Annotated in this window: 59 protein-coding genes (2 of these 59 cut by a window edge); 25 read left to right on the plus strand and 34 right to left on the minus strand. The window is 43.0% G+C overall.

Annotation, left to right across the window (positions count from 1 at the left end; all coding sequences use genetic code 11):
- Positions 1-496, plus strand: the 3' portion of a protein-coding gene (locus tag HYN59_RS13025; RefSeq protein ID WP_108778674.1) for a hypothetical protein. Its footprint begins 2 nt before the window's first position; the window shows 496 of its 498 coding nt (coding positions 3-498); only part of the start codon is in view: it crosses the left edge, with 1 base visible at position 1; the stop codon is at positions 494-496.
- 15 nt (positions 497-511) lie between these two features.
- Positions 512-1,132: a porin family protein gene (locus HYN59_RS13030; protein WP_108778675.1), complete on the plus strand. Its 621-nt coding sequence runs from the start codon at positions 512-514 to the stop codon at positions 1,130-1,132.
- A 70-nt stretch (positions 1,133-1,202) separates the two neighbouring features.
- On the opposite strand, the gene HYN59_RS13035 is transcribed toward HYN59_RS13030, so the two are convergent.
- Positions 1,203-3,374, minus strand: a complete 2,172-nt coding sequence (locus HYN59_RS13035; RefSeq protein WP_108778676.1) for a S9 family peptidase — start codon at positions 3,372-3,374, stop codon at positions 1,203-1,205.
- Positions 3,375-3,507: 133 nt separating this feature from the next.
- On the opposite strand from HYN59_RS13035, the gene HYN59_RS13040 reads away from it, so the two are divergent.
- Complete coding sequence (locus HYN59_RS13040) at positions 3,508-3,882, plus strand: YidH family protein (protein WP_108778677.1); 375 nt, start codon at positions 3,508-3,510, stop codon at positions 3,880-3,882.
- A gap of 3 nt (positions 3,883-3,885) precedes the next feature.
- On the opposite strand, the gene HYN59_RS13045 is transcribed toward HYN59_RS13040, so the two are convergent.
- Together HYN59_RS13045 and HYN59_RS13050 are read right to left on the minus strand one after the other, a co-directional pair.
- Positions 3,886-4,578, minus strand: a complete 693-nt coding sequence (locus HYN59_RS13045; protein WP_108778678.1) for a hypothetical protein — start codon at positions 4,576-4,578, stop codon at positions 3,886-3,888.
- A 106-nt stretch (positions 4,579-4,684) separates the two neighbouring features.
- Positions 4,685-5,905: an aminotransferase class I/II-fold pyridoxal phosphate-dependent enzyme gene (locus HYN59_RS13050; protein WP_108778679.1), complete on the minus strand. Its 1,221-nt coding sequence runs from the start codon at positions 5,903-5,905 to the stop codon at positions 4,685-4,687.
- Positions 5,906-6,066: 161 nt separating this feature from the next.
- Between HYN59_RS13050 and HYN59_RS13055 the strand changes: the two genes are divergently transcribed.
- The 3 genes from HYN59_RS13055 to HYN59_RS13065 all read left to right on the plus strand — a co-directional run bounded on the left by HYN59_RS13055 (position 6,067) and on the right by HYN59_RS13065 (position 8,619).
- Entirely contained in the window at positions 6,067-6,525 is a 459-nt protein-coding gene (locus tag HYN59_RS13055; RefSeq protein ID WP_108778680.1) for an Lrp/AsnC family transcriptional regulator, read from the plus strand.
- Positions 6,526-6,632: 107 nt separating this feature from the next.
- Positions 6,633-8,213, plus strand: a complete 1,581-nt coding sequence (locus HYN59_RS13060; RefSeq protein WP_108778681.1) for a carboxylesterase/lipase family protein — start codon at positions 6,633-6,635, stop codon at positions 8,211-8,213.
- Positions 8,214-8,424: 211 nt separating this feature from the next.
- The gene (locus tag HYN59_RS13065) at positions 8,425-8,619 is read left to right on the plus strand and encodes a hypothetical protein (protein ID WP_108778682.1); all 195 of its coding nucleotides are present in this window, start codon (positions 8,425-8,427) and stop codon (positions 8,617-8,619) included.
- A 124-nt stretch (positions 8,620-8,743) separates the two neighbouring features.
- Here HYN59_RS13065 and HYN59_RS18090 read toward each other — a convergent pair whose 3' ends face one another.
- Positions 8,744-8,899, minus strand: a complete 156-nt coding sequence (locus HYN59_RS18090) for a hypothetical protein (RefSeq protein WP_181369437.1) — start codon at positions 8,897-8,899, stop codon at positions 8,744-8,746.
- Between the two features lie 63 nt (positions 8,900-8,962).
- On the opposite strand from HYN59_RS18090, the gene lpdA reads away from it, so the two are divergent.
- Positions 8,963-10,369, plus strand: coding sequence for a dihydrolipoyl dehydrogenase (gene lpdA / locus HYN59_RS13070; RefSeq protein ID WP_108778683.1), 1,407 nt, complete (start codon positions 8,963-8,965; stop codon positions 10,367-10,369).
- 54 nt (positions 10,370-10,423) lie between these two features.
- Here the strand turns inward: lpdA and HYN59_RS13075 are convergent, their stop codons facing one another.
- Positions 10,424-10,921: a hypothetical protein gene (locus tag HYN59_RS13075; RefSeq protein WP_108778684.1), complete on the minus strand. Its 498-nt coding sequence runs from the start codon at positions 10,919-10,921 to the stop codon at positions 10,424-10,426.
- Between the two features lie 72 nt (positions 10,922-10,993).
- On the opposite strand from HYN59_RS13075, the gene HYN59_RS13080 reads away from it, so the two are divergent.
- From HYN59_RS13080 to HYN59_RS13090, 3 genes are read left to right on the plus strand one after another with little or no spacing between them, the layout of a single operon-like run.
- Positions 10,994-12,310, plus strand: coding sequence for an anthranilate synthase component I family protein (locus tag HYN59_RS13080; RefSeq protein ID WP_108778685.1), 1,317 nt, complete (start codon positions 10,994-10,996; stop codon positions 12,308-12,310).
- Positions 12,311-12,339: 29 nt separating this feature from the next.
- On the plus strand, positions 12,340-13,650 hold the full coding sequence (gene tilS / locus HYN59_RS13085; protein ID WP_108778686.1) for a tRNA lysidine(34) synthetase TilS: 1,311 nt from the start codon (positions 12,340-12,342) through the stop codon (positions 13,648-13,650).
- Positions 13,651-13,652: 2 nt separating this feature from the next.
- Positions 13,653-15,623, plus strand: coding sequence for a protein-disulfide reductase DsbD family protein (locus tag HYN59_RS13090; protein WP_108778687.1), 1,971 nt, complete (start codon positions 13,653-13,655; stop codon positions 15,621-15,623).
- Between the two features lie 28 nt (positions 15,624-15,651).
- Here HYN59_RS13090 and HYN59_RS13095 read toward each other — a convergent pair whose 3' ends face one another.
- The 4 genes from HYN59_RS13095 to HYN59_RS13110 form a co-directional block, all read right to left on the minus strand.
- Entirely contained in the window at positions 15,652-17,007 is a 1,356-nt protein-coding gene (locus HYN59_RS13095) for an FAD-dependent oxidoreductase (RefSeq protein WP_108779738.1), read from the minus strand.
- Positions 16,997-17,446, minus strand: a complete 450-nt coding sequence (locus HYN59_RS18355) for a cation:proton antiporter domain-containing protein (protein ID WP_108778688.1) — start codon at positions 17,444-17,446, stop codon at positions 16,997-16,999. The genes HYN59_RS13095 and HYN59_RS18355 overlap by 11 nt, the downstream gene beginning before the upstream one ends.
- Positions 17,410-18,255: a cation:proton antiporter domain-containing protein gene (locus tag HYN59_RS18360; RefSeq protein WP_108778689.1), complete on the minus strand. Its 846-nt coding sequence runs from the start codon at positions 18,253-18,255 to the stop codon at positions 17,410-17,412. Before HYN59_RS18360 ends, HYN59_RS18355 begins: the two co-directional genes overlap by 37 nt.
- 78 nt (positions 18,256-18,333) lie before the next feature.
- Positions 18,334-18,711 carry a PH domain-containing protein gene (locus tag HYN59_RS13110; RefSeq protein WP_108778690.1) on the minus strand — a complete coding sequence of 126 codons (378 nt, stop codon included), beginning with the start codon at positions 18,709-18,711 and terminating at the stop codon, positions 18,334-18,336.
- A 130-nt stretch (positions 18,712-18,841) separates the two neighbouring features.
- Between HYN59_RS13110 and HYN59_RS13115 the strand changes: the two genes are divergently transcribed.
- Together HYN59_RS13115 and HYN59_RS13120 are read left to right on the plus strand one after the other, a co-directional pair.
- Positions 18,842-20,377, plus strand: a complete 1,536-nt coding sequence (locus HYN59_RS13115) for a YifB family Mg chelatase-like AAA ATPase (protein WP_108778691.1) — start codon at positions 18,842-18,844, stop codon at positions 20,375-20,377.
- Positions 20,378-20,475: 98 nt separating this feature from the next.
- A complete protein-coding gene (locus tag HYN59_RS13120) occupies positions 20,476-20,706 on the plus strand; it encodes a hypothetical protein (RefSeq protein ID WP_108778692.1) in 231 nt (76 codons plus the stop codon).
- A gap of 67 nt (positions 20,707-20,773) precedes the next feature.
- Here HYN59_RS13120 and ypfJ read toward each other — a convergent pair whose 3' ends face one another.
- The 4 genes from ypfJ to panB all read right to left on the minus strand — a co-directional run bounded on the left by ypfJ (position 20,774) and on the right by panB (position 25,156).
- The gene (ypfJ, locus tag HYN59_RS13125; RefSeq protein ID WP_108778693.1) at positions 20,774-21,625 is read right to left on the minus strand and encodes a KPN_02809 family neutral zinc metallopeptidase; all 852 of its coding nucleotides are present in this window, start codon (positions 21,623-21,625) and stop codon (positions 20,774-20,776) included.
- A gap of 440 nt (positions 21,626-22,065) precedes the next feature.
- Entirely contained in the window at positions 22,066-23,409 is a 1,344-nt protein-coding gene (locus HYN59_RS13135; RefSeq protein ID WP_108778695.1) for a hypothetical protein, read from the minus strand.
- Between the two features lie 154 nt (positions 23,410-23,563).
- The gene (locus HYN59_RS13140; RefSeq protein WP_108778696.1) at positions 23,564-24,256 is read right to left on the minus strand and encodes an RluA family pseudouridine synthase; all 693 of its coding nucleotides are present in this window, start codon (positions 24,254-24,256) and stop codon (positions 23,564-23,566) included.
- 81 nt (positions 24,257-24,337) lie between these two features.
- Positions 24,338-25,156: a 3-methyl-2-oxobutanoate hydroxymethyltransferase gene (panB, locus tag HYN59_RS13145; RefSeq protein ID WP_108778697.1), complete on the minus strand. Its 819-nt coding sequence runs from the start codon at positions 25,154-25,156 to the stop codon at positions 24,338-24,340.
- Between the two features lie 129 nt (positions 25,157-25,285).
- Between panB and HYN59_RS13150 the strand changes: the two genes are divergently transcribed.
- Positions 25,286-25,738: a nuclear transport factor 2 family protein gene (locus HYN59_RS13150; protein WP_108778698.1), complete on the plus strand. Its 453-nt coding sequence runs from the start codon at positions 25,286-25,288 to the stop codon at positions 25,736-25,738.
- 45 nt (positions 25,739-25,783) lie between these two features.
- Here HYN59_RS13150 and HYN59_RS13155 read toward each other — a convergent pair whose 3' ends face one another.
- The 3 genes from HYN59_RS13155 to trxA form a co-directional block, all read right to left on the minus strand.
- Positions 25,784-27,208 (minus strand): L-serine ammonia-lyase, encoded by a 1,425-nt coding sequence (locus HYN59_RS13155; protein WP_108778699.1) that lies wholly within the window; start codon positions 27,206-27,208, stop codon positions 25,784-25,786.
- Positions 27,209-27,314: 106 nt separating this feature from the next.
- A complete protein-coding gene (locus HYN59_RS13160) occupies positions 27,315-27,986 on the minus strand; it encodes a GldM family protein (protein WP_108778700.1) in 672 nt (223 codons plus the stop codon).
- Positions 27,987-28,058: 72 nt separating this feature from the next.
- A complete protein-coding gene (gene trxA / locus HYN59_RS13165) occupies positions 28,059-28,364 on the minus strand; it encodes a thioredoxin (protein ID WP_108778701.1) in 306 nt (101 codons plus the stop codon).
- A gap of 168 nt (positions 28,365-28,532) precedes the next feature.
- Here trxA and HYN59_RS13170 point away from each other — a divergent pair, with 168 nt between their 5' ends.
- From HYN59_RS13170 to ygiD, 3 genes are all read left to right on the plus strand, one after another.
- Positions 28,533-30,113 (plus strand): L,D-transpeptidase family protein, encoded by a 1,581-nt coding sequence (locus HYN59_RS13170; protein ID WP_108778702.1) that lies wholly within the window; start codon positions 28,533-28,535, stop codon positions 30,111-30,113.
- Positions 30,114-30,211: 98 nt separating this feature from the next.
- A complete protein-coding gene (locus tag HYN59_RS13175; RefSeq protein ID WP_108778703.1) occupies positions 30,212-31,045 on the plus strand; it encodes a CvfB family protein in 834 nt (277 codons plus the stop codon).
- Between the two features lie 93 nt (positions 31,046-31,138).
- On the plus strand, positions 31,139-31,969 hold the full coding sequence (gene ygiD, locus HYN59_RS13180; RefSeq protein WP_108778704.1) for a 4,5-DOPA-extradiol-dioxygenase: 831 nt from the start codon (positions 31,139-31,141) through the stop codon (positions 31,967-31,969).
- Here the strand turns inward: ygiD and HYN59_RS13185 are convergent.
- The 5 genes from HYN59_RS13185 to HYN59_RS13205 are packed head-to-tail and all read right to left on the minus strand — an operon-like array spanning position 31,952 to position 34,363.
- The gene (locus HYN59_RS13185; protein WP_181369438.1) at positions 31,952-32,254 is read right to left on the minus strand and encodes a type II toxin-antitoxin system RelE/ParE family toxin; all 303 of its coding nucleotides are present in this window, start codon (positions 32,252-32,254) and stop codon (positions 31,952-31,954) included. The two genes, ygiD and HYN59_RS13185, sit on opposite strands and share 18 nt — an antisense overlap.
- The gene (locus tag HYN59_RS13190; RefSeq protein WP_108778706.1) at positions 32,242-32,538 is read right to left on the minus strand and encodes a hypothetical protein; all 297 of its coding nucleotides are present in this window, start codon (positions 32,536-32,538) and stop codon (positions 32,242-32,244) included. The genes HYN59_RS13185 and HYN59_RS13190 overlap by 13 nt, the downstream gene beginning before the upstream one ends.
- Positions 32,539-32,573: 35 nt before the next feature.
- Positions 32,574-32,873: a type II toxin-antitoxin system RelE/ParE family toxin gene (locus HYN59_RS13195; RefSeq protein WP_108778707.1), complete on the minus strand. Its 300-nt coding sequence runs from the start codon at positions 32,871-32,873 to the stop codon at positions 32,574-32,576.
- A complete protein-coding gene (locus HYN59_RS13200; protein ID WP_108778708.1) occupies positions 32,840-33,151 on the minus strand; it encodes a hypothetical protein in 312 nt (103 codons plus the stop codon). The genes HYN59_RS13195 and HYN59_RS13200 overlap by 34 nt, the downstream gene beginning before the upstream one ends.
- Before the next feature lie 36 nt (positions 33,152-33,187).
- Entirely contained in the window at positions 33,188-34,363 is a 1,176-nt protein-coding gene (locus HYN59_RS13205; RefSeq protein WP_108778709.1) for a serine hydrolase domain-containing protein, read from the minus strand.
- Positions 34,364-34,587: 224 nt separating this feature from the next.
- Here HYN59_RS13205 and HYN59_RS13210 point away from each other — a divergent pair, with 224 nt between their 5' ends.
- The 6 genes from HYN59_RS13210 to HYN59_RS13235 all read left to right on the plus strand — a co-directional run bounded on the left by HYN59_RS13210 (position 34,588) and on the right by HYN59_RS13235 (position 40,368).
- On the plus strand, positions 34,588-35,430 hold the full coding sequence (locus HYN59_RS13210; RefSeq protein WP_108778710.1) for a 1,4-dihydroxy-2-naphthoyl-CoA synthase: 843 nt from the start codon (positions 34,588-34,590) through the stop codon (positions 35,428-35,430).
- 44 nt (positions 35,431-35,474) lie between these two features.
- The gene (locus tag HYN59_RS13215; protein WP_108778711.1) at positions 35,475-36,002 is read left to right on the plus strand and encodes a PH domain-containing protein; all 528 of its coding nucleotides are present in this window, start codon (positions 35,475-35,477) and stop codon (positions 36,000-36,002) included.
- Complete coding sequence (locus tag HYN59_RS13220; RefSeq protein WP_245895569.1) at positions 35,989-37,509, plus strand: PH domain-containing protein; 1,521 nt, start codon at positions 35,989-35,991, stop codon at positions 37,507-37,509. The genes HYN59_RS13215 and HYN59_RS13220 overlap by 14 nt, the downstream gene beginning before the upstream one ends.
- A gap of 93 nt (positions 37,510-37,602) precedes the next feature.
- Positions 37,603-38,505 carry a 1,4-dihydroxy-2-naphthoate octaprenyltransferase gene (menA, locus tag HYN59_RS13225; RefSeq protein ID WP_108778712.1) on the plus strand — a complete coding sequence of 301 codons (903 nt, stop codon included), beginning with the start codon at positions 37,603-37,605 and terminating at the stop codon, positions 38,503-38,505.
- Between the two features lie 82 nt (positions 38,506-38,587).
- Entirely contained in the window at positions 38,588-39,265 is a 678-nt protein-coding gene (locus HYN59_RS13230) for a metal-dependent hydrolase (protein ID WP_108778713.1), read from the plus strand.
- A gap of 68 nt (positions 39,266-39,333) precedes the next feature.
- Positions 39,334-40,368, plus strand: a complete 1,035-nt coding sequence (locus HYN59_RS13235; protein ID WP_108778714.1) for an o-succinylbenzoate synthase — start codon at positions 39,334-39,336, stop codon at positions 40,366-40,368.
- A gap of 50 nt (positions 40,369-40,418) precedes the next feature.
- Here HYN59_RS13235 and HYN59_RS13240 read toward each other — a convergent pair whose 3' ends face one another.
- A complete protein-coding gene (locus HYN59_RS13240; protein ID WP_108778715.1) occupies positions 40,419-42,725 on the minus strand; it encodes an acyl-CoA dehydrogenase family protein in 2,307 nt (768 codons plus the stop codon).
- Positions 42,726-42,827: 102 nt separating this feature from the next.
- Positions 42,828-43,412, minus strand: coding sequence for a GDP-mannose pyrophosphatase NudK (nudK, locus tag HYN59_RS13245; RefSeq protein ID WP_108778716.1), 585 nt, complete (start codon positions 43,410-43,412; stop codon positions 42,828-42,830).
- Positions 43,413-43,571: 159 nt separating this feature from the next.
- Here nudK and HYN59_RS13250 point away from each other — a divergent pair, with 159 nt between their 5' ends.
- Positions 43,572-43,985: a hypothetical protein gene (locus HYN59_RS13250; protein ID WP_108778717.1), complete on the plus strand. Its 414-nt coding sequence runs from the start codon at positions 43,572-43,574 to the stop codon at positions 43,983-43,985.
- A gap of 187 nt (positions 43,986-44,172) precedes the next feature.
- On the opposite strand, the gene HYN59_RS13255 is transcribed toward HYN59_RS13250, so the two are convergent.
- Entirely contained in the window at positions 44,173-44,679 is a 507-nt protein-coding gene (locus tag HYN59_RS13255) for a DUF2911 domain-containing protein (protein WP_108778718.1), read from the minus strand.
- 164 nt (positions 44,680-44,843) lie between these two features.
- Here HYN59_RS13255 and HYN59_RS13260 point away from each other — a divergent pair, with 164 nt between their 5' ends.
- Positions 44,844-46,763 carry a DUF294 nucleotidyltransferase-like domain-containing protein gene (locus HYN59_RS13260; RefSeq protein ID WP_108778719.1) on the plus strand — a complete coding sequence of 640 codons (1,920 nt, stop codon included), beginning with the start codon at positions 44,844-44,846 and terminating at the stop codon, positions 46,761-46,763.
- A gap of 2 nt (positions 46,764-46,765) precedes the next feature.
- Positions 46,766-47,368, plus strand: a complete 603-nt coding sequence (locus HYN59_RS13265) for a 3'-5' exonuclease (RefSeq protein ID WP_108778720.1) — start codon at positions 46,766-46,768, stop codon at positions 47,366-47,368.
- A 61-nt stretch (positions 47,369-47,429) separates the two neighbouring features.
- Here the strand turns inward: HYN59_RS13265 and HYN59_RS13270 are convergent, their stop codons facing one another.
- From HYN59_RS13270 to HYN59_RS13315, 10 genes are all read right to left on the minus strand, one after another.
- Positions 47,430-48,113, minus strand: a complete 684-nt coding sequence (locus tag HYN59_RS13270) for a hypothetical protein (RefSeq protein WP_108778721.1) — start codon at positions 48,111-48,113, stop codon at positions 47,430-47,432.
- 49 nt (positions 48,114-48,162) lie between these two features.
- Complete coding sequence (locus HYN59_RS13275) at positions 48,163-50,430, minus strand: ATP-binding protein (RefSeq protein WP_108778722.1); 2,268 nt, start codon at positions 50,428-50,430, stop codon at positions 48,163-48,165.
- 4 nt (positions 50,431-50,434) lie between these two features.
- Positions 50,435-51,034 (minus strand): biliverdin-producing heme oxygenase, encoded by a 600-nt coding sequence (locus HYN59_RS13280; RefSeq protein ID WP_108778723.1) that lies wholly within the window; start codon positions 51,032-51,034, stop codon positions 50,435-50,437.
- 8 nt (positions 51,035-51,042) lie between these two features.
- Positions 51,043-51,471, minus strand: a complete 429-nt coding sequence (locus HYN59_RS13285; protein ID WP_108778724.1) for a response regulator — start codon at positions 51,469-51,471, stop codon at positions 51,043-51,045.
- Between the two features lie 131 nt (positions 51,472-51,602).
- Positions 51,603-52,247: a hypothetical protein gene (locus HYN59_RS13290; protein WP_146185937.1), complete on the minus strand. Its 645-nt coding sequence runs from the start codon at positions 52,245-52,247 to the stop codon at positions 51,603-51,605.
- A 14-nt stretch (positions 52,248-52,261) separates the two neighbouring features.
- Positions 52,262-53,500, minus strand: a complete 1,239-nt coding sequence (locus tag HYN59_RS13295) for a tetratricopeptide repeat protein (protein WP_108778726.1) — start codon at positions 53,498-53,500, stop codon at positions 52,262-52,264.
- Entirely contained in the window at positions 53,500-54,804 is a 1,305-nt protein-coding gene (locus tag HYN59_RS13300; RefSeq protein ID WP_108778727.1) for an ATP-binding protein, read from the minus strand. Before HYN59_RS13300 ends, HYN59_RS13295 begins: the two co-directional genes overlap by 1 nt.
- Before the next feature lie 135 nt (positions 54,805-54,939).
- Entirely contained in the window at positions 54,940-55,431 is a 492-nt protein-coding gene (locus HYN59_RS13305; protein ID WP_108778728.1) for a 4'-phosphopantetheinyl transferase family protein, read from the minus strand.
- On the minus strand, positions 55,428-55,682 hold the full coding sequence (locus tag HYN59_RS13310; RefSeq protein ID WP_108778729.1) for an acyl carrier protein: 255 nt from the start codon (positions 55,680-55,682) through the stop codon (positions 55,428-55,430). The genes HYN59_RS13305 and HYN59_RS13310 overlap by 4 nt, the downstream gene beginning before the upstream one ends.
- A gap of 1 nt (position 55,683) precedes the next feature.
- Positions 55,684-56,249 carry the 3' portion of a beta-ketoacyl-[acyl-carrier-protein] synthase family protein gene (locus HYN59_RS13315; RefSeq protein ID WP_108778730.1) on the minus strand. It continues 709 nt past the right edge of the window, so the window shows 566 of its 1,275 coding nt (coding positions 710-1,275); its start codon lies beyond the right edge, outside the window — the gene reads right to left on this strand; it ends in the stop codon at positions 55,684-55,686.

Consider the following 56,249-nt stretch of genomic DNA (forward strand, 5'->3'; position numbering starts at 1 on the left):
GAAAACCATCTTCTTATTCATTGCGTTGGCTCTTAGTACTGTAGGGACAGCACAAAAGATTCCTGCAGATAAGCAACTTTACGATGTAAACATTTTCAGGTGGGCAAAGGGCAATGAAGGCGAGCTGACCGATAAGATCGTACTCATCAATGCCGATGGCAGTGTGACTTTCAATGGGGAGGAACATTTCAGGCAGCTTGACATGAATGCTGTAACAATTGGTTTTAATAAATTTATTGAAGGTGAAAAGATTGAGAAGCTGCCTGCTTACGGTGAAGATGAAATGACCGAAGGCTATAATCCTGAGCCGGGTGAACAGGCTTTGCATATCACGGTAGTCAGAATGCAGGATTATCTCAATGATAAGGATAACTATTTGTACCCGGCAGAATATTTTAAGCTTATCGTGATCCCTGTCAGCGAAACACCCACAGCACTTTATAAATACTTAAGCCCCAATGTGGTTAATCCACTGAAGGACATGCTTGAGGACTAACCGCCCAATGACGCTATGAGAAATTATTATATAGTATTCTTTCTGTTCTTATTATCTACCATTTCTTACTCTCAGGTGAAGGGCGACCTTGAAGTGGGCATAGGTATTGGGTACAACATGGCGACGATAAACGAGCCTGATGATTTTAATGATGTATATTCAAACAATAACAAAAACTTTAGTGTTTCTGCTGACTACAATTTTTCGAACCGCTGGAGCCTGAAAACCAAATTGATTTATGATACGAAAGGCTGGGATCAAGGGCCTCTGTATTTTCGTGGCGGAAGGCTTAGGGGTGCTAACGTAGACCTGCATTACCTTACTGTGCCGCTGATGCTCAACTGGCATTTTGGCGGCAAGCGCAATTGGTACCTCAATTTCGGGACCTATGCAGGCTACCTGATGGCTGCAGGTGAGAAAACTTCTAACGCCGATATTACTGAAGCTTTCAGGAAAACGGATTTTGGGTTAACCTTTGGTATCGGTGCCAAGATACCTGTAACAAAATACTTCAAGATCTATATTGAATATGATTTCCAAAACAGCTTTAACAGCATTTATAAAGACAGCACTATCCCTGAAGTCAGGAACATAAGGAGTGCTATTAATGTAGGGGTGAACTTTTTGGTGTTGTAAAAGTAGCGACACATTTTATGTGTCTCTACTATCAAAACAAAACGGGAACCTCTCAGTTCCCGTTCTCAAATTATTTCTTTAAATACGTATCAAAATACTCCGCGATCTTCTGGTTTAGGTGAACCCTGTCCTTGCCGCGCACGTTGTGCTCATGCGTAGGGTAGAGGAAGTAATCTACCTGTTTGCCTGCCGCTATGCAAGCCTGTATGAATTCCATGCTGTTTTGCTGTACCACTACAGGATCCTGCGCACCGTGTATCATCAGCAGCCTGCCTTTCAGTTTTGCTGCTTTGCCTATCAAGCTGTTGCCGGCATAACCTTCAGGGTTTTCCTGAGGTGTATCCATATAGCGCTCGCCATACATCACTTCATAATATTTCCAGTCGCATACCGGGCCGCCCGCAACGCCTACCTTGAATACATCGCTATGGTCAAGCATCAGTGAAGTAGCCATAAAGCCGCCAAAGCTCCAGCCATAAACACCGATCCTCTCGGCATCTACGAAGGATTTGCTTTTGAGGAAATCAACGCCTTTCATCTGGTCGGCCATTTCGTTTACGCCCAGGTTGCGGTGTACCACATGCTCAAAATCGCGCCCACGCGCATCGCTGCCACGGTTATCCAGGGTAAATACCACATAACCCTGCTGTGCCATATAATAGTCGAACAAGCTCGCGCCGCCGAGCCATTCGTTCGTAACCAGCTGTGCGTGCGGCCCACCGTAAACATATACCATCACAGGATATTTTTTACCGGCATCAAAATTTGCCGGATAAATAAGCCTGCCGTTCAGCGGTGTTTTGCCATCGGCAGAAGTGACGGTTACCAACTCCATTTTAGGGAGTACGGTCTTGCCTTTATAAGGGTTCTCCGCATTCAGTATCTCGGTTAATTTTTTGCTTTTCAGGTCGGTTATGGCAACCTTGTTTGGCGTTGTAGTGCTGTTGTAACTATCCAGTACCAATGTCCCGTCAGTGCTTACGATGGCGTTGTGCGTGCCATTAGCAGTAGTAAGCGGAATGGTTTTTCCTGAGCTTAACTCTACCCTGTACAATTGCCTTTCCAGTCCGTTATCTGCCGTTCCTATGTAGAATGCGTTTTTAGCATTGGCATCAAAACCAAGGAGATCCTGAACAACCACGTCCAGGTAGCCAAGGCTTTTCAGCTGCTTGCCGTCAGTGTTATAAAGATACAGCTGCTCGAAGCCGTTCTTTTCGGTGCGGTATAAAAACTGGTCGTTATGCCCCGGTACGAAAGTAAGGTCATGAAGCGGCTCTACATAAGTAGTGGCTTTTTCCTCAAATAATGTCTTTACGAAATTACCCGTAGCAGCATCATACTTGTTCATTTTAAGGTGGTTTTGCTCACGGTTCAGCACGCCTACAAATACAAATTTGCTGTCAGGCGACCAGGTAACGCAGGTAAGGAACTGCTCTGCAGGGCCTTCTGTTTTTAGCGTAATTTTATTTCCTGAAGCAATGTCATAAGCTACAAGCGTCACTTCTTCGCTTTTCATGCCCGCCATAGGATATTTAATGTTCTTGGTTTCAGCGATACGCGCGTCCCATTGCACAAGGGGGTAATTGGCCACCATGGTCTCGTCTTTGCGGTAGTAGAGCAGATTGCCGCTGTCCGGGCTCCACCACATCCCTTTGTTGATGCCGAATTCCTGGCGGTGCGTGTAGTCGCTGCCGTTCACAATGCCTTTGTCAGTATCATTGGTAACGGTTTTCTCAACTTTACCGGATAGCATAATATTATTGTCATTTAGCCATGCGACAGTAGTTCCGTCCGGTGAAAGCACCTGGTTTTTTGCATCGGCAGAAATAGCAACGGCACTTTTCACTTCTTTTTTGTCGGCATCAAAAAGCACAAGGTACATTTTGTTTTTGCCCGATACCTCAAGCTGCAGCGTACTTTTATCCTTCCACTGATAATTATATGGGAAGATCTGCATTACAAATGTTTCGTCCGGGAATTTGCTTTTCAGGGCAGTAGCTAGTTCTGTTTTTGTCACAAGGGTCGTCTCTTCCCAGTTACCAGCCTCGCTGCGCTGCATAAGGCTTGCATAGTTATCACTAAGGTAGGTTATTGCCTTGGTGTCCTTGCGCCACAAAGGAGATACAAGGCTTTTCGGGGCAAATTCCTGGTACTGGCCCGATGTTGCCTGCTTTAAGGTAAGATTTTGTTGTGCGGTGGCAGCCATTCCCGTAAAAAGGAACAGCAGTAAAAGTTTTCTCATACGTTTGTTTGTTGTTTGTCAGGCGAATTTAAGGAAAGTATAAATGTGCCGTATATTATAATAGTAATTAGTAGCCGTTTTTGTAAATTCGTTTCACAATTCAGCAATATTCTACAGGAGTATCTACAAGCGCATGAAAAACATTGATGACCAGACCCTGGCGAGGGAACATTTAGCCAACGAAAGGACTTTCTTAGCATGGGTACGCACCGGCATCGCTATAATGGCATTTGGTTTTGTGGTGGTAAAATCCTCGATTTTTGTTGATAATGATGGCCTTCCGGAAGAAAGTATAATTCCCGGTGAATTATTTACTGTTATCGTAGGTATTATGCTCGTGGTTTCAGGCACATTGATGTCAACCGTTTCCTATTTTAGGTACCGCCAAACCAAAAAACAATTGCGCCGTGGCATTTACCATCATTCATCAGCTTTGCTGGCTATGATCGCGGCAGGTGTATTACTGGTAAGTATATTGCTGATTGTTTATCTGTTAAGGACTTTGTAAAAGCTATTCGAACCTTTTATAATTCTTCGCCCAATAATCTTTAAAGAATGCTGTTTCATTCTGGTATTTTGCAGGTACTTTCACCATTTGCTCCATGATGCGCTCATTTTTACCTTCAATTTTATAAATGGTAACGCCCATAGCATAATCAGCATCACGGCAGGTAACAACAAAAATCCGTGCTATGGACTTAGCTTCAAAATTGTCAATGTAGAATAACTCGCTTCCCCACATACCTCCGGCACATCCCATTCTATGATTGCTGTAAAAATATTTCGTTCCCTCCAGTCTTTCAGATGAAGGGAAATCGCTGAAGTCTTTTATTTCCCTGAACGTGTCAGTTTTGCGGTCAAAAATGATCAATTCCTTTACACCGCCTACATTACTAAGTTGGTTTAGGCTGATGTCATTTATACTGTCCCTGTCAACGTCTTCAAATTCAAAACCATTGCCCGCAAAATTGGGATGCGTGTAAATGGTGTCGCCTTTATAAAGAATGCGTAAAGGCAAGTTGTTATGGCTGCCCGGATAGCCTTGGATTACAGTATACATTGTTCCCTCTATAGCAAGCGAATCAGTAAGATATTCAAGAGAAGGTTTTTGTGGCTTTATACCTTTTGGCTCACTGATAACGATCTTTTCCGACTTTTGGCAGCTTAAAAAACAGAATACTAAGGCGATAGAAAAAGGTTTCATAGGAAGGCGGTTTGTCTGATAACAATATAAGCAGAATTATTATTGTATAGATTAAAAATAAAAACCGGGATGTTCGTCCCGGTTCAATATCTTAAATAGAAATGTGTTAAACAACTTCAGTTTTCGCTAAAACCCCAACCTGTTCCATACATTCTCTCATTATAGTATAAGTCCTTTCGATATCATTGTCAAGGCCGATAGAGAAACGGATCAACCCGTCGGTAAGGCCCATTTCCATTTGCTCTTCTATCGGAATCTCGCTTGAAGTCGACGTGCCCGGCGCGCTGAATAGTGTTTTATAGAAACCAAGGCTCACGGCAAGGTAGCCAAGGTTGCGCTCCTGCATCAGTTCCATCAATTCATTGGCTTTGTGAAGGTCACCTGCATCAATGGTCATCATACCACCAAATCCGTATTCAGGGTTGATCATGCTTTTATATAATTCATGGCTTGGGTGGCTTTCCAGTCCGGGATAAACGGTTTTCAGTCCATCCTGCTCAAAACGCTGTGCAAGGTACATGGCGTTGTGGCTGTGCTGTTTCATACGGATGTGCAGTGTACGGAGGTTTTTTAGTATGCTTGCCGCACGCAGGCTGTCCATTGTCGGGCCTAAAAGCATGCTGGCCCCGTTGTTTACATTACGCAGCTGGTCGATGAATTCCTGGGTACCGCAGGTAACTCCACCCACTGTATCGCTGCTGCCGTTTATGAATTTTGTAAGGCTGTGGATCACAACATCAGCACCCATTTTTGCCGGGGCAACCGAAAGCGGGGAGAAGGTGTTATCTACCACAAGCTTCAGGTTGTATTTTTTAGCGATTTTAGCAAGGCCTTCGATGTCGGCTACTTCAAGCAGCGGATTGCTCACCGTTTCGCAGTACAATACTTTTGTGTTTGGCGTGATAGCTGCTTCTACAAGATAAAGTTTGGTAATGTCTACGAACGATGTGGTAATACCCAGTTTTGGCATGAAATTTTTCATGAAGGCATAAGTCCCGCCATAAATAGTGCGGCTGGATACAATATGATCTCCCATTCCACATAGTTGTAATAAAACAGGTGTAATGGCTCCCATTCCCGAAGCAGCTACATTGGCGGTTTCGGTACCTTCCATTGCAGCAAGTGCCTGGCCTAAATACAGGTTGCTTGGCGAAGCATGGCGGGAATACAGGTAACATCCTTCGGCATTGCCTTCAAAGGCATCGAACATGGTTTTTGCCGAAAGGAAAGTATAGGTTGATGAATCGGATATAGATGGGTTTACGCCCCCAAATTCTCCAAAATATTGCAGGTCCTGGATATTGTCGGCGGGATTGAATGTTTTCATAAGACGAATTTCATTGTATTAAAAAGTCAAAGAGACATATTTGTAAACTTAAAATCAAACATAGTTGGATAAATTAGTTTTATTTTCTATAATTTTGATTTTAAACAGAAGAATATTTTAAATAGATAATATAATTTTAAATATTCCAGAAAAATTTTCACATGGCTTTAGATGCAACCGATAAAAAGCTGCTCCTTCTTTTGCAGGAAGACAGTACACAGACTACAAAACAGCTTTCGCTTAAGCTTAATTTGTCTGTTACCGCAATATATGAACGTGTCAAAAAACTCGAGCGCGAGGGGATCGTCAGCAAATATGTGGCATTAGTTGACCGCAATAAGGTCAACCGCGGGTTCGTAGTTTTTTGCCACCTGAAACTCATACAGCATACTAAAGAATACCTGACCAAATTTGAGCATGAAGTAAAGCAGCTCGATGAAGTCCTGGAGTGCTACCATGTCAGCGGCGACTATGATTATATATTAAAGATATATGTGGCGGATATGGAAGCCTACCGTGAATTCATGGTCACAAAACTGACTACACTGCAGCACATCGGCAGCACACACAGTACGTTCATGATAGGCGAGGTGAAGAATACTAATGTGATTTCGGTGTAAAGGCCTCTCACTAGCCCTCTCCAAAAGAGAGGGAGAAGCTGCACTATACTGAAATCTTTGTGTAATAGCTAACAGAACACTATATTTGAGATACCAAAAAACAAATTATGAAAAAAATAATGATAGCAATCATCCTGTCAGTTACTTCGTTGGCATTCGCCCAAAAAGCACCGCAGGTACAAATAGAGCAGGGTACAATTGAGGGAGTACTTCTCTCGTCGGGCATACAAAGTTACAAGGGGATACCGTTTGCTGCGCCGCCTGTGGGGGAACTGCGCTGGAAGGCACCGCAACCGCCAAAAAGCTGGACGGGAGTACGCAAAGCCACTGAATTTGGCAACAGGCCGATGCAGAAACCAATATTCAGCGACATGAACTTTCGCAGTGCAAAGGTAAGCGAAGACTGTCTTTACCTTAATATATGGTTGCCTGAGAAAAAAGAGAAGGAGAGTGAGAAATTACCGGTGCTGGTCTATTTTTATGGCGGAGGATTTGTAGCGGGAGATGCATCGGAATACCGTTATGATGGCGAGAGTCTTGCTAAAAAAGGAATTATAACAGTAACCGTGAATTATCGTTTGGGAATCTTTGGGTTCTTTTCGCATCCGGAACTTACAAAGGAATCACCTAATCATGCTTCGGGTAACTATGGCCTGCTCGACCAGAATGTAGCATTGCTATGGGTAAAGAAAAATATTGAAGCCTTTGGCGGCGACCCGAACAGGATAACCATTGCGGGTGAGTCGGCAGGGTCGATATCCGTGTCGGCACAAATGGCATCACCTTTGTCGAAAAACCTTATAGCAGGTGCCATAGGGCAGAGCGGCGCCATGATAGCGCCTACAGAGCGCGTTGTGCCTTTGGCCGAGCATGAAAAGATAGGCGCTGCTTTTGCCGAAAAGATAAAGAAAGGCTCACTGGCCCGGTTGCGCGCCATGCCGGCGGATCAGCTTCTTGAAGAAACGTCGAAGTGGGGTGTTTTCAATACTGAAGCAACTATAGATGGCTATTTCCTTAAGAAATCTCCTGTAGAGGTATTTGCCGCCGGCGAACAGGCTAAAGTGCCTTTACTTGCAGGATGGACATCTGCCGAATCATCCTACATGGGCTTTATGGAAGGGCAATATCCTAATCCTGAAAATTATGTAGCACGCCTAAAAGCTGTCTTTGGCGATAAGGCAGAAGAAGTTATGAAACTGTATCCCGGCAGCACACAGGAAGAAGTAATAGCATCGGCCACAGCATTAGCATGCGACCAATTCATTGTTTTTGGTACCTGGAAATGGCTCGATGCCCATCGCAGGACTTCCGGCCAGCCTGTATATGCCTATATTTTCTCCAAAGCCCGTCCGACAGTACCGGGCGAGAAGGCAAAAGATAATATGCCGCCGGCACTTCCCGGTGCAAACCATTCTGCCGATATTGAGTACCTATTAGGCAACCTGACTACCAATAAAGTTTATAAATGGCGGCCTGATGACTACAGGGTTTCACAAACCGGCGTGGATTACTTCGCGAATTTTATAAAGACCGGCGATCCTAACGGTAAAGGCCTGCCTAAATGGCCTGTAAGCAAGGGTGAAGGGGAAATGAGTATTATGGATATTAGTGTGCAGCCTAAGGCCCATACAGAAGAACACAGGGAAAGATATTTGTTTTTGGATGGGTATTTTAGCGGGAAGAAATAACTATACTTTAAGGTTCTTGCTTCTTGAAGTCACCCCACTCCTAACAAGTGACAATTATAGACTGTAGAATGAAAAAATAATGGTAACTATATACCAGTTAGGACTGAAAAATAATTTGCAGTAAAAACCTACATTATAGATTTTTTCTATCAAACGCTTGTTTAACTAAGGATTTATTTTTATATTTGGGAAAATTTAAAAATAAAGACAAATGAAAAAATTAGAAAATTTATCCTTGACCGATGTGAAAACATCATTAGATTTTGCAAGAGAATTAAAAGCAGATGCAATTAAAGACTCGAAATTAATAACGAATGAAGCAACTGTGGATGGGCTTACAAGACTTGAAGAAAAGCTCCGTTCACACATGTTTTATCGTGTTAATGCATTAAGGTACTATGAATAAGGTGAAAATATTAACAACAAAAGCCACTCAATTAGGGTGGCTTTTTTAATTCTTTAAAATTATGGAAGAAAAAAAGTTTGACCCAAACAACCCGCTTCGCAAAGTCTCTGACTTTGTGGAGGTGTTAGTATGGCCGCCCGAGTGAAGCCTGCGTGAGGGATAGAGCCGATATCCTGCGGAGGAACGGAGCAGATAAAGGCGAAAGCCCGGCCACTGCATCGGCCAAAAGCTGGGGTGTGGCACGCCCGAATAAACGGCTCTCAAATTCCTCTTTTTTCATTGGCATATAAATCAGATTGCCTAAATTTGCGTGACAAATTTTCAAACAACAAAAAAATATACCATGAGTTCATTTGATGTAGTCGTTATAGGTTCCGGCCCCGGCGGTTATGTGGCAGCAATCCGTTGCGCACAATTGGGTTTCAACACTGCTATTGTAGAAAAATATCCAACCCTTGGCGGCACCTGCCTTAATGTAGGCTGTATCCCTTCTAAGGCGCTGCTCGATTCGTCGCACCATTACCACGATGCTACATCGCATTTTAAAGAGCACGGCATCGATATTGCCGGCGAGATAAAAGTCAATTTTGAGCAGATGATCGCGCGCAAGCAGGGTGTTGTAGACCAGAACGTTACCGGCATCAAGTACCTGATGGACAAAAATAAGATTACCGTTCTTGAAGGCATAGGTTCTTTCGAAGATGCTACTCACATTAAGATAACTAAAGCGGATGGCGCATCAGAAACGGTTGAAGCAAAATATACTATTATTGCTACAGGTTCAAAACCATCGTCATTGCCATTCATTAAAATAGACAAAGAAAAAATAATCACTTCTACCGAAGCCCTTAAGCTGAAAGAGGTACCGAAACACCTTATCGTTATTGGCGGCGGCGTTATCGGGCTTGAGCTGGGCCAGGTGTACCTTCGCCTTGGCGCGCAGGTTTCGGTGGTGGAATACCTTGACCGCATAATACCGGGAATGGACGCAGGCTTATCAAAAGAGCTTACTAAAGTGCTTAAAAAGCAGGGCATGAAGTTCTACACGTCGCACAAAGTGAAGTCAGTAGAGCGTTCTGGTAAAGGTGTGCAGGTCCATGCTGAGAACGCCAAAGGAGAAACAATTACCCTTGATGGCGATTATGCATTGGTATCAGTAGGCCGCCGTCCATATACTGACGGGCTTAATGCTGAGGCTGCCGGAGTGAAAATTACCGAAAGGGGACAGGTTGAAGTGAATGATCACCTGCAAACAGCTGCATCTAACATTTACGCTATTGGCGATGTCATCAAAGGTGCAATGCTTGCCCACAAAGCAGAAGAAGAAGGCGTATTTGTTGCTGAAACTATTGCTGGGCAAAAACCGCATATCGACTATAACCTGATACCGGGCGTTGTTTACACATGGCCGGAAGTTGCTGCTGTAGGCAAAACCGAAGAGCAGTTGAAAGAAGCAGGAGTTGAGTACAAATCAGGCAGCTTCCCGTTCAAAGCGCTTGGACGCAGCCGCGCGAGCATGGACACTGATGGTTTCGTAAAGATACTAGCCGATGCCAAAACGGATGAAGTATTGGGCATCCACATGATCGGCGCACGTACAGCCGACCTCATCGCCGAAGCAGTAACAGCTATGGAATTTAAGGCATCTGCCGAAGATATCTCAAGGATGAGCCACGCACACCCAACGTATGCCGAAGCCGTTAAGGAAGCAGCGCTGGCGGCAACAGATAACAGGCCGATACATATATAAGTATTTTGCTTAAAATAATGAAACCCATCTGAAAGGATGGGTTTTCTGTTATATTTATTTTTCAAATTCATAAAATCCTTCAGGATCCCACTTGTAAAAATTGTCAATGATAGTATAGAAATCTTTACGACTGACATTTTGAGGTAGTATTTCCTTAGAAGTAAAAGAATTAAAAAACAGCCTGTAATCAGAAACATAATCATTGAATTCTTCGTTGCTCAAACTTTCGATCTCTTCCGGATTATTCGGGAAAGCCCTGGCCGCAATTTCATCAAACAGGTTCCGGTGTTCATAAGAGGTCTTGTCAGATTTCCCATACCACCCGTCACCATAAGTTTCCCACATAGATATAAGTCCAAGCAACCGCAAAGGGTCTGCGGCTACAATCTTCCTGTTGCCTTTTATGGCCCAATAATCGCCATAGAATTCTTCTCTATGATCAGGAAACAAAAATATCCTGTAGCCTTTGGACATGATCACCCTAAGCGTTGGATTATAGGTATTAAGATAATCGATTAGATGCAGGTTTCCCTCTTCTTCAAACCCTTCCATGCTACTGTATTTTTATTAGTTGTTCCCAAAAGTAATAAAATTTTTGAGGGGCAGGTTTAATCAGTATTTTTGATGATCAAAATAAACGCATTGAGAACTACCGCAACATTTATTATAACAGAACCTGCTGCTTTTAAACAACAACTGCTGCAATGGGCACAGCAGTTCCGAGAAGTGGTATTCCTGGACAGCAATAGCTATAAGCAACAGTATACATCCTATGATGCTGTACTGGCAGTAGATGCGCTCACTTCCATTAAAACCGATTACCACAATGCTTTTGATGCACTGAATGAATACCAACAGATCACTAAAGACTGGCTGTTTGGGTATCTTTCATACGACCTTAAGAATGACACAGAAAACCTGCAATCTGATAATTTCGACGGGCTTGGTTTTCCCGACTTGTTTTTCTTCCAGCCTAAAAAGTTGTTTTTGCTGAAAGGGAATGAACTGGAAATGCAGTATTTACGGATGTGCGATGATGAAATCCGATCAGACTTTGAAGAAATTACGAATTACGAATTACAAATTACGCCGTCAATCGACAACCAACAACCGACAACGATAAACCAGCGTATTTCCAAGGATAGCTATTTGGAAAAAGTGCAGCAAATGCTCGCGCACATCTATCGCGGCGACATTTATGAAGCGAATTTCTGTATGGAGTTCTATGTTGCAAATGCAGCTATTGATCCCGTTGATACTTACAAAAAACTAAATGCCGTTTCCGAGCCGCCGTTTGCTGTTTACTTTAAAAACTATAAGCATTATCTTATGTCGGCCTCACCGGAAAGGTATCTGCGAAAGGAGGAAAACAAAGTTATTTCGCAACCTATTAAAGGCACAGCAAGGCGCAGCGCTGACCCGGATGAGGATAATACTATTAAGAAGGAACTTGCCGCCAACGAAAAAGAACGTTCGGAAAATATAATGATCGTGGATTTGGTGCGCAATGACTTGTCGCGTACCGCAGCTAAAGGTTCGGTGGAAGTGGAAGAACTATGTGGGGCCTATACTTTTAAACAGGTACATCACCTTATTTCAACTGTGGTTTCGCAGGTTGCCGAAGGTTGTACCCCGGTAGATGTGATCTGTACTACATACCCCATGGGCAGCATGACGGGTGCTCCTAAAATATCAGCTATGGAAATCATTGAGAAACTCGAAGAAACAAAGCGCGGGCTGTACAGTGGGGCAGTAGGATACTTTACCCCGGATGGAGATTTCGATTTTAATGTGGTGATACGCAGCATCCTTTATAACGCGGAAAACAACTATGTATCTTTTTCTGTGGGAAGCGCTATTACATCAAAAGCAATACCTGAACTTGAGTATGAAGAGTGCTTGTTAAAAGCACGTGCAATGAGACAGGTACTGGAAAGTTAATCGTTGCAGAAAATTCCGTACTTTTGAAGATGCTTTCGAAATTCAGGGATCACCTCAATAACAATCTTTCTTTTCTAAAAGAGAAAAAGCTGCTCCTTGCTGTGAGCGGGGGTTTGGACAGCATGGTTTTAACGGATCTTTTACAGCAGTTAAACTATGACGTTTCTATCGCCCATTGTAACTTCAACCTCCGCGGAAAAGAAAGCGATGGCGATGAGGATTTTATTATAAATTATGCGAAGGAAAATAGTTTCCACTATTTCGTAACTCATTTTAATACAGAACTTTTTGCGTCAGATAATAAACTATCCATTCAGGTGGCCGCACGGAAGCTTCGTTATCTTTGGTTCGACGAATTGTTGCAGGAAAACAACCTCGATTACCTGCTTACCGCACACCATCTCGATGATTCCCTTGAGACATTCTTAATAAACCTTACACGGGGTACAGGTCTGGAAGGGCTCACCGGAATCCCGCAGCAGAATGGTAAAATTATACGTCCGTTACTGCCATTTACACGCGATGAAATTTTGGTGTATGCCAAAGAAAATAATATCCGGTGGCGCGAGGATAGCAGCAATGCTTCCGATAAATACCTGCGTAATAAACTGCGTCATGATGTTGTACCTGTCCTGAAACAATTAAACCCCGCTTTTGCTGACTCTTTCCGGCAGACATTGGAAAACCTGCAGCAGGCACAATCGCTGGTAGAGGATGCTTCTGTTTTGATCTATAAGCAGGTAGTTTCGGAAAAAGAGAACCAAAAGCATTTTAATATTGAACAGCTAAAAAGGCTGCCAAATTATAAAGCTTACCTGTACCAATGGCTCAGCCCATTCGGGTTCACGGCCTGGGAGGATATTTATGCTTTAGTGGATTCGCAGTCGGGTAAATATATTTTGTCGGGTAATTTCAGGCTGTTGAAAGACAGGGAAACGCTGATTCTGGAACCCTCTTCGAATGGCAACAATCTATCCTTTGAAATCACAGAAGGGCAGCAATATCCTGAAGCTCCGATAAAGTTGTCTTTGGCAATTGCTCAAACAATTAATAAAAATGCAACAAAAAAAACTATTTTTGTTGATAATGAATTAATAAAATACCCTTTAATTCTTCGTAAATGGCAGGAAGGTGATTACTTTTGCCCTGTGGGAATGAACGGACAGAAAAAGAAAGTCTCTAAGTTCTTTAAGGATGAAAAATTCAGCCTTAGCGAAAAAGAGAGTGCCTTGCTGCTATGCTCCGGCGAGAATATTATCTGGGTCGTAGGCCACCGTGCCGACGAACGTTTTAAAGCTACTAAAACAACAAACACAATTTTAAAAATAGAAGTTTTATAATAATGAAAAAGTTCACTTATACATTCTTTCTTTTATTCGCATTTTTATTTTCTCAAGCCCAGAACATACAGCATCCTGTAAAATGGACCTCGAAAATTGAAAAGAAATCAGATACGGAATATGTACTTATCCTGGATGGTACGATAGAAGAAAACTGGCATGTATACTCGCAGTTTACGCCGGATGGCGGCGCATTGCCTCTTGAAATTGCCTTTAATAATGACAAAGGTAATTTTGAAGCGGTAGGCAAGGCCGAAGAAAGCAAATATGAAAAGACCTTCAATAAGGTTTTTGGGGTTGATGAGTACTTTTTCAGCCATACCGTGCAGCTGAAGCAAACCATCAAAGTGACCAATCCTGCCAACACTATTGCACAGCTGCAATTGTATTACCAGGTATGTAAAGAAGTCTGTATACAGGACGAGAACTACTTTGAGTTCGACCTTAAAAGTTTGACATCAAAAGAAGTCAAGAATTTTGAAGAGGCCGCACCAACACCTGCACCTGAAAAAAAAAGTGAAGTAAAGCCCGCAATAAGCAAGCCTTCAAAAAAAGAAGAAGACAGAGGTCTTTTGGCTACATTTTTCCTGGCGTTCCTTGGCGGTTTTGCTGCGCTTCTTACGCCATGCGTATTTCCGATGATCCCAATGACGGTGAGTTTTTTTACAAAACAGAGCAAAACAAAGTCGGCCGGTATAAGAAATTCTATTTTATATGGTATTTCGATCATTGTAATATATGTTGTGCTTGGCATTGTTGTAACAGGCATATTTGGAGCTGATGCACTGAATGCACTCTCTACTAATGTTTGGTTTAATCTCGCATTTTTTGTCCTTTTGATCGTTTTTGCTTTTTCATTCCTTGGGGCATTTGAAATTATGCTTCCCAATTCATGGGCAAATAAAGTTGACAGGCAAGCCGACAGGGGCGGCATTATAGGGATATTATTCATGGCTATGGCGTTGGCAATAGTATCGTTTTCGTGCACAGGACCTATTGTTGGTAACATAATATTTGCAGCAGCTTCAAAAGGCGGGATAGCACCGGTAGTTGGCATGCTGGGTTTTTCTTCTGCATTGGCTTTACCATTTATGCTTTTTGCAATGTTCCCCGGATGGATGAATTCACTTCCAAAATCAGGCGGATGGCTTAATACCGTTAAAGTGTTTCTTGGTTTCCTCGAACTGGCTTTTGCTTTTAAATTCTTATCCAATGCCGATCTTGTACTGCAAATGCATATACTTGAAAGGGAAACATTCCTTGCGATCTGGATTGCGGTTTTTGGTGGCCTGGCACTATATCTTTTTGGAAAGATAACATTGCCGCATGATACTCCGGGCGGTTATATATCGGTTGGAAGGCTATCGCTAGGGCTCCTTACGCTGGCTTTCACAATATACCTTGTTCCGGGATTATGGGGCGCGCCGCTAAAGCTTATAAGTGGCTTCCCGCCACCATCTACTTATAGTGAATCGCCATTCGGAATAGGAGGAGGGGCGGGTTCTCCCAAAGGGGAACTGCCTGAAGGCGCTAAGCTCGCTGCACATGGCATAATAGCATTTGAAGATTATGATAAAGGCCTTGCATATGCTAAAGAAGTTAACAAGCCTGTACTACTTGACTTTACCGGATATGCCTGTGTGAATTGCCGTAAAATGGAAGACAATGTATGGAACGATGAGCGTATCCTGCCGATCCTTAAGGATGAAGTCGTGCTTATTTCATTGTATGTGGATTACAAAAAAGAACTTCCTGAAAAAGAGCAATATGTTTCAAAAACCGGAAAGAAAATAAAAACTATTGGTAACAAATGGAGCGATCTCCAGCTTAGCCGCTATAAGATCAACGCGCAGCCTTATTATGTGCTGATGAATCTCCAGGAAGAAAATCTTAATGAACCGGTAGGCTATACACCAAATATTGAAGAATATGAGCAATGGCTGAAAGACGGGATTTCGAAATTCAATAAATAATCATAAGGGCGCATGTAGTGCCCTTTTTTTATATCTCATTAATAAGCTTCCTTGCAGCTGTCTGTACAGGATCCCAGACAGGGGAGAAAGGCGGCGCATACGACAGGTCGAGGTCGATTATATTCTGCAATGTAAGGTTGTGCGTTAAAGCGGTTGCCAGCACATCAATGCGTTTTGCTGCGCCTTCTTCACCGATGATCTGCCCGCCCAGCAGCCTGCCGCTATTCTTTTCGGCCAGCAGCTTTACCGTAATATCTTTAGATTTCGGATAATAATGCGCGCGGGTTTTACTTACAATAACGGCGCTTACATACGCTATCCCCAATTTTTTAATCTCTTTTTCGAGTAGGCCGGTCCGGGCAACCTCATAACTGCATATCTTACAAACAGCGGTGCCCACCCCACCGGGGAACATCAGGTTTTCACCGGCAATATTGCTCCCCGCCACAACGCCGGTTTTATTGGCCAATGTACCCATAGCAATATAAGTATGCTGCTTACTGACAAGGTTTAATGTTTCGGTACAATCGCCTGCAGCCCAAACATCTTTTATATTAGTCTGCATCCGGGCATCCACTTTTATAGCGCCTTTTACACCCAGTGCAATTTGGGAGCTTTGTAAAAATTTCGTGTTTGGCGAAGTCCCCATACCCAAAACCACAATATCCGCCGGGATAGACTGCTTATCGGTGATCACAGCGCTCACGCAATTGTTTTTTACATCAAAGGAAACCAACGATTCGCCCAGGTGTAGCGTTACGCCAAGGCTGCGCATAGCATCCGAAATTACCTCGCCCATATCGGGGTCGAGCGTATTCATGACCTGTTTTCCGCGATTGATAAGGCACACTTTTAGTCCGCGTATAAGTAACGCTTCGGCCATTTCCAGCCCTATATAGCCTCCGCCAATGATGACGGCTGTTTTTGGCTTTTTTTCTTCAATATAATGTTCGATATTAAGGCCACTTTTCAGGGTAGAGATGCCAAAAACGTTTTCTGCATTATGACCTTCAATATCCGGGCAATAAGCAGTTCCGCCTGTAGCAATGAGCAGCTGGTCGTATTCATGCCATGATTCCTGTTGCTTTTCTTTGTCCAGTACCCTGATGCGCTTGTTGCCGGTATCCACCTCCAGTACAAGATGCATCGTGCGGACATCAATATTATATTTCTCCCTGAATGTTTCCGGCGAACGCACTACCAGTTCTTCAATGTCCTTCACGGTTTCAGAAATAAAATAGGGTATACCGCAGGCCGAGTAGGAAGTGTACTGCGACTTTTCAAATACAACAATCTCCCTGTCCGGCTGTTCGCGGCGCACTTTTGATGCCGCCGACATCCCCGAAGCGTCACCGCCAATTATTACAATTCTGTTATTTAGCATCTGTTGGTAGTATATCATGTTTTTTTATAAGCTTCTGAACTGATCGTGCCGAAATGCCATGTATCAGCACTGAAAAAAAGATCGTGGCCGTAGTTATAGCAACCAATTTTTTGGGTTCGTCAAATTCGGCGGAAGTTAGGGCGTACGCAAGATAAAATAGCGACCCGATACCTCTCATTCCATAGAATGACAGCGCAAATCTCTGGAAACGATTCAGGCCGGTATTGATGAAAGATATGTAACCTGCGACCGGCCTTACAACCAGCACCATAAGTAACGCGACTGCAAGTATTTGCATGTCGGCTAATAATTCATAATGCATGGCAATAAAGGCACCTATCCCGATAAAAATTAGTGCTACAACAAAGCTTTCAAGCTCTTCGTTAAAGTCGTGGAGGTTGTTTATGTGCCGGATATACTTTTCATAATTACTGAACATGCATGCAGCGAAGAACACGGCGAGGAAGCCATACCCCCGATAATTTCGCTGATTGAATAGGGAAGGAGTATAAGTGACAGAGAAAGTATGCCCCGGCTTATCCTGCCAATTGTATTTTTATTGCTTATTGTAAAAACCAGCTTATATAATAGCCATCCGCTTAATAGCCCAACGCTTACACCAATGATGATTTTCATCAGGAAAAAGTGCAGGAACCATTCGCCTATCCAGTCTTTATAATCTGCACCATTCGTAACAAAAAGGATTGCGAAGTAAGTAAACGGAAAGGCAAGCCCATCATTAACTCCGGCCTCTGATGTCAGTCCAAGTTTTACTTTAGATGTATCTTCCTCCCCCGGCTCAGAGGTTTGTAGTTCGCTGGCAAGCACCGGGTCGGTAGGGGAAATGAGCGCTCCGAAAAGTAATGCTGCGGCAGGTGCAAGCCCTATTATCCACCAGCCTAATAACGCAGCCGCAGCTATGGTGATTGGCATTGCGATAATTAACAATCGGAACGAATGCTTCCAGGTTTGCCATTTAAAGGGTTCTTTGATACGCAGTCCGGCGTTTGTTAAAGCGACAAGTATTACAAACTCTGTGATATACTTTATTTCTTCAAGCTGCTCAAGCGGCTTTACAACACGGTATCCCGAAACAAAGTAAACGATGCCCCCAATTAAAATATATACAATAGGTTCGGATATATGCCTTTTCCGTAAAATTACAGGAATAATCGCAGCCATAATTGCCATGCAACCCGCTATGAATAGTAGTATCCGGTGTTCGTCTGCTATAAAGTATTCAGCCATAGTTTGTAAGTTATAAAAAAATTAGCCAAAACGTTGCGTGTTTTGGCTAAAAGAAAATAAAGATCAGGTTTAGGAAATTTATTTTAAGATATACTGGCTAAGTATTTGGTACACCTCGTTGATGTTGTTATCCTTGCCAAATTGCTTTTTAATTGGCATGCTTTCCCCACGCACCCATATTTTCAGTTCGGCATCCAGGTCAAGAAGGCCGGCACTTTCCTTTGAGAATTTAATGATGCTGCTGTAAGGGATAGATATATAATCTACTTTAGAGCCGGTAATACCCTGCTTGTCTACAAGTATGAGCCTTTTATTGGTAAAGACGAACATATCGCGTATCACCTTAAATGCTTTTTCAATACTTTCGCCTGATATGAGCATTGGCTGGAATTCAGCCCTGATTTTTTCTATCGATACTTCAGAAGCATTGCCGAGTATTGCGTTGAATAGTCCCATTGTTTAGTTTAAAAAATTTGAAGCTTAAAATTAGGGATTGTTTTTCAACACCAAAATTTATATGTTTATTTTTAAGGGGAATTTATGACTTCCCATAATTTTCCTTACTTTCACTTTCTAAATTTTCTATATGCTGGTAAAAATATTCGGGAGCGCCGTTTTTGGGGTAGAGGCTACTACCATTACTGTTGAAGTCAATGTTGATAAAGGAGTAGGATATCATCTGGTGGGCCTGCCCGATAGTGCGATAAAGGAAAGCAGCTACCGTATTGCCGCTGCGCTAAAGAACAATGGCTATTCTTTGCCTATAAAAAAGATCACCATTAACATGGCGCCTGCCGACCTTAGAAAAGAAGGCGCCGCTTACGACCTTACGCTTGCCGTGGGAATACTGGCTGCTTCGGGCCAGATAAAATCTGATGAGATAGATAAATACATTATCATGGGCGAACTCTCGCTCGATGGAAGCCTTCAGCCCATTAAAGGCGTGCTGCCTATTGCGATAAAAGCAAAGGAGGAAGGCTATAAAGGCTTTTTCCTGCCGAAGCAAAATGCAAAAGAAGCTGCCATAGTAGCCGGGCTTGATGTTTACGGCCTGGAGAACGTGACTGAGATCATCGACTTTTTTGAAGGCCGCGGCACAGTGGAGCCAACCATAATAAACACACGTGAGGAGTTTTATAAAACACTTGACTTTCCTGAGTTCGATTTCAGCGATGTAAAAGGGCAGGAGAGTATCAAGCGATGTATGGAAATTGCCGCTGCGGGAGGGCATAATATCATATTGATAGGGCCTCCGGGTGCCGGAAAGACCATGCTTGCCAAGCGCCTACCGAGCATATTGCCGCCGATGACACTTCGGGAAGCGCTCGAAACCACCAAGATACACAGCGTTGCCGGCAAGCTGAAAAATGCGGGGCTAATGAACCAACGGCCGTTCAGGAGTCCGCACCATACGATTTCGAACGTCGCTCTGGTTGGAGGTGGCAGTTACCCGCAGCCGGGAGAAATATCCATGGCGCACAACGGCGTGCTGTTCCTTGACGAATTGCCGGAGTTCAAACGCGAAGTGCTTGAGGTAATGCGCCAGCCACTGGAAGACCGCGAAGTAACCATTAGCCGTGCGAAATTCACTATTACCTATCCGTCTTCATTTATGCTGGTGGCAAGCATGAACCCAAGCCCCGGCGGTTACTTTAACGACCCCGATGCGCCGGTAAGTTCTTCGCCCCACGAAATGCAGCGCTACCTTAGTAAAATTTCAGGCCCTTTACTGGACCGTATCGATATACATATTGAAGTTACACCGGTACCTTTCGAGAAACTTTCTGATAATCAAAAAGCCGAAAGCAGTGTCGATATACGTGAACGTGTTACTAAAGCACGTGAGGTCCAGACACAGCGTTTCGGGCATCTGGAGAATGTGCATTACAATGCACAGATGAGCACTAAGCAGATACGCGAGTATTGCCAGCTGGACGAGACTTCCTTACAGCTTTTGAAAACAGCAATGGAGCGACTGAACCTTTCAGCCCGCGCCTATGACAGGATATTAAAAGTTTCCCGCACTATTGCCGACCTTGATGCGAGTGAACATGTCGGGCCACAGCATATATCCGAAGCAATACAATATAGGAGCCTGGACAGGGAAGGCTGGCTTGGGTAGGAATTATGAATTTTTATGAATTATGAATGTGATGTTTTTGGCTATCGTGTCATTTATTTTTTTGTATCTTTAATAGACATCTATTTAAAATATCACCAATGCTAAAACAGGAACTTGAAGAACTATTCGGTGCGATGCCGCAAATAGTAAAAGATAAATTGCAACCGGTAATGGATAACCTTTTAGAAAGGGCAGGGGAGCTTGATGAGCACGGCTCCAAAGACCCTGACTATTATGAGGAAGAACGCGAAGACATTATGAAGGAAGTCCACAAGGTAAAATACCTTAATGACCAGTGGCAGATCATGAACGCCAAAAAGAATAATTAAAAACGTAAGAAGCCGTCTCAATATTCAAATGAGACGGCTTCTTTTTTTGATGGTCATTTAAACCCACTTATTTTAATTCTGCAAATGTATCGCCCTGTTTCATATCGCCTGTTTCATATCCTTTTTTAAACCAGTACATGCGTTGTGCAGATGTACCATGGGTAAAAGAATCCGGAACTACATGACCTGAAGACTTTTTCTGTATAGCATCATCGCCAACGGCATTGGCAGCGCTAAGGCCTTCTTCAATATCACCTTCTTCAAGGAAATTTTTCATCTTTTGGTTGTGGTACGTCCATACGCCAGCATAAAAATCGGCCTGAAGCTCTAAAGCCACAGACAACCTGTTGGCTCCCGTTTCATCAGTTTGCTGTTGCATTTGTGTTACTTTCTCCGAGGTTCCCAAAAGTGTCTGTACGTGGTGGCCAATTTCGTGCGCGATTACATAGGCAATGGCAAAATCTCCGCCTTTAGCGCCATACCGTGACTGGAGCTCATCAAAAAAAGCAAGATCCATATATACTTTGCGATCAACCGGGCAGTAGAATGGCCCGGAAGCAGAAGTTGCACCGCCGCATTCTGTCTGTACCGAATTACGGAATAATACGAGTGTCGGTTCTTCATAAGTAAGCCCTTGTTCTTCAAACAGCTTGTGCCAAACGTCTTCGGTATCTACCAGTATGGCATCTACCATTTTACCGAGTTCCTTGTCTTCTTCGGTAAGCTCTACAGGTTCGCCGCCCTGGTTTTGTATCTGGTTCTCTATGCCATTAAGCACCGCACCGCTGTCGCCGCCCATAAACATATTGATAACCAATATGATTACACCAATTATACCGCCGCCAACAGCTACTTGCCCGCCCGATACGCCACGGCGGTCATCTAGATTTCCGCTTGATCTTCTGCCTCCCCATTTCATATATTGAAAATTTTATAGGATGAAGTTATAAAATATTAGTTTTGGCAGGAATCATATTACGAATAATTTAGGAATTTAATTCGCTACATACGTGCTGCAACAGCACAAATATGCAACAGGCACGCCGCAAGCCCCACCAAGCTAACGATTGTGACCTTCTTTGCACCTGGTGATCGCGAAATGAGAAAACTATAGCGTGGAAAATAATATAAAACGGGGCCGTAAAGAGTGTCATCATAAAGATTTCAAACCCGTTCCAGCCCGCCTTACCGTGATAGAAAATGAAGCCCAACCACAAGTAGAGGTAATAAGCATACATCGCAATTACTATAAGCAAGTGAAGTATCCAGCCATTATTTTTGCTGCGTGGAGTATTCATTAATTTATACTGATTGCGATGTGCGGATTTTTAATAGTCCGGCTAAAATATATTATTCAGGTTAAAATCCGAAACGGAATCCCATATAAGCATCTGCCTGGTCGGTGTCGCCAAGAGCTGCCGAAAGAATGGATCCCGAACCGATGAAAAAGCCACCAAGCCTTAAACCTACACCTGCGGTAAATCCTGATATCTCATTATGTGACAAGGGGGTATAAACTTCAAAGGAATTTGCAGAGTACCTTGGGGTAATGGTAAATATATTTTGTATCGCTATCTGCTGGTTATCGTTGTCTTTATTCATTTTCTGTTGCATATAAAGACTGGCGAACCATATGCTGTATAGCTTTACATCCGCATAAGCCGAAAGCATAGTGGGAAGCGTCACTTTGAAATCCTTCTCAGCTTCCTGTGCAGTAAAGAATTGCGGATTTGCCAAAAGGATCTGTTCCAGTTCTTTCAGGTTGCTTACGTTTTCAAACTGGTTCAAATCCAATGATTGGCCCTGCGGTACCAACAGGTTGTAATTACGGCTCACATTATTATTATCCTTAAACGTCATGCTCCCTAAGTTTCGAACCGCAAGTCCGGCATTTAGCTTATAGCCAGTGCTTTCGGTATCTTTCCATTGGTAATCCACACCGATATCGGTAGAAAATCCATTCAGGCCGCCGCCAAAAAAGCTGCTGAAATTACTGCTGTCAGTAAAGTCATCGGCAAGCGAACCGGAATAGGCGACGTTTACCATAGCACTTGCATCCGTAAGGTTTACATCGCCAAAGTTACTTTCAACAGTTCCCCTGAAATTCCCTGCGGCTATGTTGGCATACGAACCGGGGAAAAGCATTTTAAAAGTTACCCCCGCTGAAAACTTATGCATTTCGGAATCATAAAGTTCCCTTGCTGCCGAGAAGCCAATTTCGCCCCAGATGGTTGCCGACGTTTTCTGGTTGTAATTGGCTGTAATGGCAGTGATCTCGGCCACGGAACTAACACCGTTGGTCAACGCCCGTCCCAAAGCGGGATTTACATCGATGATATCGGCCTTGATTTTTGCCCCTGTTGTAATTGCAAATGCCCATTTTTCCATCTTAAAGCCAAAAGCCGGCCCTAATATCTCAACATCAGCACGCATATTTACCGGCTCATTACCCGCAAATAACATGTCGTCAAAATTGTCATTGCTGCCAACGAGGTCGCCGAATGTCATTTTATTGTTTGCTATATTGCCGCTGAAGTTGAACATATTAACTTCGTAATTGCTTTTCAGGTTGGTAAGTTCTGCCGGGTTGATTGAGGCGTTGAGGAGCCCGGTCCTGCGTGAGATATTGATTCCGGAAAAATGTTCCTGTGCAAAAACTCCCGTGCTGAATAGCCCGAGAGTGAATAGTAAAGTTTTTTTCATAATTGCCTGTTTATTATGTACTAATTTAAGAATTTGAAAATCAATCTATTGTTATTTAACAAAAATATAATACGAAAATGCTGTATTCTTTATTGCAAATTTCAGCTTTATTAAAACAGGAATGAGCAGCCATTTAGAATTCGCAGGATATGGCTTATTTAACGACTTTCCAAATTACATCATCGGGCACAGGGGCGGTGATCACGATGTTTTCTTTTGTAACAGGATGGATGAATTCGAGCTTTCTTGCATGAAGGTGTATGCCGCCATCAGGATTACTGCGATCGAATCCATATTTAAGGTCGCCCTTGATTGGAGAACCAATAGCAGCGAGCTGAGCGCGTATCTGGTGGTGCCGCCCGGTATGCAGCTCTATCTCAAGTGCCGTATAATTGGTAAGGTTTTTAATAACAGTATATTCGAGGATGGCCTTTTTACTGTCAGGCACTTCTTTTATATATGCTTTGGAAGTATTGCTTTTCTCATTGCGCTTCAGGTAATGCACAAGTGTGTCATTATTCTTTGGCGGCTTATTTTTGACAACAGCCCAATAGGTTTTTTGGGTTTCCCTGTTTTTGAACAGGTCGTTCAGGCGGGTAAGCGCCTTCGAAGTCCTTGCAAAAACCACGATGCCGGTTGTTGGTCTGTCAAGCCGGTGTACCACACCCAGAAAAACTTCCCCTGGCTTGTTGTACTTGTCTTTCAGGTATTCCTTAACCACATCGCTAAGGGGTTTATCGCCGGTTTTATCACCCTGCACGATGTCGCCCACACGTTTGTTTACCGCAATAATGTGGTTATCTTCGTAGAGGACGTTAAGATTGTTTTTATCGGAAAGAATTTTCATTCTTTTGAATTAAGAGATTTCTCCTTCGTCGAAATGACAATCGTTGCGTCAAATCTGAAATCTGAAATCTACGATCTGAAATTAATATTGTTCCTTCTCGTTAGGAAAATCCTTAGACTTCACATCATCCACATATTGCCCGATAGCCTTAGTCATACCGTCATAAAGGTCCATGTACCTGCGCAGGAAACGCGGACTGAACTCATTGTTCATACCCAGCATATCGTGGATAACCAGTACCTGCCCGTCAACACCGCCGCCTGCACCAATGCCTATTACCGGGATTGAGATGCTTTCGGCAACTTTTTGCGCCAGCTGTGCCGGTATTTTTTCAAGGACAACGGCAAAGCATCCGATCCTTTCGAGCATTTTGGCATCCTCCATTAATTTCTCGGCTTCGGCATCTTCTTTGGCACGAACGGTATAAGTACCGAATTTATAGATCGACTGTGGCGTAAGCCCAAGGTGCCCCATAACGGGTATACCTGCATTCAGTATTTTTTTGATAGAGTCTTTTATCTCGCTTCCGCCTTCCAACTTTACTGCATGGCCACCGCTTTCCTTCATGATCCTGATAGAAGAGCGCAATGCTTCCTTAGGGTCGCTCTGGTAGCTCCCGAACGGAAGGTCAACCACTACCAGCGCCCTGTTTGCAGCCCTGACAACACTTGATGCATGGTATATCATCTGGTCAAGGGTAATAGGCAGTGTGGTTTCGTGGCCCGCCATTACATTGGAAGCCGAATCGCCTACAAGTATCACGTCAACCCCCGCCGAATCTACGATCTTTGCCATTGTAAAATCGTATGATGTAAGCATAGAGATTTTCTCCCCATTGGCCTTCATATCGATAAGCGTGCGTGTAGTGATTCTTTTGTAATCTTTCTTTGCAACTGACATAAGTGGAAATTTAGGTGGTAAAAGTAATGAATTGTAAGAAGAATAGAGGCGGCATTCTGAATTTATTAGTAATTGCTGTAACGTTCTGAACGGTATAGACACTAATCTGGTAACACCAAACCTATAGCTATGAAAAAGATACTGTTACTTGCCATTTCTGTTGTTGCAATGCAACTGGAGGCCCAGGAGTCCGACATCAAAAAATCAATCGACATTTTTTTTGAAGGGCTGCATAGCGGTGACACGCTTAAGATCAAATCCGTTTGTGCCGATAAGATGATACTGCAATCGGTAATGGAAAGCCTTAAAGGCAGCAAATTTTCCCATGAGGATATTTCCGAATTCTACAAGTCAATAGCATCTATTCCTAAAGATATGAAGATTGAAGAACGGCTGCTGAAGTATAAGATACAGGTTGACGGCAGTATGGCCCATGCTTGGACACCTTATGAGTTTTATATAAACGGAAAGCTAAGCCACAGCGGGGTCAACTCGTTCCAATTTTATAAGGATAATGGCGTATGGAAGATCGTTTATATAATTGATACGAGGAGAGCCCCCCAACCCCCGAAGGGGGAGTAAGCGTCAAAGTTTGTCCGTACTTTCCCCCTTCGGGGGCAAGGGGGCTTAACAATCAGCATTATTTACCGTAACGGCAAGCCCGCCTTCAGATGTTTCTTTATATTTATTGTTCATGTCCTGGGCTGTTTGCCACATGGTATTGACTACTTTATCAAGGGGTACTTTAGCATTTTCGGGGTCGGTTTCCAATGCCAGTTCTGCGGCATTGATGGCTTTTATCGCGCCCATGGTATTGCGTTCGATGCACGGTATTTGTACCAGTCCGCCTATTGGGTCACACGTCATGCCAAGGTGGTGCTCCATAGCGATCTCGGCCGCCATAAGGCATTGCGCTGGTGTGCCGCCCATCACTTCGCAAAGCGCTGCCGCTGCCATAGCGGAGGATACACCAATTTCCGCCTGGCATCCGCCCATTGCGGCCGATATGGTTGCGCCTTTCTTGAATATGCTGCCTATCTCGCCGGCGACCATCAGGAATTGTTTTATATGGCTTTCATCGGCCTGGTGGTTCTCAATAACCATGTAATACATCAGTACCGCCGGGATAACGCCGGCGCTCCCATTAGTTGGTGCGGTAACCACACGTCCCAGTGCAGCATTCACCTCATTCACGGCAAGTGCAAAGCAGCTCACCCATTTGAGTATCTGGCGGAACTTTACTTCTGTTTTGCGTATGGTTTGCAGCCATTCCTGCGGATCATTATAAACCGCATCACCTATAAGGCCTTTGTGCATATCGAAAGCACGGCGGCGCACGTTGAGTCCCCCAGGTAGTGTCCCTTCGCTGTGGCAGCCGATGTACATGCATTCTAGCATGGTATTCCATACGCGCATTAGTTCTCTACGGATATCCTCTTCGCTGCGTATGGATTTCTCATTCTCATATACGATCTCTGAGATCTGCTTATTCTCCATAATGGTGTAGTTCAGCAATTCGTCGGCTAGGTCGATAGGGAAGGGGAAAGCGCATTTTATCTTCTCTTTTTCCTGTGCCACGGTGCGCTCTTCTTTTACGACGAAGCCACCACCTATTGAGTAGAATATAGATGTGTACTCGCCTTTATCAGTATATGCGGTAAACATAAAGCCATTAGCATGGAAGGGAAGGAAATTTTTATTGAAGACAATATCAGTAGCGATGTCAAAAGGGATATAGCTCAGCCCCCCAAGGAAAATATGCCTGTTCAGGTTGATGTCGTCTATAATGTTCGCTATATCGTCAATAGGTACATATTCAGGGTCGGCACCGCTAAGGCCAAGCATTACAGCAAGGTCGGTGGCGTGCCCTTTGCCTGTAAGGGACAACGATCCGTACAGGTCTACCTTTACGCGGGTTACCATTTCAAATATACCTTCGGAGCGGAGTTCTTTCAGGAAACGTTCCGCACCGCGCCACGGGCCAAGGGTGTGCGAACTGGAAGGGCCAACGCCGATTTTAAGCATGTCGAAAACAGAGATACATTCATTCATAGTAACTTACGCAATTTGTTGTAAAGGTAATTTATTTAGTGCGCGTAAAGGTAAATAAATTGCTAATACTATAACGATGTAGTGGAAAAATTGTTGATTTGGTAAATTATTCTGTAATTAATTTATGTGGCTTTTCATCAATTTCAACGATGATCGATGCCAGATATGGAAAACATGTAGTTGGCGAAGAATCAAGAAACCTTATGTTGCTGATCAATACAAAATCTCCTGATCTTAATTTATTTATTGCTTCAATAGCTTTCTGGTTCATTTTATTGCCTTCAATTTCAATTGGCTCCATATTTTTCTTTTCAGGGAAACTGACCGTAAAACTTTTTACATTGAAATTAGTTTCAAACAAAAAATCCCCCATATCTAACCCAATAATCGCATTTGCAAGTTCTTTCTTTGACAATCCAGCTGTATCGTCTGTAGAATTATATCCATTTATAGTTGCCATTGGTCTGTGAAGACCTTTGATCCTAAACGATTTTACTTCTTTTATGATCGAATCATCATTCATCACTGCTTCAATAATAACGTTTACTTCCAGTCCTGATCCCGGATTTATTATGTAGTTTCCGGGAATCTCCGTTTCTCGCATGCCGGGCGCTGTTGCTGTAAAGCTTCTTGCACCCGGGACCGCTATCTTTACAGGATTATCAATGCCGCGATATACTACATTAAGCCTCTCAGCGGATACAACTGAGATATTTTGAGTTGTTTGGGAAACTGCTGTTAAAGGCAGGAACATCAGCAATAGAATGGTTAGTTTCATAAATAGAGATGATAAGCGATAAAATTAGGCTATATTATCCTTAACAACGCAAGATCTAAAAAACAATATAAGTTACTGCCTGAAACTGTTTATCGTCCTTATAATTTCTTCTTTCGGCATTACGCCCGATTGCCTCCACAACATTTTGCCGTTTTGGAACAGCATCAGTGTGGGCACGCCCTTCACCTGGAACTGCGGGTTGCTCATTAGTGCCTGGTTTTTATCGACATCGATCTTAATGATCCTGATGCCGTCACCAAGTGTGTCTTTTACTTCTTTAAGTATAGGGGCCAGCATCTTGCACGGGCCGCACCATGTTGCAAAAAAGTCGACCAGTACCGGCTCTTTGCTATTGATAAGGGTATTAAAGCTATCCATAATCTTTCTTTTTAAAGTATAAAATTACTAAACCCATCACAGCAAGCCAAGCATTAGCATAAAATTATGATTAGGCCTCGCGGGCTCATAATTGTTAGTTAAATCTGACAATATTCTTTAGCTGCTGTATGTTAAAATTACTACTTTTAAAAAAAAGAACCTAACGCCATGAGAAAAGTAAGTTTATTAATCGCAATTATGTTTGGGGTTGCCGTAACTACGGTTTCCTGTAAGAAAGACAAGAGGGAAGCAACATCCAATACCGAAGTACATGAACATGATGGGAAGGATATACCGTTGGACCCCTCCGGATTTGACCCTTTCTTTACAAAATTCCCGCAGTACAAAGAATTTGAAAAAGACATAAGGGAGCTGTACCAAAAGCACAATCATTATATATGGCATGAAAAAAAGGGGCTGATCGAGTTTGCCGAGGTCCTGTATGACCGGGTGAACCAGTTGGACAAAGAGGGGCTTCCTTCAAAGATACCCTACAAAAAGAACCTTGACGAACTGTTTGACGATAACGGCAGGGGAGAGAAACCTAATATGGAATCGGAACTACTGATAAGTTCCATGTATTTTTACTATGCCAAAAAAGTACTGAACGGGCTTGATGCGCAAAAAAGCCGCGAGACCGGTTGGTTCCTTCCTCGCGAAAAAATGGACTACGTAGCTTATTTGGATACGCTGATGCAGGACCCTAAACTGATTAAAGGTGACAAGACCGAATTGTTTGCCCAGTATTTTAATCTAAAAAAAGGCCTCCAGAAATACCGTGATATTGAGAAAAAAGGCGGCTGGGGTACTATTGCGCTTGATAAGGGTGTAAAATCACTTAAGGAGGGCGACTCGGCAGCTGCAATCGTACAGATACGCAAACGCCTTGCCCTTGAAGGTTATATCAAAAGCGACTCTAAAAGCGCAGTATATGACAGTGACCTTGCTGCGGGGTTAAAGCTTTATGAAGAAAAGCACAGCCGCACTTTTGATGGTAAAATTGGGCCTGCAATGATAAAAGACCTTAATGTACCGGTAGCAGAACTTATAAAGAAGATTGCTATAAACATGGAACGCTGCCGTTGGGTACCGCCGGTTATTAATACCCAGAAGGAATATATTGTGGTGAACATCCCTTCCTACAGGATGCGGTATGTGCGCGATGGCAAGCCTTTCCTTACTTCTAATGTGGTTGTAGGAAAAGAGCTCAATAAAACAGTGGTATTCAGCGGGCAGATGAGTTACCTTGTGTTCAGTCCGTACTGGAATGTACCGAAAAGCATACTCGAAAAAGAAATTAAGCCCGGAATAGCTAAAGATCCCAACTATCTTGCCGAGCACAATATGGAATGGAATGGCGAGAGCGTAAGGCAAAAACCGGGAGGACAGAACTCTTTGGGGAAAGTAAAATTTATGTTCCCCAACTCCAACAATATCTACCTTCATGACACGCCGGCAAAAAGCCTATTTAACGCTGACGACAGGGCCTTCAGCCACGGTTGCGTAAGGGTTGAAAAAGCACGCGACCTTGCTATCGCCATTACTAAAGACCAGGCTGGCTGGAATGAAAGCAAAGTAGATAAAGCTATGAACAGCGATAAGGAAACCAACTTTAGCCTGAAGCATAAAATACCAGTGTACATTGCCTATTTTACAGCCCTTGCCGATGAGGATGGCAATGTGGCCTTCTATGATGATATTTATGGGCGTGACGGCAGCCTGGCGGGATTGCTGTATGCCGCGAAGTAATTTTAAAGCAAATATAATTTTCAGGCTGTACGGCTTTATGCTGTACAGCCTGAATTATACTGTATAACTTCGTACCTTTACGCCTGAAATTTACCATAATGATCGAGATAGGAAAATACAATACGCTAAAGATAGCACGTGATACCAAAGTGGGACTTTACCTTACCGATGGCAACGAAGACATACTGCTGCCTAATAAATACGTGCCAAAAGAGTTTGAGGTCGGCGAAGAACTTATCGTATTTGTATACCTCGACCACGAAGAGCGCAAGGTTGCCACTACGCTTGAGCCTTATATAATCCTTAACGAATTTGCCCTGCTAAGGGTGAACTACATCAATAAATTTGGCGCCTTCCTGGACTGGGGGCTTGAAAAAGACCTGTTTGTCCCGTTTAGGGAACAAGCACGGCCAATGGAAAAAGGCAAGCGCTACCTTGTATTTATGTATGTGGACCATGAGACCAACAGGCTTGCGGCTACCAGCAAGATCAACCAGTTCCTGGATAACGAAACCCTTACTGTTGAAGAAGGCGAGGAGGTGAATCTTATTGTATCGCATATTACCGATATGGGCATCAATGTCATCATTAACGAGCAGCATAAGGGCCTGATGTATAAAGATGAAGTATATGAAGACCTTCGTACCGGTGACAGTATAAAAGGATATATCAAAACCATACGCCCTGATAATAAGATTGATGTTTCACTACAGAAAAAAGGCTTTGAGAATATTGAGCCCAACGCCGAAAAGGTGCTTGACGAACTTCGTGCCAGCCGCGGTTTCCTCCGCCTGAATGACGACAGCCATCCGGAAGACATCAAGACCGTGCTGAAAATGAGCAAAAAGACTTTCAAAAAAGCGATAGGTACGCTGTACAAACAAAAGCTTATTGAGATAAAAGACGATGGCATATACTTAGTAAAAGAATAAGTCACAGCCTGCCTGCTGGCAAAAGCAGATCTCATTTTTCAGTCACAGTGATCAAAACCTGGAACTCAGAACCCGAAACCCAAAAACTTTAAAATGTCATTACATAATTTCAGGAACTGGACAGACAGATTAAGCGAACAAGATGAAAAGCATCCGGTGCTGTTTATTGGGCATGGCTCGCCAATGAACGGTATAGAAGATAATGAATTTTCCCGTACATGGGCAAAAATGGGGCAGGAGATAGCCCGCCCTAAAGCGGTGCTTGTTATTTCGGCACACTGGCTAACACACGGCACGCATATAACTGCAATGGAAGCGCCAAAGACGATACACGATTTTGGAGGTTTCCCACAGGCATTGTTCGATGTGCAATATCCTGCTAAAGGCGACCCTGAGCTGGCAGAAGCTGCATCAAAGCTGATCACTTCTACTAATGTTGGCCTTGACCATGACTGGGGACTGGATCACGGCACGTGGACAGTAGTACGTCACATGTACCCTGATGCGGATATTCCGGTTTTGCAGCTAAGTATTGATTATGGAATGCCACCGCAATACCATTATAACCTGGCAAAAGAAATTGCTGTCCTACGCAAAAAAGGCGTACTGATAATAGGAAGCGGCAACATGGTGCATAACTTACGAATGGTCGATTGGCGCAAACTGAAAGAACCGGAGTACGGTTTTGACTGGGCCATCGAAATGAATGCAGTTTTCAAAGAAAAGATAGGCAACGGTGACCATAAAGCGCTCATTGATTACCAAAACCTGAACAAGGCCGCGACACTTGCCATACCTACGCCGGACCATTATTATCCGTTGCTTTATACTTTGGGATTACAGGATAGTAAAGATGAAATAAGTTTCTTCAATGATAAATTGGTAGGCGGGTCGCTGAATATGACATCAGTGAAAATCGGGTAACTTATATTTTTTAGGATTTTGCCTTGAATCAAAGATGTTATATATCCTGAATTCATTGTTTCTGACGAGATAAATGATTTTAAAATGCCTTACTATTGCGCGTCTGTAACCTTTTTCAAGATATTCTTCTATTTGAAATTGCGTTGCAAAAACAATACTTTCTGATTCTGAGATTATTTCTTCAACAATTCTGTCAGCAACAGCAACTCCTGCTTTTTCAGCATAAAAGATCCATATTTTGTTGAGGGACTTTATGGAACGTTTGGACCAGATTACTTTTTCCAAGATGCAGCAATCTTCCTGACATCGTCAGAAGTATAAAAATTCCCTTCCTCAAAGTCTTTTTCTGCAGCATTAATGTCAGCAATATACTCTGCTCTCGTCAATGGTGTACCATCAACAGTATAGGCAACAATATCCTCATCGCTTTCGACTTCATACTGCGTTGCAGGCTCTTTTACAAGCGATTGGTAATTGCTTATAGCATCCTGTATCTGCCAAAGCAATTCGGTGTCGTCAGTTTCTTCTATTTTTCGAATGATTTCTTGTCTCAGTTTTTCTGTGTTCATGGCGTATATTTTTTATTAAAGGTATGAAAACACTTTTAAAATTTTAGTTTTTTAGGGTTTTGATGTGTTGGGAATATCTTTAGAATAAGAATCTTATCATCCAGAATTTGATATACAATTTTAAAATTCCATTTAGGGATAAATCGTACAGCCGGATTTTTATAGCGTTTTTCTACCGGATACTTTTCAGGGAAAAGGTTTGCAGTTTCAGCCAACTCAAATAGTGTGTGATATACTATGACTGCATTTTGTGGACTTTCTTCAAAAACAAAATCAAAAATATCCCTCAAGCTTTCAATAGCTACAGGATGCCATTTAACCGGTCTTGTACCCATTTATCCATTTGAGCTTTAACTTCGTGATGTGGAATTCCTTTCTCATTACTATTGATAATCGAATCAATATCAGCAATATACTCTGCTCTTGTCAACGCTGTGCCATCAATAGTATATGCAACGATATCCTCATCGCTTTCGACCTCATATTGCGTTGCAGGCTCTTTTACAAGGGATTGGTAATTGCTTATGGCATCCTGTATTTGCCAAAGCAATTCGGTATCATCGGTTTCCTCAATTTTCCGGATTATCTTTTCTTTTAAGCTTTGTGTGTCCATGGCGTATATATTTTTCACTAAGTTATGAAAAATACTTTATTCCGGTAAATCGTCTTTATCTTCTTTTATTGGATACTTGCCAAACATGGGAGACATCTTCCATATCTTATAAGGCTTGTAGGAGAATTTGTTAGACAATGCGATCATCGTCACGGTATCACTTTTCAGTGTAACATACGAAGACGTATTGCCATGCCACCAGCCATTGTGGTAAAACAGCTTTTCGCCGGTTTCCCATTCATGCATACGGATACCCAGGCCATAATTCTTTTCGCCTTTATGCTCATAGCTATATCCCTGGAAAACCTGTTTGTAAAGCTTCGGGTCAAGGAAGCTTTTGGAATAGGTGGCAAGGTCGAATTTCAGCAGGTCACGCGGAGTGGAATAAATATTCTTATCACCATATACATCGTCAAGGAAATCGAAATCATACAGCACGCCATTGCCTTTATAGGAAAGGCTTACTTTGGTTTTATCTTTTTCGTAATCGAAAACAAAAGTGTTCTTCATGCCTAGTGGCTCAAAGATCATCTTTTTCATTGCCTCTCGGTAATTCATCTCAGTAACTTTCTCTATAACAAGCGCAAGGATGGCATAATTGGTATTACAATAGCCGAATTTTTTGTCGGGCTGGAAGTACAGATTGAATTTATGTTCTGCTAATAGGTTGAGTATATCCTGATTGTGAAGCATGCTACGGTCCCAGATAGCCCGGTCATCGCTAAAATAGGCATAATTGGGAAGCCCGCTGCGATGGTTCAGCAGCATCTTTATAGTTATGGTCTCATATGGGAACTCAGGCAGTATGGTATTTACTTTCTGGTCGAGGTCCAGCTGTTTCCCGTCAATCAGCTTCAGTACGAGTGCAGCAGTGAGCACTTTGCTTACAGAAGCGAGATGTATAGGTGTATCGGCAGTTATCGCCGATTTATCTTTCCTGTTGGAATAGCCTCCGTAATGTTCAAAAATTATCTCTCCGTTTTTAGCTACTAAAAAACCGCCACTAAGGTCATCTTTTGGCCAGATCTTGCCATAATAATGGGAAACACTTGTTTGCTTTTGCTTTATATATTTTTTGTCAAGCTTGTTAAAAGCTACATAAAATGGTGATCCGGTTGTCGCGGCTGTATTTTCGGCAATTTGCTTGTCCTCTTTTTTACATGATAAAATCGAGAGCAGGAATATATAGGGTAATAGTCGTAAAAATCTCATTTGTGAATGCGTAAAACGGCAAATATAGCTAAACAATGCGTTTGGGGATACCTTTTAAAATAAGGTTAACATATAAGATTTTATTTATTGCTTAACGAAAAGTTAATGTTTTGACTCCAAACAATTTATAATATCTATTACTTTTTCTTTAAATTCAGGGGATCTTAATTTTTATTGGTTAATGCAAAAAATCCCTTATTTTTACAGTAAATATATTATTCGGAATGGACAAGATAAACTGGAAAACCGTAAAGGAATTTGAAGATATAACGTATAAAAAATGCGATGGTGTAGCACGTATCGCCTTCAACAGGCCGGATGTGCGCAATGCCTTTCGTCCTAAAACGACAGCCGAGCTTTTTGAGGCTTTCATTGATGCAAGGGAAGATACTTCTATAGGTGTTGTACTGCTTTCTGCCGAGGGGCCGTCTTCAAGGGACGGCATCTATTCGTTTTGCAGCGGCGGCGACCAGAAAGCGCGCGGACAGCAGGGCTATGTAGGCGATGACGGTATGCACAGGCTAAATATCCTTGAGGTGCAGCGTCTGATACGTTTTATGCCAAAAGTGGTTATCGCCGTAGTTCCCGGATGGGCCGTAGGAGGAGGGCACAGCCTCCATGTGGTGTGCGACCTTACGCTTGCAAGCAAAGAGCATGCGATCTTTAAGCAGACCGATGCCGATGTTACCAGCTTTGACGGTGGCTATGGATCGGCTTATCTTGCCAAGATGGTAGGGCAGAAGCGTGCCAGGGAAATTTTCTTTTTAGGCCGCAATTATTCGGCGCAGGATGCGTATGAGATGGGGATGGTAAATGCCGTTATCCCGCATGCCGAGCTTGAAGATACCGCATACGAATGGGCACAGGAAATATTGGCAAAATCGCCCACATCCATCAAAATGCTGAAGTTTGCCTTCAACCTTACCGATGATGGTATGGTAGGGCAGCAGGTATTTGCCGGAGAGGCTACCCGTCTTACCTACATGACCGACGAAGCCAAAGAAGGCCGTGATGCTTTTCTTGAAAAGAGGAAGCCTAACTTTAAAGATATCAAATGGATACCTTAAATTTAAATTTCAAAAAGCAATATCCAAATCACAAACCCTGATCGATGGAAAATTTTACCAATGAATCTATCGACACCACATTGCTTCCAAAATTTGAGGAAGAAAAGCTGACGCCGTTACATCCATCATATTTAAAGGTCGTTTGGCTTAACCTTGCTATTATATTTATAGTTGTTGCATTGGCGGCCGGCACAATTTTTTATTTTGGAGAAGAAGTTCGTCCGTACTGGCTTCCGGTTGCTATAGCCTATTTTGTCCTGCTATCGCTTTCTGTACTAGTATCATACATTAATTTCAGGAACAGGGGTTTTGCTTTCCGCACACACGATGTAATATACCGGAGCGGCGCCATTGCTATAACGACGGCCATAATACCGTACAACAGGGCGCAGCACGTTGCCATGCATGAAGGCTGGCTATCGCGGCGGCTTGGCCTGGCAGAGGTGGAAATATTTACGGCAGGCGGTGATAAAAGCGATATAAAGATACCGGGGCTTGAAAAAGAGCATGCAGAGAATATTAAGCAGCTGCTTATGGGCAAAATCCTAAAACAGGATAATGATGACCAATGATTTCAGCCAGCCACAGCGGCAATCCCTGGTAGGGGTTGTCATTATGTTCGGGAATACCTTCCAGAAAACCGTACGTGCGCTTTGGCCGATACTGATCATCTGGGTATTAAAGATCAATCAGTTCAACAAAGCTTATCTTGGTATTGGCGCTTTGGCAGTATTTCTTCTGATAGCCATTATAGCTTATTTCAGGTACCTCAATTTTACTTTCCAATTGGATGAGGAAAATGAGGAGTTTATAATTAAAGAAGGTGTTTTCAATAAAACCCGGCTTGCCATTCCGCTGGACAAGATACAGCAGGTGAGCATCAACCAATCGTTGCTGCAAAGGATCATTGGGGTACATGCCCTTGAAGTAGACACAGCGGGGACCGGAAAAAAAGAGGTCACTATTAAGGCTATTTCCCACGAGCTTGCCATTTCACTGAAAGAACGCCTTCTCGACGGGGCACGCGATAGCAAAAGTGTTAATTATGCTATTGATGCCACTGTTGAAGAGAGGGAAACAGCAAAATCCCATGCTTTTATACAAATAAGCCTTTTGAGCCTCATAAAGACAGGCGTTACATCTAATTATGTGCGCACCTTCGCACTGCTGCTGGCATTTGTGATCACTACATTTCAGCACATTGATGAATACGCAGGGCTGGCGGGCTTTAGCACCGATCCGTTGGATGATTACATCACTGTAGAAGTTATGCTCAAATTTCTTGCATTCATCATAGTGGGTATAATGGCGCTCATTATTGTCATTAACCTGGTTAGGACTATCATTAAATATTTCGGATATAAGATAACCCGGCAAAAAGACTCCCTGTTATTATCGTATGGGCTCATCAATACCAAGAATACGATATTGCGCCCGGATAAAGTGCAGATTGTTACCGTAACCCGGAATTTCTTCCAGAAAAAGCTGGACATCCAGGACCTTAAGATCAGGCAGGCCTCCAACAGGGAGGCTAACAACCATGACCAGAAGAAAACAGCTATAGAAATACCGGGCTGCAATAATTCGGAAAAGGATGTATTGCTTGAATTCTTGCTTGGCGAAGTTCCGCATCGGGGTGTGGTGCTAAAGCCCAACATACGCAAGATGCTGGTTCCAACTGTCATATTTTTAATTATCCCGTTATCGGCCTATTTTTGGATCGCCAATACCGTTGGCCCGAAGCTGTTCAATTTTATATTGTTCTTACCGGCATATGTGCTTCTTGTCGGTGTCATGATCTATTTCGGGTTCAGGCACAGCAGGTTGTTTGTCAATGACGATTTTATTATCCGGCAAAGCGGTGCCTGGGATGTTGAAAATGATTTTGTTGCCCCGCACAAGATACAGACGATCTCGCTAACGCAATATTTCTGGCAGAAAGGTTCTGATATCGGCATCGTTTCACTGCATACGGCCGGTGGTACGATCTATTTCGGACTGGCAAATTATACAAAACTTAAGCAGTTCGTAAATTACTGGCTGTACCAGGTAGAAACAGGGAAGAAGCATTGGATGTAAACGTGAAGATTATTGGATATTAGACTGTTAGATTTTTAGACTTGGTAACAAATAACCAAATCCACAAATAACCAAAATAAACATTTATTAAAAATGTCAAATACAAAAGCATGGCTGCAGGCCGCACGTTTAAGGACGCTGCCATTATCGGTTTCCGGAATATTAGTAGGCAGTTTTTATGCCTGGTCAAAAGGATTAATGAACGGAGGCATACTTGCATTCGCGCTGCTCACGACGCTGGGGCTTCAGGTGCTCTCTAATTTTGCCAATGACTATGGCGATGGCGTGAAAGGTACGGATAATGAGAACCGCATAGGTCCGCAACGCGCTATACAAAGCGGTGCAATTACCGTGGAAGCTATGAAAAAAGGTATTATCATTACGGCACTGCTCACACTTATAACGGCGGTCACATTGATTTATCTTTCATTTGGGAAAGAGAATTTCACCTATTCCGTTTTCTTTTTCTTTTTAGGATTGGCTGCTATTGCCGCCGCCATAAAATATACTGTAGGGAGTTCGGCCTATGGCTACAGAGGTTTGGGCGACCTGTTTGTATTTATCTTTTTTGGATTGGTGAGCGTTATCGGCTGCTATTTTCTTTTTGCCAAAGAGATCGACCCGCTGATCGTACTTCCGGCTATTTCAGTTGGATTACTGAGCGTAGCAGTACTGAACCTGAACAATATGCGCGACCAGGTGTCGGATGCTATGTCGGGGAAGAACACACTGGTAGTAAAAATAGGTGCGGAAAAGGCGAAAATATATCATTATACTATCATAATTATAGCATTGGTATTGGTGCTATTATTCGCGGTACTTTGTAACTTTCAGCCTTTGCAGTACCTGTTTTTAATAGCATACATACCTTTCATTATGCACCTGAAAACAGTTGCCAAAAATACCGTACCGCGCGACCTCGATCCTGAATTGAAGAAAGTAGCATTAGGAACGTTTTTTATATCTTTACTCCTTTGCATAGTGCTTCAATTTTAGGATTGAATACCCCTGTTGCAGGCATCGGACCTCCGACCTCCGACATCGGACATAAATAACAAATAACTATATAACATCAACTATGAAAATTACTTTTTACGGCCACGCAAGCCTCGGGATAGAGGTAGGGGGCAAAAACATTATTGTAGACCCTTATATTACTGCCAACGAAATGGCATCACACATAAACATCAACGAGCTTAAAGCAGATTACATTCTGATCACCCACGCCCATGGCGACCATATTCTTGATGTTGAAGCAATTGCCAATAACACCGGCGCTACGATAGTTTCCAATGCTGAAATTACAAGCTATTATGAAAAGAAAGGCTTTAACGTGCACCCGATGAACCACGGCGGCAGCTGGAAATTTGATTTCGGTAAAGTGAAATATGTTACGGCAGTACACTCAAGCTCGTTCCCGGATGGCAGCTATGGAGGAAACCAGGGTGGTTTTGTGATCGAAAGCGAGCACAAGAATATTTATATCGCAGGAGATACGGCGCTTACCTACGATATGAAATTGATTCCTTTGCGTACGAAGCTCGATCTTGCCATCCTCCCGATAGGCAGTAATTTTACTATGGATGTGGAGGATGCCATTATTGCGTCCGATTTCCTTGAATGTGATAAAGTGCTTGGCTACCATTACGATACCTTTGGCTATATAAAAATCAACCATGAGGAATCCATCAAAAAATTCTTTGATAAAGGAAAAGACCTGATGTTGTTGCCAATTGGAGAATCAATAGAATTATAAATCTTTTTTGCCACGAATTACACAAATTATCACTAACTAAATTAGTGTAATTCGTGGCTGAAAATACTATGAATTGTAGCTACAAAAAATACATTCTCAACTTTAAGCGCCCCAGCGGAACATCACGCGGGGTGATGACGGAAAAAGAAACCTGGTTCATCATTCTTGAAAAAGAAGGTAAGCGCGGGATTGGCGAGTGTGGCCTGCTGCGTGGGCTGAGTGTTGATGACCGGCCCGATTATGAAGATAAGCTGAAATGGGCCTGCGAGAATATCCACCTGAGAGAAGAAAAACTTTGGGAAGCGCTGATTGAATTCCCCTCCATACAATTCGGACTGGAGACAGCTTTCCGCTCGCTTGAAGGTGAAACACCATACCTGTTATTCCCTTCGGCATTTACAAAAGGGGTTGAGAACATCCCGATAAATGGCCTGGTATGGATGGGAGAGGAGGCTTACATGAAACAACAGATCGAAGAGAAACTACAGCAGGGATTTACCTGTATAAAATTGAAGATAGGCGCTATAGATTTTGAAAAAGAGCTGGGTTTACTACGCTTCATTCGGTCGAATTTCAGTCCTGAAGAAATTGAGATAAGGGTTGATGCTAACGGTGCTTTTAGTGTAAATGATACTTTAGATAAGCTAAATCAATTGTCAGAATTTCAATTACATAGCATTGAACAGCCAATCCCAAAGAATCAAACTGACAGGATGTCAGAGCTGTGCAAAAACGCTCCTTTTCCTATTGCACTGGATGAAGAGTTGATCGGCGTGTTTGGTAGAGACAACAAAGAACAGCTGTTGCAAAAAATCAAACCCCAATATATCATTTTAAAGCCCAGTTTAGTAGGCGGTTTTCGGGGTACGAAGGAATGGATCGACATTGCCGAAAAATACAGTATCGGCTGGTGGGTTACGTCGGCGCTGGAAAGCAATATCGGACTGAACGCTATCGCGCAATGGACGTTCCTGCAAAATAACCCCATGCCACAGGGATTAGGCACCGGGGCATTATACACCAATAATTTTGATTCGCCGCTTGAAGTAACCAATGGCGAGCTTGCTTATAATCCTGACATTGATTGGGAAATAAATTTATAGCCCGATATGGTGTGCTATCGTTTCCAAATGATGATACATACAAAATAAGCTTATGCCTCAGCACTCTTCGTAGTAACTATTGGCGCCAGGCAGTTGTCCGGTATATTAAATGCATCCACCAATGGCACTGCATCCTGCCGTATCTCCCAGCACAACTGGCTTACAAGCTTGCGTACAGCTTTTGTCTTGCTGCCTTCCATGTAGCCCTGCTCAAGGTACCAGGCTTTATGCTCCTCAATTTTGTTCAGCGCGAAAAGGCAGTACAGTTTTTCGAGCACCTGTTTCAGGTCTTCATCAGCTACCTTGTCTAGCTGTATATGGAATTGCTCCAGTAATACCCTGTCAAGGTAGGCATCGGCGATCTGGAGCATGTGGGGGTGCATTACATTGGCGGCATCAAAGGCATCAAGGCCATCATCAATAAGCTTTTTAAAACGCCTTGCACCGGTGCTTACAATTTCTTTTTCGCGGTATTGAAAAGCTTGCAGGTGAAATTCAGGGCTTTTCAAATGCTCTTCATCGGTATTACGTGTAGTAAAAGGATTCTTTTCCACAACGGTTGTTTTTGCCTGATCCAGCACATAATTAAATATTGTAGCCACATTCATTTCCCCAAACTCTTTGCGGAATTCGCCCAGCCTGTTCTTGGCAGTGAGCTGCATTAGTACTGTATTATCACCTTCAAATGTAGTATATATTTCGGTGTCATTCTTTAGGTCGTCGATCCTGTTCTCGCTCAGGTAGCCTTTGCCGCCGCAGGCTTCTCGGCATTCCTGCAGGGTGTCGCGCGTATTCCATGTGGAGTAGGCTTTCATGCCTGCAGCAAGGGCCTCAATCTCCTGCATTTCTTCTTCTGTCCGTTCCACAAAGCGTTTGGTGAGGTATTGAAGCCCGAAATGTAAGGCATAGGCATTAGCGAGGTAGGGCATAAGCCTGCGTTGGTGCATCCTGTAATTGAGAATGGGTACCTCAGTGCCGCCTTCAGGTCCGAACTGTCTGCGCTTGTCGCCATATTTTATAGCAATGGCCAATCCGGTTTTGGCTGCTGCCAATGCCGACCTCGGGATACCTATACGCCCGCCTACAAGTGTACCCAGCATCGTGAAAAAACGCCTGTTGTCACTCGGGATAGGGGTTTCAAATTCGCCCGACTCGCTTACCTGTGCAAAACGGTCGAGCATGTTCTCGTAGGGAATATGTACATTATCAAAATAGATAATTCCGTTGTCTACGCCGTTAAGCCCCATTTTATGCCCGCAATCTTCAATGGTTACACCTGGCAATGTGTTTTTTCCCTTATCACGGATGGGGACAATAAAGGCATTTACACCATGATCTTTCCCATCAATTATAAGCTTTGCAAAAACAGTAGCCATTTCGCCATGGTTGGCCGCATTCCCGATATATTCTTTTCGGGCATATTTCTCCGGTGTATGAATGGTGAACGACCTGTTCTTATGGTCATAGGTTGCCGTGGTCTGGATGCCTTTTACATTTGACCCGTGATGCGTTTCGGTCATGGCAAAACAGCCGATAAGTTCCATTTTGCCTATTGCCTGAAGGTATTTTTTATAGTGCTTTTCAGTACCAAGTGACAGGATGCTCATTCCCCAAAGACCGAACTGCACTCCAAACTTGATAACAAGGCTCAGGTCGTGGTAGCTCAGGGTTTCCATAATAGAAAAATACCCCTCAATATCGTCTTTACCGCCGTGTGCTTTAGGATATGCATAAGAACCTAAGCCATTTTTAGCCAGTATTTTCGACCATTTCAGCACTTTTTCACGGTATTCCGGCACATCCGTTATGTTATTCAATGCAAATTCCTGGCTGCCAATCAGTTTTTTCACTGTTTTGATGATGTCCGCCTGGCTTCCGTCAAGAAAAGCCGTCATTTGGGTAACATTAAAGCTTTCAGCCGTCTTATATTTATCAGTTATAGTATCCCTTTTTTGGCGAAAGCCGGAGATCACCTCGCGGCTCATGATGCCAAGGCCCGATTCGAATTGTGCAAAAGAGGGGGCCATCTTTTGTATATCTTCTTCCTTGAACGATTCCCTTTCGGCATTGGCAATTAAAAGGCCCAACTCTGTAAAGTTACCAATCTTATTGTGGGATGCGAGCGCTGCATCGATCTTCTCCTTCCAATGAAAAAGTTCCGACCTGGAAGGAGGGGAGCCGGCATTGATCTTTGAACTAAGGAATTCTTTTTCTTCCTTGGTGAGCCATTCCTGTGAACTGATAAAATCACTGATAGTAGTTATTTCTTTTTTGCTAAGCACATCATCATGCCATGCAAAATAGATAAAAGGTAAAAATATAGTGAGTTTGGGATCGTTATTGAAAGTAATATCCATTCTGTAATTTTTTTAAATTTAAAAATAAGCAAATGCTTACAGAATGGATTTAAAATTGAGTTAAAAGGTGCTAAGGTTCTTAGAAGCTTAGGTACTGAGTTATTAATCATCTAAGAGCTTATGTATTTGCGCATATTGTAATAACATAACAGTTTTAGCATCTTTGATTTCACCCGAAGCAACCATTTCAATTGCTTTGGCAAAAGTTATTTCTATCACCTCGATATTTTCCTGTTCTTTTTCAACACCGCCGCCTTCGCCTGTTTTCATGGCATCGGAATAGGCAGCCACGAAGAAATACAGTATTTCGGTAACCGATCCGGGCGACATGTACACTTCCATTACTTTTTTTACATCGGTCACCGTATAGCCGGTTTCTTCCTCAGTTTCGCGGCGAATGCATTCTTCCGGATCGTGCTCATCCAAAAGGCCTGCGGGTGCCTCGATCATCATTCCGTCAGTATTACCATTGAACCATGTAGGAATGCGAAATTGCCTTGTAAGGATCACAGTACCTTTTTCCTTATTATATAAGAGTATCACAGCACCGTTTCCGCGATTATAAACTTCGCGCTCGTGGGTTTGCCACGAGCCATCCTTAAGGCGGTTTTCGTATTTAACCTTATTAAGCTTTCCCCAGTTTTCAGAAAGCACTGTTGTTTCTATAATCTTTACATTGTCAGACATAATAGTTCTTATTTGATTTGTTGCCTTATCAACGCAAATATGCAGCTATTATTTTAATCAGAAATTACAGTAAGTATATTTTTAGGGTATCTGCAAGGTGATAAGTACGGCTATTGAAAATCTTTTTATATTTACGTCCTTAACTAAAAAATTTCAAAAATGAAAAAATTACTTGTTTGCTTACTGATGGCTTTTGCAATGAATATGGCAGCACAGGATAAGCAGGTGCCGTTGTCGATCAGGAACTTCGAATTGTATTCGATCCTAAAAAAATCAAATTCATTTAAGGATTTCCCGGCATTGCCTGAAACAGTTACCGAACATTATGCAGGCGGCCAGTTATTGTATACAGCTGCTGAAACAGATAAATTTACACTACAGATCATGGCCGATGGCGAGTTCCGTTTTAAAATGAAGAAACCAGCGCCATCAATGACCGACAGTACATATTATATTCGTTTCCCAAACAACCAGGTTTTTGGTTACGTGATGCACACGCTTAAAACAGGCGTTGTTCAGGTTACCGTATACCAGGGCGAGAAGTTCGTTTATACAGGCGACATCAAGAAATAAGTTTAAAAGCAATTAAAAGCGGGTTTATGCCCGCTTTTCAATATTATATAATTGAACTATAATATATATTATGTAAAATAATAAATCAAGAAACACTTCTTCTTTCTATCTGCTAATGAATTGTTTCTAATCAAAAAAGCACATTGCCCTATCAGGATAATGTGCTTTAAAAATTCTAAGTATAGACTTATTTTATCTTCACAGGGATATCTAAATTTTCCCAGATTAGTGTCACGTTATCTTTATTAATCGTGTAAATCAAGCTTTCGTTCATCTTAGCCGATTTTTTTGTTTTAACTGTAACACGAATCTGGTCTTTTGATTCGTCATAATTATTAAAGCCAATTGTTGGATCTTTTCCAAAGATCACTGTAGCCGATTCTTTTTCAGGAATTACATAGACCGCATATTTTCCTGCCGGCAGTTCTTTGCCTTCAACCATCAGCGCTTTATCGGTTTCAAACGTTGTTGGCTTATTGGCACCTGCACGCCAAACTTTTCCGTATGGCACAAGCTCGCCCCAGATAACCCTTCCTTTTACGAACGGGCTGCTGTAGTTAATGGTGATGTTCGCCCCGTTGATCTTGCCTGTAGCCGTTGCCGGAGGGCTTGCCGGTTTCTTATCCTGTGCTGTTACTAATGTTGTTGTAAGTACTGCTATAAACAGCATTACGGTTTTAGTGATTAATTTCATGGTTATTTAATTTATTTGTACTGTAAATTTAAGAATTGCGTTGTTACCGGCTCAGTCTTTGCTGACTGATAAAAGTAATTTTAACAAACCTTTATGTTTTTCCTGTAAGCATTCTTTTTGCAAAACCCGAAAAAAATGTATATTTAGATTTCAATTGGCTAATTATGAAAAACCCTGTTGCCCAAGGCATTGCCGATTTTTTAAAGCATTTCCCTCCTTTCAGCAGCCTGGAATATACCGGCCTGATGGATATTTCCGCCCAGTCGAAAGTAATCTACCTCGAAAAGAACCAGGTATTATTTAAAGGAGGTGATGCTACCCATGCCGATTTTTATGTGGTAAAAGACGGCGCTGTAGGCCTTTCGCTTACTTCAGATGCCGAAGAGACCCTTATCGATAAATGTGACGAGGGCGACATCCTCGGCCTCCGACCTTTCTTTGCCAAAAATGACTACCTCATGACAGCCCGTGCGCGCGAGGAGTCAATTATATACGGTATACCTATCGAAGTATTCAGGCCTTATATTACGGGCAATCCCAAAGTTTTGGAGTTCCTTTTGGAAAGCTTTGCCTCACAGACCCGGAATCCTTATGATAAAGAACGCAGTGGCAAGCTGATGGCTGAAAATGTGGTTTTTAGCGACCAGGTAGCCGATATACAGTATTTCCAGCCTATAAAATACACACGCAACCCCATCACCGCGAATGCTGATGATGTATTGAAATTCATCGCGAAGACCATGGCAAACAGTGCTGTGGGAAGTGTTATCATTCAGGAAAACCAGCTGCCAATAGGCATTATTACCGACAGGGACCTTCGCTCGAAGATTGCTACCGGATTATTATCCATAGATGTAGAAGCACGCGAGGTTATGACCAGCTCTGTGATCACTGTTCCCGAAAATATTTCAGTCGCCGAAGCCCAGATGCTGATGCTTAAACATGATGTGGGCCATCTTTGCGTAACCCGTGATGGCAGCGACAAATCGCCTGTAAGCGGCATAATTTCCGAACATGACGTAGTGGCCGCGCAAACCAATACCCCCGGCGTACTCCTGAAACAAACCCGCAGGGCTTCCAACGCCAAGGAGCTTAAATATGTGCGGGAAAAACTTACCGACCTTATACAAAGCTCTATTGACAGCCTTATCCCTATTTCGCACATATCCAACATTGTAGCTGAGATAAATATAGCCATTACCCGCCGTGCCATCGAGTTGGCGGTAGAAAAAATAGGCTCCCTCCCTCCTGTCCGGTTTGTGTGGATGAACATAGGCAGCCAGGGGCGTAAAGAACAGCTGTTGTTGACCGACCAGGACAATGCACTTATTTTTGAAGATGTAGAGCCTGAACAGTATAATAATGTAAAAAGATATTTTCTTGAGCTGGCCGAAATGGTTATCGAATACCTTGGCAAAGTTGGCTACGAACCTTCTCCCAACAAATTGCTGGCCAGCAATCCCCAATGGTGCAAATCGCTGACAGACTGGATGAAGCAATACGATGCCTGGATAAATACACCTGCAGAAAAAAATGTAGAAGTGAGCACAATCTTCTTTGATTTTGACTTCATTTACGGGGCGCCGGCCATAGAAGATGCGCTTTCGTCGCATATCGGAATGAACATTTCGCGTAACAAAAAATTCTTTGCCTACCTCGCTTCGGATACACTCCAAAACCCTCCCCCTTTGGGTTTTTTCAGGCAATTCCTTGTAGAAAGCGACGGGGAGCACAAAGATTATTTCGATATTAAGAGCCGCGCTATCGAACCGCTTACTGATGCTGCACGACTGCTTGCATTAAGCATGAACCTTATAGAGATCACGAATACTTACCACCGCTTTAAAAAGCTGGCAGAGCTGGAGCCAAAAAACGCAGAGCTTTATGAAGAATGTGCAGAAGCGTTCAATACTCTCATGCGTTTCAGGACAGAAGAAGGACTGTTAAACAATTCCAATGGCAAATACCTGAATTTAAATGAATTATCAAAGTCAGATAAAGTAAAGCTTAAAAACTGTTTCCAGCCAATAAGCGATATTCAGGATATGATAAAACACCGATTTTCACTAACCTCTATTAAATAATCATGGCATTCGACTGGCTTACAGGTGGCAGTACGCCCCAATTCTGGAAAAATTACGTTGCCCTTTTTGAGGGTGATGACAAAGAGCACAGGCGTTATGTGGTTTTTGATATGGAAGCTTCCGGGCTCGACTGGAAGGAAGATGTTATATTGTCCATAGGGGCTATAGGCGTTGTGGGCAATGCCATAGAGGTAGGCGATTTTTTGCAGGTTTTTGTGCAGCAGGATAAGTTCACTACTCAGTCGGTAGCACTAAGCGGGGTACTAAAAGAACCAAAAGCCGAAAAATTCGTGGAGGCCGAAGCCATGATACAGTTCCTTAATTTTGTAAAGGATGCCACATTGGTCGGCCATAATGTGAACCTGGACATCGAAATGATCAACCAGGCGCTAAAGAGACTCGATCTGGGCCGGCTCAAAAACCCTATTATGGATACCAACACGCTTTACCAACGCTGGAAAGACCTGCCGGACGACAGTCATATAAGCCTGGACGAATTGTGCGATGTCCTGAAAATAGGTAAAAGCGACCGTCATACTGCATCCGGAAATGCATATACAACAGCGCTTGTTTTTCTAAAATTGAAGCGGAAATTGGGAATATAAATCACTATAAAGATGACTGCTTTGCCTACAACAGCCTAGACTAAGATATAGTTTTGAATGTCTAACCCACAAGCTGAAGCCTGAGCCATTCTTCTAACTCCCCTAATTTTTCCTGTGAAATAAATTTCTTGTAGTCATGCAGCCTTTGCAGTAGGTTTTCATACTCTTCCTCTTCATAATATCTTTCCTTAAGATCATCGCCATCATTAATTATTTCAAGATGGTGCAACATCATCTCATTGCATTTTTCAATATAGTAGTCGGCGATGAGCTGTCCGGAATATGCGTAATTCGCAAATAAATATTCTTCAAAATCATAACCCCAGTCGGCATAATTCGTTTTAGTTTCAAATAAAAATTTTCCCTTTTTAATCTCATACCTACTTATAATGTGATCCCAAATTACATAGAATAAAGCATCATCTAAATACGGTGTCAACTCCTCCAGAAACTTCTCAAAATTAATAAATCCATGCTTACTGCCATCCTGAACAGAAAGGTATATGCCTGGTTCCCCGCAGTCGATTATTCTTTCAGTAGTATACATTGCAAATCTTTCAATTTTTCCATCGGTAGAGTTTATAATAAAGGTATCCTGAGAAAAACCCCGTGCTTCATTATAAACATTTTTACTTGCAGGATATTTTTCTAAAAATGAATTTGCCTTCTCTTTACTAACCTTAAGGATGGATCCGGAATTTAAAACCCTTGGTTTTAACTGATATACTTCATGCAATGTTCCCATCCTGATAATTCCAGATTAGTTTGATTGTTCAACTTGCTTTTAACTGATATTATATTTCGTTTACGGGAAAATATAAACTTATAACAGCACCTTTTCCTAATTCCCCGGAAGCCGTAATATAACCTTTATGGTTTTGCATGATCTTCCTGCACAGCGCTAAGCCGACACCGGATCCCTTAAACTCTGAAGACGCATGCAGCTTTGTGAATATATTGAATATCGATTCGGCATACTGCTGTTCAAACCCTATACCGTTATCAGTAACATGGATCACCTGATACCTGTGCTTATCTTCGGGAGTATAAGCCATAAGCTTTTTTTCGCCAATTATTTTTACCATAGGTGGCTGCCTGTCCGGTGATGAATATTTGATCGAGTTAGCTATTAGATTTGAAAATAATTGCTTCAGCAAAAATGGAATGCCCTCAATTTTAGGCAGGTTTTCAGCAATTACTTGTGTAGAATGCTCTGCGATCGTCTCAGTCATGTCTTCTTTTACTTCATCGATAATCGATGCCAGGTCGACCAATTCAAGTGAATCATCCGTATGTTTCAGCTTCGTGTATTTGAGTATATCCACGAGCAATGTCTGCATTCGCTGTGCCGATGTATTCATCCGTTTAAGTGAATCCTGCAGGTTTGGCGACATATCCGCTTCCTTGCTTAAAATGCGGGATGAAATGAGCTGGATTTTCCGCAAAGGCTCCTGAAGGTCATGCGTGCTTATCCAGTTGATGTTTTCCAGTTCAGAATTGGTCTGCTTCAGCAACTCGCTCAGCTTACGGTATTTTTCCTCTTCCAAAGAGATAATGAGCAGGTTGATATGCCGTTGGAGGCTGAAAGCATAAGCAGCCGCAGCATCTGTTTCAGGCTGCAGCCATGGCTTGCTCTTACAGCTAACAATCTCCTTCCAAAGCGCAAAGGAGTTCCTTGGGGAAAGCCCTTTTTTGTCTTTTATAATCGATTTTGCTGGGTCACCCGCCCAGTTTACCTCTGTAATGGTTTCGGGCCTGAACCAAATGATACAGTTATTACTGTCTATATCCAGTGAGTGGTAAATGATACCCGAAGCTTTCTCGCAGGTGCTTTTCATTTCAGGCAGGTAGTCAATAAGCTTGTCAGTATGGAAGCTGCTATTTACAGTATAAGTTGCCAGCCAGTTGGCCAGCTGCTTTATTTCGTCATCTTCCGGTGCGATCCCGCTCTTGTATACTTTGTCATTAAATACGATCGATATACCAGATGCATTGCAAAGCTTGAGAATATCCTGAGCATCTGCAATTTCCTGTAAGGCAGAAGCGCTTCCCAGGCTAAACGTATTCATTTTTTCCAGGGAAAGATTTACTTTCCTAGCTTCTTCATACTCTTCAGATGACTGCCTGACATCTATTTGTGATGTGATGAAGTGGCCCTGCAATTGTGCTGCAAGGCGGATTTCAGGGCTTATATTTTTAGCTGAATAATGATGGCAGGCTATCAGCCCCCATAGCTTTTTTTTATGGATAAGCGATATGGTGAGGGTTGCCCCCACCCCCATGTTATGCAGGTATTGTACATGGATAGGCGATGTACTGCGCAAAATAGAAAGGCTAAGGTCGAGGTTTTTATTTTCACCGTCATCTACGGTAAATATAGGAACCGGCGTATAGTTGATATCGGTAATAAGCCTTAAAAGGTTTTGCATATACAATTCCCGTGCCTGTGGTGGTATGTCGGTATGCGGGTAATGCAGTCCAAGGAATGGCTCAAGGTCTTCCCTTACGCTTTCGGCAAACACCTCGCCATTATAATCTTTATCAAAACGGTATATCATTACACGATCATAACCTGTCACCTCGCGCGTACCTTTTGCAACAAGGCCGCAAAGCTCTTTTAGTGTATGCGTATCGTGCATATAGGTAAGGAACTGCGAGGTTTGGTCGTATACCTCACTTGCGTCCCTGATATCCTTACTTACAGGTTCCGCCTCAAGGATATAAACAGTGTTATTATAGTGAACAGTGCATAAGAACTCACTGCCGTTAAGCTGCAGCCTCAATAACGATGATGACAGCATATGGCCGTTAGCTATATAATCCCTGAGCTGCTTTAGTGCGTCATCGCCAAAAGCTGCTGAAAAAGTGTTTCCTAATAATCCCGAATAGGTGCGGCCAATGAAAGCCTCACAGTTCTCACTGCAAAAGTCGATGGTAAAAGTACCTTCCTTAAGCCCAAGCAGAAAGCCGTGTGGCTGTATGCTGCCGGGTATGTGTATCGGTTCCTGTTCGCAATTGGTGAGGTTGACAATCTCACGGTTTACAATATCCTTTATCTTCATACAGCTATTGAGGTGCGTTTGACCTGAAATGTGCGTTTATTGCATCAAATGTAAAATTGGCCCCTTCTATAATTTCAGAGGCACATTGGTTTTCGGCTTCATATTGTGATAATGCCGAAAGGAAATTTTTCCAGTAACTGCCGGTCTGGCCGCCATACCCTGCAAAATAGGAGGCGCCATTCTCTGCATCATAGCCGAGTGCAGCACTGATATTTTTAAGGATGACCCTGCCGCCCAGTGAAGAGCCCTCTACAACATACATTATACCAAGGGCAAAACCCGTAGATATTTCTTTAAGGTTGCGGGTTACCGGCCTGCTGTGCGTACCGATTTCAATACCTAATACAGCAAGGTCGGCATCAATATGATGCGTTTTGCTGCGCTGCATAAGATCCGGGATGATGCCTTCCAGTAAAGGAAAAATATTCTCCTCGGTATCTGCCGTTACGTCGCGCATCAGCTTAAGATACCCGGCATATTCGCTGTTGGTAACATTTGTATCTGTTACCGAAGCTGAAATGGGCAGTTCTTCAAGGTCTGTATGGGATTTGGCTGTAGCCTGGCGTAAATTGTCTAAAAAGGGGACAGTGGTCGTTCCGTTCATTATATAGATCAGTAGCTGTAAACAAAATTTTTATCGTCCGGGACAAAGCTTCCCCAGTTTATTCCGAGGGCATGCTCGATAGATCTTTTCAATTGATCAAAAACCCCCGACTTAGGCACATAATAACTGGCACCGAGCTCCCTGCTTTTCTTTATCGTATCCTCATCTCCCGAGGTTGAAAACATTACAATGGGAAGTTCTTTATCAGACTGCCTTACTTTTTGAAGTATATCCAGCCCCGTCATTCCGGGCATATTAATATCCAGAAATATAAGATGCGGGTGCGGTGGTGGGTTGTTGAGTGCATGCAGCAGCTGTGAACCATTATTTTGTGTAACTACGCTCACATCGGCATCAATTGTATCTACAATCTCCTTAAAGAATTCTAAATCATCCTGGTCATCATCCGTGTAAAATATTGTGAATCCGCTCTTCATTATCCAGTTGTATTAAATTAAAAATTGCAATAAGGCGATGAGTACCAAAAATAGTTAAATTGCAACTAATACCCCTGAATCGCGGGGAATATTAAGAAAGCTTTAACGTATGTCCCACGTTTTAAAACCTATCATTTACAGTTTTTATCGACCATGATCAGCTTTTTCAGCTTAATGAATTGCACGAGGCGCGTGCGTGTTATGACTTTGCCTTTCTCATCGGTTACATTACATTCCTTTAAAATTCCATTTGGCATCTTTTCTTTTTCTTCCCAAAAACGGTAGCCGATATCGTCCGGAGGCAGTGAAGGAAAATTTAGGTAAAGGCTGTTGTCCATTATGTAATGTTTGGTAAATATCTCGCGGTTCTCTGTTTTTCTCCTGTTCACAGGCTTCAATACTACATGACTGAAGGATCGCTTATCAATAACAGTGTCGTTTTTTGGTACCAGTTCGAAATCCCTGACTTTCTCTGTCTGGGCGAAAGTTCCGCTACGTGGGCATTTCAGGCTGATCGCTTCCACAAAGAAATCATCTTTTGCGATGGTGCCGTAATAATATTTGCCTCCTGCCAGTACCAGCGTCATTCCTACCTCCTTACCCATTTCATTAACTATCATCATATAACTGCTCTTAGTCGAACTCATAAAACAGTAATGACTCGACTTTGGACTCCCCTTTTCCGTTAAATGCTCAATCTCATATTCCATCACATAATCAAAGGCATAGCTTTGCTGGCCGTAACCTGTAAAGCAAATAAGCAATACCATTATCATTTGCTTCAGGTTTTTCATCTCCTTGTTACAAAGAAGTTAGCCAGGAATTGGAACGCTACGAGCCCTATCAGGTACACTGTCGCTAGGTCTTCCATAAGAATGCCTTTTACAAACACCATAGCCACAGCCGTTGCGCCTGAAAGGAACATAACGGCGTTATAACCAAGGAACAATCCCGATGGCTTTGCGAACAGCTTGCTCAACGGTATCATCATGGTAAACGCAAAGAATGCAAGGATGATATACTGGTCTTGACCTGTTATGAAGTAAGTAAGGCCACTTAATAGCGATATGAGCAGGAAGGCTCCTATAATCGAAGAGCTTATCTTTTGCTTTTTGTCCAAAAGGTGTTTCCCGTAAGGATTTAATAGCAGGAACAAATTACTCAGCGGGGTGATGATCCATGTCGAAAAAGCAAAGATGAAAAGCAGCATGACCAAAGGATACAAAAACGGCTGCAATGCTTCATTGGAGTCTGCCAATGCGCGTAATGCCCTTGAACCGAAATAAAAGCCAAGTATGAACAGCCACTGGTATTTTGCGCCCATGTTCGACATCCAGAACGAGTATTGCAGGAACCACCTGTAAACCAGAAAACGTGCTTTCAATGCTTCCGTCATCCCGGCTTGTGCGTGGGGCGAATTGGGGTCGTTCTTCAGCGCTTCGCTAAAATGGTCGAGTGCCTTTTTGGTCTCGCCTTTTTCCAAAAGCCCCCAGCCGTAGTTAGCGTGCGTATAGGCATTATTAGGATTCTCATTCAATGCTTCGGCAATGGTATCAAATGATTCCTCCTTCCTGTCGAGTTTCAGCAATGCCGTACTGCGCACATTCAGGGCAAAAATATGGGAAGAATCAAGCGCCAGTGCCTGGTTGGCAATATCCAGTGCCTCACTGTATTTTTTACGCACCAGTTTTATATGTGCCCAAAAGGCAAAATATTCTGCCTGGTACGGATCCATGCTGATGGCTTCGGTTATATATTTCTCAGCCTCTGTTATTTTCTCCTTTCCCAGGTACAGCCTCGATTTCAGGAAAAAATAATGGCTTGCCGTTGGGTGCAGTGCTATCGCACTATTTATGAGTTCTTCTGCCCTGGCATAATTTTCGTTATGCAGGCTTATCTCACTCAGCAGGTACAGCACATAGTCATCGTTCGGGTTTGCCCTGATGAGCTCGCCCAGTATCTTTTCGGCATCGTTATAGCGTTGCTGCTGCAGGAGCAGCATGGCTCTTTCCAAAAGGCCTTCCGTCATTATTTCTTTATTTTTAGGTAGGACAGCACATCATTGTACAGCCCGGATTCATTGGCATACAGCGCAAAATTCTTCGCAGAGACAAACCATTCTTTTGTACTGGCGTTGTGTTTTTTTATGGCATTCGCCAAATCTTTTTCCTGTATAGGTTCCGGGATACCGGTTTTAAACGATTCTTCCAGCTTGCTTTCAATGGCGATATCAATAATAGCCTCAATATCAGCGCCCGAGTAATTTTCGGTCTGTTTGGCCAGTTTGCCAAAATTGATGCTACCTACCGGTTTACCTTTTAATTTGATATTGAAAATAGACTCCCTCGCTTCTTCATCCGGCGGCGGGATAAAGATAATCCTGTCAAACCTGCCCGGCCTCCTGAAAGCAGTGTCCAAATGCCAGGGTGCATTGGTAGCACCCAGTACGAGTATGCCGTCATTATCCGACTCCATACCATCAAGCTCCTGCAAGAACTGGTTGATCAGGTGGCGCGAGCCCGAATTCTTCATGTCGCTCCGGCTTGCCCCCAGTGCATCTATTTCGTCAAAAAACAAAACACATGGCTTGTTCCTTCGTGCGGTCTCAAATACTTCATGCAGGTTTTTCTCGCTGTTGCCTATCCACATATCGAGAATGTCATTCAGCCCGACGCTGATAAAATTAGCGTTGATCTCCCCTGCTGTTGCTTTGGCAATAAAAGTCTTGCCGCAGCCTGGAGGGCCGTACAGCAGTATCCCGCCGCCTGTTTTCTTGCCGTATGCCTTATACAGGTCGGCGTGGTTCAGCGGGTGGATTATCTTTAGCTCGATCTCTTTTTTAATCTTTTCCATACCGCCCACATCACCAAAGTTGGTTTTGGGTTTGGTAAGGAATACATTGTTCTCTTCTTCCTGGAATTGCGGCTGCGGCCCCATGCCTACTCGCAGTTCAGCATCGAGCTCGTCATCGGTATAGCCGGGAATCATTTCCAGTACTTTTCGGTAGGTGTCCACAGCCTGTTGGTACAGGTTTTCCCTAAGCAATGTTTTGGCATAAAGCACCAAAAAGTTAATGTTGTCGGGGTCGCTGTGCAGTGCATCTTCAAGTATCACGCTGCAGGTAGCATATTGTCCTTGTCGGAAATAGGTTAGTGCCAGGCCGTATTTGGCTCCGGGGTGGTTTTGCTGTGACAGTACTTCTTTATATTCTTTTTCAGCTTCTTCAAGCCTGTTAAGGTTCAGCAGGCTTTCAGCTAAATGTAGTCGTAAGGGGATGTTGGTTGGCGAGAATTTCAGTGCTTCCCGCAGGCTTTCAATCGCGTTATTATCCATTGTAAATTAAATATGCGCTAATTTAATTTTTCGCGGATAAATTAAAAAGGAAAAAGGGCTTTAAATTATTACAATGTAAAAAAGGGTACACTGTTGACGCTGATTTTAGCGAATATAGTATATTAAATACTCTATTTAATCACATACGGAAATAACCCTGCGGTACCTGCCGTGGTGGCTTACCGATGCCGGAAGCAGTTTCTTTTTGTCCCGGATAAATGGCAGGCCGCCTTCACCCTTTATAATTTCAGGGTTTACCGGTTCGTGTATCTTTTGGGAGTTGTCGGCAACAGCCACTGTATGCAGCGCATCATCTGAAATGGATGTCTGCGTATGATATTTAAAATCCCCGCAAACCACTTTCCCCATAAAATTTTCCGAGTCTAAAACTTTAACCGAGCAATGCAGCAAGTGCGGAATAAAAGCCCTCGTCCGTGTCTGGCGGTTCCAGGCTTTGTAGGCGGCTTCCTTCATGCTCCAAAGCACCCACACCATAGTTTCCTGTTCGGGATGGTTCGCAATAGCCTGCTGCTCCTCTTCAGAAAACAGCCTTTGCAGGAAGCCTTCCCGCTGCCAGTTACTTTCCTTTTTTGCCGCTGCAAGGTCAATTACGTCGTTGCCTATCATTTTTCAGCAAGCTTAGCTTCTATGATGTCAAGGGCTGCCTTTACGGTCAGCATACGCTCCATCTCTTCATTTTCTATCCTGATGTCAAATGCGGTTTCAATATCCAATACAATATCAACCAGGTTGGCCGAATTGATTTTGAGGTCGTTTATAAAATCGGTGTCTTCTGTAAGTTTGTCATACACTTCTACCTCAGAGGTATAGGGTTTTATGATGGCTTTCAGCTTGCCTGTAATCTGTTCTTTATTCATATCATTTTGTGAATTTCTTAAATATAATGCAGGCATTCACATCGCCAAAACCGAAACTGGCTTTCGCCAAAATATTTATTTCCGTGTTAATTTTTTGTTGCGGAATCTTTAAAAGATCAACCAAAGATACAATTTCCGGATGGATATCCTCACAATTTATGTTCGGGAAGATAAAGCCTTCGTGCAGTTGCAGCACCGATGCCACGCACTCTACGCTACCCGCCCCGCTCAGGCAATGCCCCGTCATGGATTTTAATGAGTTGATATACGGGAAATCTGATCCGCTCCGGCCCAAAGCTTCCACCCAGTTCTTTATTTCAAGGCTGTCTTTTGATGTGGCAGTCAGGTGTCCATTAATGGCATCAATATCGCTTGCCGCAATGTCCGAATCCCAAATGGCCTCCGTAATACAGCGCTGTACCGCAATGTTATTGGGCGCGGTCATAGTGCCTTCTCCCCTTTGCCCGCCGGAATTCACGTGCCCGCCGAGTATCTCGCCATATATTACAGCGCCTCGTTCCAGTGCACTTTCCAGTTCTTCCAGTACCATTGCCCCCGCCCCGCTGC

Source organism: Flavobacterium album, from assembly GCF_003096035.1.
Taxonomy (GTDB): domain Bacteria; phylum Bacteroidota; class Bacteroidia; order Flavobacteriales; family Flavobacteriaceae; genus Flavobacterium; species Flavobacterium album.

Excerpts from the sequence above, each read along its gene's own strand:
- HYN59_RS13155 (WP_108778699.1), bottom strand. The coding sequence starts at position 27,208 with ATGAATGAATGTATCTCTGTTTTCGACATGCTTAAAATCGGCGTTGGC.
- panB (WP_108778697.1), bottom strand. The coding sequence starts at position 25,156 with ATGTCAGTTGCAAAGAAAGATTACAAAAGAATCACTACACGCACGCTT.
- HYN59_RS13250 (WP_108778717.1), top strand. The coding sequence starts at position 43,572 with ATGAAAAAATTACTTGTTTGCTTACTGATGGCTTTTGCAATGAATATG.
- tilS (WP_108778686.1), top strand. The coding sequence starts at position 12,340 with ATGCTTTCGAAATTCAGGGATCACCTCAATAACAATCTTTCTTTTCTA.
- HYN59_RS13240 (WP_108778715.1), bottom strand. The coding sequence starts at position 42,725 with ATGGATATTACTTTCAATAACGATCCCAAACTCACTATATTTTTACCT.
- HYN59_RS13300 (WP_108778727.1), bottom strand. The coding sequence starts at position 54,804 with ATGGATAATAACGCGATTGAAAGCCTGCGGGAAGCACTGAAATTCTCG.
- HYN59_RS13060 (WP_108778681.1), top strand. The coding sequence starts at position 6,633 with ATGAAAAAAATAATGATAGCAATCATCCTGTCAGTTACTTCGTTGGCA.
- HYN59_RS18355 (WP_108778688.1), bottom strand. The coding sequence starts at position 17,446 with ATGTTCAGTAATTATGAAAAGTATATCCGGCACATAAACAACCTCCAC.
- HYN59_RS13080 (WP_108778685.1), top strand. The coding sequence starts at position 10,994 with ATGATCAAAATAAACGCATTGAGAACTACCGCAACATTTATTATAACA.
- HYN59_RS13305 (WP_108778728.1), bottom strand. The coding sequence starts at position 55,431 with ATGATAGGCAACGACGTAATTGACCTTGCAGCGGCAAAAAAGGAAAGT.
- HYN59_RS13270 (WP_108778721.1), bottom strand. The coding sequence starts at position 48,113 with ATGGGAACATTGCATGAAGTATATCAGTTAAAACCAAGGGTTTTAAAT.
- ygiD (WP_108778704.1), top strand. The coding sequence starts at position 31,139 with ATGTCATTACATAATTTCAGGAACTGGACAGACAGATTAAGCGAACAA.
- HYN59_RS13265 (WP_108778720.1), top strand. The coding sequence starts at position 46,766 with ATGGCATTCGACTGGCTTACAGGTGGCAGTACGCCCCAATTCTGGAAA.
- HYN59_RS13040 (WP_108778677.1), top strand. The coding sequence starts at position 3,508 with ATGAAAAACATTGATGACCAGACCCTGGCGAGGGAACATTTAGCCAAC.
- HYN59_RS13255 (WP_108778718.1), bottom strand. The coding sequence starts at position 44,679 with ATGAAATTAATCACTAAAACCGTAATGCTGTTTATAGCAGTACTTACA.
- HYN59_RS13220 (WP_245895569.1), top strand. The coding sequence starts at position 35,989 with ATGATGACCAATGATTTCAGCCAGCCACAGCGGCAATCCCTGGTAGGG.
- HYN59_RS13065 (WP_108778682.1), top strand. The coding sequence starts at position 8,425 with ATGAAAAAATTAGAAAATTTATCCTTGACCGATGTGAAAACATCATTA.
- HYN59_RS13110 (WP_108778690.1), bottom strand. The coding sequence starts at position 18,711 with ATGGGACTATTCAACGCAATACTCGGCAATGCTTCTGAAGTATCGATA.
- HYN59_RS13310 (WP_108778729.1), bottom strand. The coding sequence starts at position 55,682 with ATGAATAAAGAACAGATTACAGGCAAGCTGAAAGCCATCATAAAACCC.
- HYN59_RS13190 (WP_108778706.1), bottom strand. The coding sequence starts at position 32,538 with ATGAACACAGAAAAACTGAGACAAGAAATCATTCGAAAAATAGAAGAA.
- HYN59_RS13030 (WP_108778675.1), top strand. The coding sequence starts at position 512 with ATGAGAAATTATTATATAGTATTCTTTCTGTTCTTATTATCTACCATT.
- HYN59_RS13260 (WP_108778719.1), top strand. The coding sequence starts at position 44,844 with ATGAAAAACCCTGTTGCCCAAGGCATTGCCGATTTTTTAAAGCATTTC.
- HYN59_RS13035 (WP_108778676.1), bottom strand. The coding sequence starts at position 3,374 with ATGAGAAAACTTTTACTGCTGTTCCTTTTTACGGGAATGGCTGCCACC.
- HYN59_RS13210 (WP_108778710.1), top strand. The coding sequence starts at position 34,588 with ATGGACAAGATAAACTGGAAAACCGTAAAGGAATTTGAAGATATAACG.
- HYN59_RS13055 (WP_108778680.1), top strand. The coding sequence starts at position 6,067 with ATGGCTTTAGATGCAACCGATAAAAAGCTGCTCCTTCTTTTGCAGGAA.
- HYN59_RS13095 (WP_108779738.1), bottom strand. The coding sequence starts at position 17,007 with ATGCTAAATAACAGAATTGTAATAATTGGCGGTGACGCTTCGGGGATG.
- HYN59_RS13290 (WP_146185937.1), bottom strand. The coding sequence starts at position 52,247 with ATGATAATGGTATTGCTTATTTGCTTTACAGGTTACGGCCAGCAAAGC.
- HYN59_RS13045 (WP_108778678.1), bottom strand. The coding sequence starts at position 4,578 with ATGAAACCTTTTTCTATCGCCTTAGTATTCTGTTTTTTAAGCTGCCAA.
- HYN59_RS13140 (WP_108778696.1), bottom strand. The coding sequence starts at position 24,256 with ATGAAAATTCTTTCCGATAAAAACAATCTTAACGTCCTCTACGAAGAT.
- HYN59_RS13195 (WP_108778707.1), bottom strand. The coding sequence starts at position 32,873 with ATGGGTACAAGACCGGTTAAATGGCATCCTGTAGCTATTGAAAGCTTG.
- HYN59_RS13160 (WP_108778700.1), bottom strand. The coding sequence starts at position 27,986 with ATGAAACTAACCATTCTATTGCTGATGTTCCTGCCTTTAACAGCAGTT.
- HYN59_RS13115 (WP_108778691.1), top strand. The coding sequence starts at position 18,842 with ATGCTGGTAAAAATATTCGGGAGCGCCGTTTTTGGGGTAGAGGCTACT.
- HYN59_RS13200 (WP_108778708.1), bottom strand. The coding sequence starts at position 33,151 with ATGGACACACAAAGCTTAAAAGAAAAGATAATCCGGAAAATTGAGGAA.
- HYN59_RS13120 (WP_108778692.1), top strand. The coding sequence starts at position 20,476 with ATGCTAAAACAGGAACTTGAAGAACTATTCGGTGCGATGCCGCAAATA.
- HYN59_RS13135 (WP_108778695.1), bottom strand. The coding sequence starts at position 23,409 with ATGAAAAAAACTTTACTATTCACTCTCGGGCTATTCAGCACGGGAGTT.
- nudK (WP_108778716.1), bottom strand. The coding sequence starts at position 43,412 with ATGTCTGACAATGTAAAGATTATAGAAACAACAGTGCTTTCTGAAAAC.
- HYN59_RS13280 (WP_108778723.1), bottom strand. The coding sequence starts at position 51,034 with ATGAACGGAACGACCACTGTCCCCTTTTTAGACAATTTACGCCAGGCT.
- HYN59_RS13170 (WP_108778702.1), top strand. The coding sequence starts at position 28,533 with ATGAGAAAAGTAAGTTTATTAATCGCAATTATGTTTGGGGTTGCCGTA.
- ypfJ (WP_108778693.1), bottom strand. The coding sequence starts at position 21,625 with ATGAAATGGGGAGGCAGAAGATCAAGCGGAAATCTAGATGACCGCCGT.
- menA (WP_108778712.1), top strand. The coding sequence starts at position 37,603 with ATGTCAAATACAAAAGCATGGCTGCAGGCCGCACGTTTAAGGACGCTG.
- HYN59_RS13175 (WP_108778703.1), top strand. The coding sequence starts at position 30,212 with ATGATCGAGATAGGAAAATACAATACGCTAAAGATAGCACGTGATACC.
- trxA (WP_108778701.1), bottom strand. The coding sequence starts at position 28,364 with ATGGATAGCTTTAATACCCTTATCAATAGCAAAGAGCCGGTACTGGTC.
- HYN59_RS13090 (WP_108778687.1), top strand. The coding sequence starts at position 13,653 with ATGAAAAAGTTCACTTATACATTCTTTCTTTTATTCGCATTTTTATTT.
- HYN59_RS13295 (WP_108778726.1), bottom strand. The coding sequence starts at position 53,500 with ATGACGGAAGGCCTTTTGGAAAGAGCCATGCTGCTCCTGCAGCAGCAA.
- lpdA (WP_108778683.1), top strand. The coding sequence starts at position 8,963 with ATGAGTTCATTTGATGTAGTCGTTATAGGTTCCGGCCCCGGCGGTTAT.
- HYN59_RS13075 (WP_108778684.1), bottom strand. The coding sequence starts at position 10,921 with ATGGAAGGGTTTGAAGAAGAGGGAAACCTGCATCTAATCGATTATCTT.
- HYN59_RS13275 (WP_108778722.1), bottom strand. The coding sequence starts at position 50,430 with ATGAAGATAAAGGATATTGTAAACCGTGAGATTGTCAACCTCACCAAT.
- HYN59_RS13235 (WP_108778714.1), top strand. The coding sequence starts at position 39,334 with ATGAATTGTAGCTACAAAAAATACATTCTCAACTTTAAGCGCCCCAGC.
- HYN59_RS13285 (WP_108778724.1), bottom strand. The coding sequence starts at position 51,471 with ATGAAGAGCGGATTCACAATATTTTACACGGATGATGACCAGGATGAT.
- HYN59_RS18360 (WP_108778689.1), bottom strand. The coding sequence starts at position 18,255 with ATGGCTGAATACTTTATAGCAGACGAACACCGGATACTACTATTCATA.
- HYN59_RS13230 (WP_108778713.1), top strand. The coding sequence starts at position 38,588 with ATGAAAATTACTTTTTACGGCCACGCAAGCCTCGGGATAGAGGTAGGG.
- HYN59_RS18090 (WP_181369437.1), bottom strand. The coding sequence starts at position 8,899 with ATGAAAAAAGAGGAATTTGAGAGCCGTTTATTCGGGCGTGCCACACCC.
- HYN59_RS13150 (WP_108778698.1), top strand. The coding sequence starts at position 25,286 with ATGAAAAAGATACTGTTACTTGCCATTTCTGTTGTTGCAATGCAACTG.
- HYN59_RS13050 (WP_108778679.1), bottom strand. The coding sequence starts at position 5,905 with ATGAAAACATTCAATCCCGCCGACAATATCCAGGACCTGCAATATTTT.
- HYN59_RS13215 (WP_108778711.1), top strand. The coding sequence starts at position 35,475 with ATGGAAAATTTTACCAATGAATCTATCGACACCACATTGCTTCCAAAA.
- HYN59_RS13205 (WP_108778709.1), bottom strand. The coding sequence starts at position 34,363 with ATGAGATTTTTACGACTATTACCCTATATATTCCTGCTCTCGATTTTA.